This is a genomic window from Streptomyces sp. NPDC033180 (assembly GCF_055577645.1).
On record NZ_JBVIPU010000010.1, the window covers coordinates 199,343 to 255,517 of the forward strand.

Genomic DNA, 56,175 nt, shown 5'->3' on the forward strand with positions numbered 1-56,175 from the left:
AAGCCGTTGTCCTCGAAGAAGCTGCCGTAGACGCTGCGGAAGAAGGGATAGACGAGGAGTACGCCGACGAAGGCGAAGGCGGGCAGCGCCCAGGGCAGCGCGGCGAGCGGTCCGCCGAGCCTGCCGTTGCCGCGGGCGGCCCGGTGCGGGCTGCGGATCGGGACGCGGCGGCGCAGGCGCACGGGTTTCGCGGTGTGCCGGGCGGGGGTCACGATCTCGGTCATGTCTCCTCCGCCTCCCGCCACACCTGCCATGCCTCGTCAGCGCGGTCCTGCATGGTCCGCAGGGTCCCCCTGGCCGACGACGGGTTCAGCAGAAACCCGGCGAGATCGTCGACGGTCGCCTCGACCAGTTCGGGCGGTCCCTGTTCCCAGAAGCGGTTGAGCAGCCGGAGCCTGTCGCCGCGCACCTTCTTCGCGAGGCCGGCGATCACCGGGTTCGGGGGCTCGACCTTCGGGTTGGGGCAGCCGTCCTGGAGGGCGTGCGAGAAGGCCTTCATGACAGCGGGCCGCAGCCAGTTGCCTGCCGCCTTCAACGCCTCTTCCCTGTCGGGCCCTTTGACGGTGGAGACAAGGGCACTGGACTCGAAGATGACGCAGGGGCGGGCGCCGGGGTCCGCCATGGGCAGCACGAAGGCACCGAGGTTCCTGCCGGGCTTCGCGCCCGCGCCCACGAGGGTCGAGCCGAGCCAGGTGCCGCAGGGCACCATCCCGACCTTGCCGTGCACGACCGCCGCCGCGGCGTCGGCGTGGCTCATGTCCATGGGTGTGAACCAGTCCTTGTCGAAGAAGGACTCCAGGGTGCGCAGGGCGCGTTCGGCGCGCGGGTCGGTGTAGCGCTCCCGGCCGTTCATCAAGTCCGCGTAGAACTGCGGGTCCTGGCGGCTCAGGACCTCCTGGAACCAGATGAAGGAGGGCCAGCGGTCGGCCGCCGAACCGTGCAGCGGGGTGATCCCGCTCTTCCCGAGCCGCTGACAGGTGTCCAGGAAGTCGCCCCAGGTTGCGGGGGCTTGGAGGCGATGCTCCTCGAACACCTCGATGTTGTAGAAGAACACCCAGTACGCGAGGTTCATCGGCAGGCCGTGGACGCGCCCCCGGTAGGTGAACGCGTCCCGTAAGGAAGCATCGACCCAGCCCCTCCTGACGGCGCTGTCCCACTGCCGGGTCAGGTCGACGATGCCGCCGGTGCGGGCGAGGTCCTGGAGCCGGTAGCCCGACCAGTACTTGAGCATGTCCGGCGTCTTGCTGGTGCGCAGCGACGACTTGACGACCTGCTCGAACGACTCGAGGGACGGATTGACCTCGGGCACCAGTCGCAGACCCGCCGCGGACTTCATGGCCGCCCCCGCGGCGGCCATCGGCTTCTCCCAGGCGGCACTGTCACCGAGCACGGCGACCTTGCCCGGAGGCTGCCCGCCGGCGGTTCCGCAGGCCGTGGCGAGCGCTCCGGCGGCGGCCGCGACGAGGAGGGCACGACGGTCGAGCGGCGCACCCGGTGGCGGGTGAAGGCGGTGACGACTACCGGACAGACGACTACCTGACATGGGTGGCCCCCCAGGCGCGTGCCGGCCCGGTGTTAGCGTTAACACGGGCGTGAGGGAGCTTCCCTGCGCCGGAGTGGGATGTCAATGCCTCGCGCAGCGCGAGAGGGCCCAACTAGGCTGGTATGGCGTCCTGTTCGGCGGGATCGGGCAGTTCCCGGGTGCCCGGTACGGGCGAGGGCAGGAGCCACAGCACCGCGAGGAGGGCCCCGGCTGTGCCGATCCAGAGCGTGGGGCGCAGGCCGATGGCCGTACCGAGGAGGCCGCCCAGCAGGGCGCCCAGGGGGCGAAAACCGTGGTTCAGGGTGCGGAAGGCCCCCATGACCCGGGAGCGGATGGTCTGCGGGATCAGCACCATCTGGAGTGACGCGGCGGCGATGTCGGTGACCATCACGCCCACGCAGCTGAGGAATTCGGCGACGAAGAGCATGGCGACGACCAGCGCCAACGGGCCATCGGCGAGCGGTACGAGCAGCAGGGGCAGCGTGAACCCGACGGAACCGCAGAGGATCGAAGGACCGATACCGAAGCGGCGTACGACTCTGCCGCTGCACGCGGCACCGATCAGGCCGCCGACGGCACCCGCGCTCAGCGTTGCGCCGAGAACGCCTGCACTCAGGCCGAGTTCGACCGTCACGTACAGCACGAAGAGCGTGTGGAACATGTAGTTGAAGAACTGGATGGTGCCGGACCACGCGAACAGCGCTCGCATCGACGGCTCTTTCACCACCCATCGCAGGCCTGCGGTGAAGTGCCCTTTGCCGACAGGTTCGGGCACGGGCTCCACGGGTTCGATGCGCGCGAGGAAGCGGGCCGAGACGAGATAGGTGAAGGCGTCGGCGAGCAGCGCGAAGGGGGCGGTGAGGAACTGCACGAGGAGCCCGCCGATGCCGGGGCCTGCCAGCCAGGACATCGAACGGCTGCCGCTGACCAGCGAGTTGGCCTGCACATAGCGCTCGCTCGGCACGAGCGCCACGAACAGGGTGTTGTTGCAGGCGTCGAAGAGCACGGTCAGCGCACCGATCGCGAACGCCGTCGCGTAAAGCTGCCCGAGGGTGAGGGCGTCGAGCAGATACGCGACCGGGAGCGTCACGAGCAGAGCCGCGCGGGCCAGGTCGGCGGCGATCATGGCACGCCGCCGCCGGGCCTGCCGGTCGACCCATGCGCCGAGCGGCAGGTTGAACAGGAGCGCGGGCAGCAGCTCGACGGTCTTGAGCCAGCCCATTTCGGCCGCGTCGGCGCCGAGGACGAGCACGGCGGCCAGCGGGATGGCGATCAGTGAGATCTCGCCGCCGATGAGCGAGACGGTCTGCCCGGTCCAGTAGCGCCGGAAGGTGCGCTCGAGCAGCAGGCCGGGTATGCGCTCCCGGAGCTTCACCCTTCGGCCTCGCTGTCGGCGTCCTGCGCGGCACCTTCCTGCGTGCCGCCTTCCTGCGTGCCGCCTTCCTCCGTACCGCCTCCCGCCGGCGCCTCCCCGGGGATCTCCCGGTCGACGAAGGCGAGCCGCATCAGGCTGACCGGGCGCGCGCCCTCGGGCCGCAGGTCCGGGTCGTATCCGCGGTCCTCGTAGGGCTGAAGCAGCGCTTCGATGCGCTCGCCGATGCCGGTCAGCTCCTCGGGGGTGAGGTGGAGGAGCGAGTCGCTGAACTGCTCGGCCTCGCGCCAGGCGCGTGGCAGCCGGTGGCGTTGCTCGATGGCCCGGAGGGCGCGCTCGAAGTACCGCTCGGCGACCGCCGCGCTCAGCGCGTCCGACGCCTCGGCGACGGACGGGTCCTCGCTGTAACCGGGCCAGTCGGTGAACTGGGCGGTCGCCTGCCACGGCTTCTCACGCCCCCGGCCGCCCGGCGCCTCCTCGACAAGCCCGTACTTCGCGAGCATCCGCAGGTGGTACGAGCAGCTGGCCACGGACTCGCCGGTCAGCTCGGCTGCCCGAGTCGCGGTGAACGGTCCGCTCCGCCGCAGGAAGCCGACCAGAGCCATGCGCGTGGGGTGCGCGTAAGCGCGCAGGGCGCGGGGGTCCGTGAGGCGAATACTGCGGGGCGCGTCGTCCGGGGAGGCTGGATCCGTGGTGTCCGACATAATGTAAAGCTAGCTTTAGAAAGGTTTCTTTACAAGGCTCTTCGACGGGCTTGCACTCACCAGCTCGAGCTGACTGGCGGGCCCTCCTCCCTCGGCGCACCATCGAGGAACACCGGCGGAAGGGTTCGCTCAGTGGCCAAGGCCAAGAAAGACAAGAAGGACAAGAAGAAGCAACAGGGCAAGGGCTCGAAGGGTGCGGGCGGAGAAGCCCGCAAGCCCCCCGCCCCCACCCCCACCCCGCTCCGCGAAGTCCTCCGCATCCCCGAGGGCGAGCGCGTGGACCTCGCCTCGTACGCGGCAGACGCGACCCCCGCGGGGCCGGTGGACAAGGCCGCCGGTGTCCTCGCCACCGCCCAGATGGGCGAGCGGCTCGCCGACCTCCAGGAACGGCTCCACGCGGCGAGCACCGCGGGCGATCGCCGGCGCGTCCTCCTCGTACTCCAGGGCATGGACACCAGCGGCAAGGGCGGCACGGTCAAGCACGTCATCGGGCAGTTCAACCCGTCCGGCTGCCGCATCAGGGCCTTCAAGACGCCCACACCCGAGGAGCTGGACCACCCCTTCCTCTGGCGCATCACGCAGGCGCTCCCCGCGCCCGGCGAGATCGGCATCTTCGACCGCTCGCACTACGAGGACGTCCTCATCGCCCGCGTCCGCGAACTGGTCCCGCCCAGCGACCTCGGCCGCCGCTACGGCCGGATCAACCACTTCGAGCAGAGCCTGGCCGACGACGGCATCACCGTCATCAAGTGCTTCCTGCACATCTCGTACGCACAGCAGCGGCGCCGCCTGCTCGAACGCCTCGACAACCCGGACAAGCACTGGAAGTTCAACCCCGGCGACATCGAGGAACGCGCCCTGTGGCCCGCCTACCAGGAGGCGTACGAGATCGCGCTCGAGCGCTGTTCGACGGCGCACGCCCCGTGGTACCTCATCCCGGCGGACCGCAAGTGGTACCGCAACTGGGCGATCAGCAGCCTCCTCCTCGAGCACCTGACGATGCTCGATCCGCAGTACCCCGAGGCGAACTTCGATGTCGGCGTGGCCAGAAAGCAACTCCTGCGCGACGGCCGAGGCAACGGCGACGCATAGGTACAAGATCGGACAGAAGTTACCTCTAGGTATGCAGTGACTTAATGCGCCAGTAGCAGTAGAACTCGTTCCCATTCCTACGAGAGTGAGGAACGTCACATGAGTGGCACTACCACGCGCATTACCGCCTCAGAGGGCGTCTCAAGACGAAGATTCATCGCTGGAACCGGTTCTATTCTTGGAGCTGTCACGCTCTCGGCTCAGACCGCGTCCGCTCAGACCGCCTCGCCCCGGGCACGCTCCGCGGCCGCAGCCGGACCGATCGGTGACGGAGCCCGCGTGCCCGTGCTGGTGATCGGCACCGGGTACGGCGGTTCCGTCGCCGCCCTGCGCCTCGCCCAGGCAGGTGTCGAGGTGCACATGATCGAGATGGGCATGGCCTGGGACACTCCCGGCTCCGACGGCAAGATCTTCGCCCACACGACGTCGCCCGACGGCCGTTCCTACTGGCTGCGCACCAGGACCAAACAGCCCCTCAGCAATTTCCTCGGCTTCCCGATCGACAAGAACATCCCCCGCTACACCGGCATCCTCGATGCCGAGGACATGGGCGGGATCGTCGTCTACCAGGGGCGCGGTGTCGGCGGCGGCTCCCTGGTCAACGGCGGTATGGCGGTCACGCCCAAGCGCGAGAACTTCGGCGCCGTCCTCCCGTCGGTCAACGCCGACGAGATGTACTCCACCTACTATCCGCGCGCCAACGCCGGTCTCGGCGTCAGCACCATCGACCCCGCCTGGTTCGACAGCGTCGACTGCTACCAGTACTCCCGGGTCGGCCGTAAGCACGCCCAGCGTTCCGGCTTCCCGTTCGTCTTCGTGCCCGGTGTCTATGACTGGGACTACATGAAGCAGGAGGCGGCCGGAACAGTCCCCAAGTCGGCGGTCGCCGGCGAGATCCTCTATGGCAACAACTACGGCAAGAAGTCGCTCCAGAAGACCTACATCGCTCGTGCCACCGCTACCGGCAAGGTCACCATCTCCCCGCTGCACAAAGTCACTTCGGTCTCGCCCGCGTCCGGCGGCGGCTACACCGTCGTCATCGAGCAGCTCAACACCAGCGGCACCACCACCGCCACCAAGACCGTCACCGCGCAGAAAGTGTTCTTCGCGGCCGGCAGCGTCGGCACCAGCAAGTTACTGGTCAAACTGAGAGCCACCGGCGCGCTGCCCCGGCTGAACGGCGAGATCGGCAAGGGCTGGGGCGACAACGGCAACGTCATGTGCGGCCGGGCCAACCACATGTGGGACCCGACCGGAAAGGTCCAGTCGTCCATCCCCACCGCCGGCATCGACAACTGGGCGGCCGGCGGCGCGTTCGCCGAGGTCGCACCGCTGCCGACCGGGATCGAGACCTACGCCTCGTTCTACCTCTCGATCACCAGGAACCCGAACCGCGCCGCCTTCTCCTGGAACGCGGCGGCGGGCAAGGTGGAGCTGAACTGGCAGACGTCCTGGAAGCAGCCCTCCATCGACGCCGCCAAGACCATCTTCGACAAGATCAACTCGAAGGAGGGGACGATCTACCGCACCGATCTGTTCGGCACGTACAAGATCTGGGGCGACCATCTCACGTACCACCCCCTCGGCGGCGCGGTCCTGAACAAGGCGACCGACAACTACGGCCGCCTGCACGGCTATTCAGGGCTGTATGTCATCGACGGCGCGCTGATTCCCGGCAACACGAGCGTCAACCCGTTCGTCACCATCACGGCGCTCGCCGAACGGAACATCGAGAAGATCATCGCCACGGATGTGTAGCGACCATGGCTAGCGACGATGTGTAGCAACTCCGCTCAGTGGCCGGGGAGTACACAGACCGCGTCGAGGCCGAGCACGTGGTTGAGCCGGCCGAACGCCAGCCAGGAGCCGATGCTCATGCTCAGTTCCACGATCTCGTGCTGGCTGTAGTGCGCGGTCATCCGCGTCCAGAACTCCTCGTCAAATCCATGGTGATCCAGGGCGTACCGCTCGGCGTACTCGGCGGCAAGGCGTGTCCGGTCGTCGAAGGCGTCGGTGGTGCGCCACTGGGTCACCGCTTCGGCGAACTCCTCCTCGACCTTCTGACCCTCGCGTTCGGTCCGCCAGTCGAGGCAGAACAGGCACCCGTTGATCTGCGCGATACGCAGCCGGGCGGCCTCGAACTCCCGTAGCCCCAGGGTCGTGTGCTCGTACACCGACAGCGAGAAGTTCGCCGCGGCCATGCCGATCCCGGGGACCATGTCACCCCACACGTACCCGATCGGCTCCTGTCCGTCGGGGATGTCTATGTGCATCGAGCTCATCGTTTGCTCCTTCCGAGCTTGCCGGTCGCGGGGCGCAGCGGGACGTCGAGTGCGTCGTAGAGTCCGGGTTCCGCGTCCACGAGCCAGTCGATGGCGCCGACCAGTCGGCCGACGGCGGTGGCGTTGCCGCCCGCCGACCGGTTCTCGTCCTCGTCGGTGGCCTCGACCGTGACCTCGATGCGCGGGCGGCCCTCGATGATCACCCGGTGTGCGCCGGCGCCGTCGGGCGGTGTCGGCCAGTCGGGTGCGCAGGACGGGTGGATGCGGGTGACGTGCTCGATGACGATGCGGGGTTCGCCCCCGACGATGCCCCGCACCTCGAAGCGCACGGCGCCCTGGGTGCCGGCCTCGAAGTCGCCCATCGTCCGTGTGCTCACCGAGGTGTCGAGGGCACGGCGCTCCAACGTCTCGCGGATGTCGTCGAGTTCGACGCCGAGAGCCCTGGCCATCAGCCGGATCTGACCTCCCCACACCATGGTCGGGACGGTCTCGGCGAGCATCAGGGGTTCGTAGTCCATCGGATGCCCCATGCCGATCAGATGGCGTACGGAGTCCTCCTGGTCATACGTGGAGTAGTCGAAGATCTCCTGGCAGCGGATCCCGTCGACGGTGCTGCCGAGTCCGCTGATCAGGAGCGGCAGCACGTCGTTGCCCCAACCGGGGTCGACGCCGGACACGAAGAGGGAGCCGCCGCCGTCCGCGATGGCGGCGAGGATCGGATCCCGCAGCTCGGCCGGTGCGTTGCGCTGGTCGTAGAGCGCGTACAGGGCGGGGGTGACGACGACGGCTCCGGCGCGGATCGCCCGGCCGACGTCGTCCAGGGCCTCGTCGGGGCGGATGTCGCCGGAGGCGGCGTACACCACGGCCTGGGGCGATGCCGCGAGGATCGCGTCGATGTCGTCGCTCGCCGCGACGCCCAACTGCCCCTGGAGACCGGCGAGGTCGGCCGCGTCACGGCCGACCTTGTCGGGACTGTGGACGAGCACGGCCGTGAGCTTCAGCGCCGGGTGGGCCTCGACGGCACGTATGGCCGCGCGGCCGACATTTCCGGTACCCCAGACAACCGTGGAAATCATGCGGCGGAGGGTAGCCAGAGGGCCTATCAGTTCATAGGGCCATGACCGGAGAGATTTCCATCAAGGGGCCGTGCCCCTGCGGGTGTTGCTGCCTAACGGATGTTCACGTCGATGCACGCGTAGAAGGCGTTCGATGTGTCGCCGATGTTCCAGACCGCGAGCACCTTGTGCCTGCCGGTGGCGCTGCCGAGGTTGACCTGGTGCGAGACGGTGGCCGGGGGCTGCTGGTTGCCGCCGTCGATCGTGGCGACCTTCGTGCCGTCGACGAAGTACTCGTAGTTCGCGGTGCGGTGCCGTGCGGTGAACGTCCAGGTGAAGGTCTGCGTCCTGCTCACGTCGCTGACCCTCCACCCCTTGCTGTCGTCGTTCAGCTCGGCGAAGCGGGCGTTGCCGCCGTTGCAGCTGCGCAGGCCCTTGGGCCCCTCGACGCTCTGCGGTTCCCACTTGATCTCACCGCACGCGACCGTACCCGCGGCGCACTGCGCCTGCCGGCTCGCCGGTGCGTTGACGTATCCGTGTGCGCTGGCCGATCCCGTCGGCAGGGTGAGGGCGAGGACCGGTGCCAGGCCCGCACCGATCATGGCTGCCAGCTTCCTTTTCCTGTGCATGCGTAACTCCTTCACGACGCTGGGGTGGGGGTGTGCGTGAAGTGCTTGTACGGGATGCGCGACGTTCTTGAGTGGGGGCGGTACTTGAGTGGGGGTGATGGCCGATTGGTCCAGACCGATCAGTCCAGACCATAGACTTTGGCGGGCCCCGGTCAAGGCCGCTTTTGCGCCACGTGCGGGCGGCAGGCGGCGGGCGTCCTACGCCGTGCGGCGCAGACGCGCCGAGAGGTGGTGCTGCAGCGGCAGGCCGACCGCTGCGAGGTCGTGGACGAAGGTGAGTCCCCCGTCGTCGGTGAGCGTGTAGCGGCGGCGGGTGGCCTCGACCTCCTTGGCCGTGGGGGTGCGGGCGACCTCGCCGGTGGAGAGGTCGATCGTGTTCCCGGTCACCCGGCCCACCGCGATCTCCGCGATTCCCGTGGGCTGGGTGATCAGCGCCTCCACCCGGCCTTCGGGCTGCAGCCGCCACCAGCCGCTCTCCCGTGCGGACGGCCGCAGCGGGGCGTCGTCCGCGTCCAGGAGCCAGGCCCGCGCGTCATAGCGCAGGAAGGGCCGGCCGTCGTGGCTGAAGGTGACCTCCTGGGCGTACGTGAAATCCGCGTCCAGGGTGGGGTACTCACCCTGACCCCGGCCGTGCCAGGTGCCCAGGAGACCGAGGACGGGCGTGAGCAGCGCGTGCGGCGCCGGCGCCTCGTCCGGCCGGTGACCGTCGGGGTACGGGTACTCCGGTGCGGGGTCGAACACGGTGTGCGCTCCAGGGGTAGGGGCCGGTGCCAGGAGGCAGCCTAGGGGCTCCCCGGCAGCGGCATCCGCTGGTCACTGGCCCGGGTCGGCACCATGGAGGGCTAACTTAGGGTAGCCTCACCTAGATTTTTGCTGTCCGGCCCTGGAGAGGTGGCGGGTGAGTTCCTCAAGTCCGTCGGGGCGGGACGTCCTGAGAGAGTCGATACGGGGCCAGCGGCGCGATGTCGCCGTCGGAGCGGTGCTGGGTTCCGGGCACCAGATAGGCGAGGCGCTCGTCCCCGTCCTGATCGGCGTCGCGATCGACCAGGCCGTCACCGACTCCGACACCGGCGCCCTGCTCGTATGTCTCGGCGTCCTCGCCGTCGGCTATGTGGCGCTCGCGCTGAGCTTCCGCTTCGGCGCCATGGCCGGTGAGCGGTCCGCCGCCCGCGCCGAGCACACCCTGCGTGTCTCCCTCGTACGACGCGTTCTGGACCCCGGCGGCGGAGCCGAGGAAGGCCGGCTGCCCGGCGCCCTCGCCAACATCGCGACCGAGGACGCCAAGCGGGTCGGCACCGTCAACATGGCCCTGATGGCCGGGATCTCGGCGCTGACCGGCATCCTCACCTGCGCGGTCGTCCTGCTGCGGATGTCGCTGACGCTCGGCCTCGTCGTGCTGCTCGGCACGCCCGTGCTGCTCTGGCTCGGCCATCTCCTGAGCAAGCCGCTGGAGACCCGCAGCGAGGCCGAGCAGGAGCGCGCCGCGCACGCGTCGGCCGTCGCCGCCGACCTGGTGACGGGCCTGCGGATACTCAAGGGCATCGGGGGCGAGTCGGCGGCCATCGCCCGCTACCGCACCACCAGCCGCGAGTCCCTCGGCGCCACCCTGAAGGCGGCGCGCGCGCAGGCCTTCCAGAGCGGCGTGGTCCTTGCCCTCACGGGGTGCCTGATCGCCGCCGTCGCGCTGGTGGGCGGCAGGCTGGCCGCCCAGGGGAGCATCAGCCTGGGCGAGCTGGTGTCGGCGGTCGGGCTCGCGCTCTTTCTCCTCGGGCCGCTGGAAGTACTCGCCTGGGCCAACGCCGAGTTCGCACAGGGCCGGGCGTCGGCAGGACGGATCGCGGAGGTCGTCGCCACCGCGCCCGCCGTCACCGGCGGAGACCGAAGCCTGCCCCTGCCGGTGCGCGGGGCGCTGCGGCTCGACGGCGTACGGCACGGCGGGCTGCGCGGAGTGGACCTGGACGTCGCGCCGGGCGAGCTGCTCGGCGTGGTCGCGACGGACCCCGCGCACGCGGGCGACCTGCTGCGCTGCCTGGCCAGGCGGACCGACCCCGACACCGGAACAGTGGAGTTGGACGGCATACCCCTGCGGGACCTCGACCCGGCCGAGCTGCGCACGGCGATGCTGGTCGCAGAACACGACGCGGACCTCTTCGAAGGCACCGTCCGCGACAACGTCACGGCCGCCGCCTCCGACGCCACCGACCCGGAACAGGCGATGGCGGCCGCCGGAGTCGCACAGGTCGCCCGGACACTGCCCGAGGGCGAACACACGCCGGTCGGCGAGCGCGGCCGCTCGCTCTCGGGCGGGCAGCGCCAGCGCGTCGCCCTCGCGAGGGCGCTGGCCGCCGAACCCCCCGTCCTGGTGGTCCACGATCCGACCACCGCGGTCGACGCCGTGACCGAGGCCCGCATCGCGGCCGGGCTCCGCGAGATCCGCAAGGGCCGCACCACCGTCCTGGTGACCACCAGTCCCGCCCTGCTCTCGGTCACCGACCGCGTGGTGCTCCTGGACGAAGGACGCGTCACCGACACGGCCCCGCACGCAGACCTGATCCACCGTCATGAGGCCTATCGCACGGCGGTGTTGGCATGAACGGTGTTGGCATGAACGAGACCTCGGCCGAGCAGCGCACGGACACCCGGGAACTGCTCCCCACCGCCACCGCACCCCGCACCCGCGCCGCGGTCCGCGAGCTGGTGCGCCCGCATCGCGGCCTGGCGGCCTGCGGCTTCGGCGTAATGATCGCGGCGACCGCCGTCGGACTCCTCGTCCAGCCGCTGCTCGGCCGCATCGTGGACCTGGTGGCCGATCAGCGCCCGCCGGGAGACCTCACACTGCCGGTCGTCCTGCTCGTCCTGGTCGCTCTCGCACACGGCGGGACCACCTCGCTCGGCCTGTCACTCGTCTCCCGGCTCGGCGAGACCGTGCTCGCGCAGCTGCGCGAGCGGTTCGTGGAGAAGGCACTTCGGCTGCCGCTGGAACAGGTGGAGAAGGCCGGGGCCGGAGACCTCACCGCCCGGGTGACCCGCGACGTCTCGGTGGTGGGCGAGGCGGTGCGCAGCGCCCTGCCCGAACTGGCCCGCTCCCTGCTTGCCATCCTGCTGACGCTGGCCGCGATGGCGGCGCTCGACTGGCGCTTCCTGCTCGCCGCGCTCCTCGCGGTGCCCATCCAGGCGTCCACGGCCCGCTGGTACGTGCGGCACGCCGTTCCGCTCTACGCCCAGCAGCGCATCGCCACCGGTGCCCAGCAGCAGCAGCTCCTGGACACCATCGCCGGCGCGGGCACGGTGCGGGCCTTCGGCATCGAGGAACAGCACACCGCGCGCGTGACCCGGCGTTCGTCGACCGCGGTCGAGCTGAAGATGCGCGGCATCCGGCTGGTCCTCGACTTCTACAACCGCCTGCACGTCGCCGAGTACACGGGTCTGGCCGCGGTCCTCGTCACCGGGTTCTTCCTGGTCCGCGCGGATTCCGTGTCCATCGGCACCGCGACCGCCGCCGCGCTCTACTTCCACAGCCTCTTCGCGCCGGTCAACTCCGCACTCGTACTCCTCGACGACGCGCAGTCGGCGACCGCCTCGCTCGCCCGCCTCGTGGGAGTCGCCGACGAGCCGACACCTGAACCCGCGCGGCCGCGGGGGACGCCCGGGCCGTCACAGCCCGGTACGCAGCCGGACGGCACCGTCACCGTGATCGGCATCGACCACGCCTACGTACCCGGACAGCGTGTCCTGCAGAACGTGGACCTCACGCTGCGGGCCGGGGAACGGGTGGCGCTCGTCGGTCCGAGCGGCGCGGGCAAGACCACCCTGGCCAAGCTCATCGCGGGCGTGCACCGGCCGACCTCGGGCTCGGTGCACCTGACCGGCACCCGGGGGCGGGCCGACGGCCTGCCGGTGGCGCTGGTCACCCAGGAGACCCACGTCTTCGCCGGGCCGCTCGCGGACGATCTGCGCCTGGCCCGTGCCGACGCCACCGACGGCGAACTGCGGACGGCGCTGACCGCCGTCGAGGCGCTGGACTGGGTCGAAGCACTGCCCGACGGCCTGGACACCGTCGTGGGCGACGGGGGCCACCGCCTCACCTCCGCCCAGGTGCAGCAACTCGCCCTGGCCCGGCTGATGCTGGCCGATCCGCCGGTGGCCGTGCTCGACGAGGCGACGGCCGAGGCGGGCAGCACGGGCGCGCGTCTCCTGGAGAAGGCCGCGGGCCGGGCGATCGAGGGACGCACCGCGCTGGTCGTCGCGCACCGCCTCACCCAGGCCGCGACCGCGGACCGGATCGTGGTCATGGAGGGCGGCCGCATCGTGGAGAGCGGCACGCACGACGAACTGCGCGCGGGCTCCGGGCCCTACGCCCTGCTGTGGGAGGCGTGGTCGGGCACCCGCACCGCGACCGACTCCGGTGCCTGACGGCCACTCCGTACGAGCGAATCCTCGCGTCCGGCGGCCAGGGTCCGCGCTCGCCGGGGGAAGGGCTGATCGCCTGGTGCCGCAGTGGGCACAGGGCGGCCTCGGCGACATCGCGACCAAGGTGAAGCACCACGGAGTGAGTCAGGAACGTATGATCAGCCGATGTCTGACACGACCGAAACCACGCCCGGCTGGCTGACCTCCGACGAGCTCGAGCAGGCCCGTAACCGCATGCCGATCCTGTACGTCGAGGCGGTGCCGGTGCGCGTCGACGACAGCGGCGAAGTCACCAGCATCGGGCTGCTGTTGGGCATGGGGCGCGACGGGGTGGTCAACCGCTCCCTCGTCTCCGGCCGGGTCCTGCACCACGAGCGGGTCCGGGACGCCCTGCTGCGCCACCTGGAGAAGGATCTCGGCCCGGTGGCACTCCCCCGCGTCCCGGCCTCGCTGCAGCCGTTCACCGTCGCCGAGTACTTCCCGACGCACGGCATCACGCCGTTCCACGACCCCCGCCAGCACGCGGTGTCCCTTGCCTACATCGTCCCGGTGGCCGGCGACTGCCGTCCCCGCCAGGACGCTCTCGACCTGGTCTGGTTCAGTCCGCAGGAAGCCTCGTCCGAGGTGGTCCAGAACGAGATGCCGGGTGGCCACGGCGTCCTCCTCAAGCAGGCCCTCGCGCACGCGGGCTGCCTGTCCTGAGCGGTGTCGAATGAGGCTCTGGGCCAACCGTCCGGTGACGGATAGGTAAGGCTCGGCTAAGTTGATCGGCGAGTGGCTCCCTCCGGAGTCACCCCTGCCAAGGAGATCGACGCAGCATGACCGCACCTACCCACCGTGTCCGCATCATCGCGACAGCCGTGGCCCTCGCCGCGGGAAGCGCCCTGGCCTCGACCGGCACCGCGGGCGCGGCCGTCTCGGGCGCCACCGCCGCGGGCGCCGGTTCGCCCGTCGTCTCCGCGCCGCTCGCGCCGGGCCTGTACCAGTCCGCGTACTCGGAGCGGAACGACGCGCTCTGGGTTGCCTCTTCCGTCGGCCAGCCGCCCGCGCCCGTCACCGAGTCCAGGCTGCTGAAGGCCGACCCGGACACGCTGCGGGTGGAGAAGTCGTACGCGCCGGCCGTCAACGCGGCCACGGGCGCCGTCCAGTCCGTCTACGGCGTCGCCGTCGACGACGAGCACAACACCGTCTGGACGACGAACACCCGGGACAACTCCGTCTCCGTCTACAGCCAGCGCACCGGCGAGCATCTCGCCACCCTGCCCGGCGTGAGCCACTCCCGGGAGATCGTCGTCGACGAGCGGCGTGACCTGGTGTGGGCGAGCGCCTTCGGCGACGGCGCCCTCGTCGCGTTCGACTCCGGCACCTTCAAGGAGAAGCGGCGCGTCACCGTCCCGGGCGCGGGACCGACGGGCCTCGCCGTGAACGAGCGGACCGGCTCCGTGTACGCGGCCGACCACACCGGCGACCGGATCATCGAGGTCTCCCGCGGCTCCAAGAGCCCGCGACTCATCCCGGCCGGCGACGGCCCGCTGTCGGTGGCGCTCTCCAAGAACGGCCGCACCGCCTACACCGGTGACCAGACCGCGGGCACCGTCTCGGTCGTCGACCTCCGCAAGGGCGCCGTCACCCGGTCCGTGGCGTCCGGTGAAGGCACCAAGTCCGTGGCCGTCGACCACCGTTCGGGCCACGTCCTGGCGGTCAACCGCCTCTCCGCCACCGTCACGGTCGTCGACCCGCGCAAGGGAGCCGTCGTGCGGACCGTGGCCACCGCCGCCCTCCCCAACCACGTCCACGTGGCCGAAGGGACCGCGTACGTGGTCGACAAGTCGGCATCGGGCCCGGCGGGCGAGGATCTGCTGACCCGCCTCCGCGTGCGTCGGTAGTCCGGGCGAGCCCAGGCGGGCTAGCCGCCCACGAAGTCCCGCACCCCCTGCGACACCCCGTCGTCCCCCAGCAGGTCGTTGTGTTTCAGGCAGCCCGCCGCCTTGTTCGTCGCACCGTCGAGGAGCACGCTGTCGTCCGGGTTGATGATCTCGTCGCAGTTGGACCACCAGGTCGCGTAGGCGACGTCTCCCGGTGTCTCGTCGCCTTCCGCGAGCCCGTCCTGGACGTACGAGCCCGGCGTCATGTCACGGCAGGCCTGCGACCAGGCGGCGCAGGCCCAGGCCGTGGCGGTGCCGTGGTTGGGGCCCGCGAGGGAGGCCCAGTGGGCGACCTTCCCGGTACCGCCGCCGTGTTTGACGTACCAGCGGGTGACGAGGCTGCCGAAGGAGTGGGCGACGATGTCCACCTTGGCCGCGCCCGACCGCGCGCGCACCTCATCGACGTACGCGGCGAACCGGCCGGACAGCACCTCGTTCACCGACTGGCTGGTGTCGTAACCCCAGGAGAACAGCTCCGTGTCCGCGTAACCCGACGCCTTGAAGTCGTCGCGCAGGGAGCCCCACACGCCCGGGTCGGCGTTGTAGCCATGGACGAAGATCACGGGAGTACGGGCGGCCTTCGGCGTCTCGTCCGCCCGGGCCGAGGTCAGCGGCGTCAGGAGGGCGGCGAGGGCCGCGATGGTCAGCGGGACGGAGATTCGGCGCAGCACAGGTTCCCCCTCGGTCGGGCGGACGTCACCACGTTCACCGCGCCAGGGCGCGGGACGCGTGTCACCTGAGCGGTGCCGAGAATGGTGAGGTCTGCGGCGGCGAATGAACAGACCTGTGCGACAGGGAAGTTACCGCGGGTACTACGCCTCCGAGTGATCCGGGACGCTCACCTCGTCGTCCGGGTTCCAGTCGAGGAGACGTACCTTCGCGACCGTCCGCACGTGCCGGCGCATCGCGGCCGCCGCCGCGCGGCCCCGGCCGGCCTCGATCGCGTCGAGGATCGCGTGGTGCTGGGCGAGGGAGCGAGCGGGGCGCCGCACCTGGCGCAGCGACTCGTTCCGGCTCTCGGTGATCTGCTCGGCGATGGAGCGCATGAACTCGGCGAGCAGCGCGCTGCGGGCGGCCGCGGTCACGGCGGCGTGGAAGAGCCGGTCGCCCTCGACGCCGCGCTCGCCCGCCTCGATCTCCCGCGCCATCGTGTCGAGGGCGTCCCGCATCGCCCGCAGGTCCTCCTCCGTGCGGCGCTCGGCGGCCAGTTCGGCGAGTTTGGTCTCCAGGGCCTCACGCGCCTCCAGGACGTCCGGCAGCCGCCGCTTGCGCTCCACGAGCCGCTCCACGGGCTCGGCGTCCAGGCTGCCCTTGACCAGATAGGTGCCGCCGCCGTGCCGCACCTCGACCAGGCCCTGCACTTCGAGCACGACGATGGCCTGCTTGACGGAGGCGCGGGAGACGCCGAGGCGCTGGGCCAGTTCACGCTCGGGCGGCAGCCGGTCGCCGGCGCGCAGGCCGCCCTCGCCGACGTGGGCACGCAGCCGGTCGAGCACCTGCTCGTACAGCCTCGTCCTGCCCATGGGGCGCAGCGCGTCAGACATCCCAACCCCCGTCTCCGTCCCCGTCCCGACGGATTCGCAGCCTAACAGCGGCCGACTCGGTGGACGAGTGGCCAACTGGCTCAGCCAATTTGCGTCCGATCCCTTGACGGCCGAAACCGATACCCCGACGCTGAGTTCCGCCAACAGCCATATTGGCTCAGCCACTTGGCCACTGAGGGACGGCCCCAGGGACGGGAGCCCACGTTGTCCGCCGAACTCATCTCCATCCTCGTGCTCGTGGTGGTCTTCGTGATCGCCACCACCCGCTCCATCAACATGGGCGCGCTCGCGTTCGCCGCCGCCTTCGCGGTCGGCGAGCTGGCCGCCGACCTCGACGCGGACGGCATCTTCGCCGGCTTCCCCGGCGACCTGTTCGTCGTCCTGGTCGGCGTGACCTACCTGTTCGCGATCGCCCGCGCCAACGGCACCACGGACTGGCTGGTGCACGCGTCCATCCGCCTCGTGCGCGGGCGGATCGCGCTGATCCCCTGGGTGATGTTCGTGATCACCGGGGCGCTCACCGCGATCGGCGCGGTCAGTCCGGCCGCCGTGGCGATCGTCGCGCCGATCGCCCTGAGCTTCGCCGCCCAGTACGGAATCAGCCCGCTCCTGATGGGCGCCATGGTGGTGCACGGGGCCCAGGGCGGCGGCTTCTCACCCATCAGCATCTACGGCTCGATCGTCAACGGCATCGTGGAGCGCGAGAAACTCCCGGGGAACGAGGTCGCGCTCTTCCTCGCCTCGCTCGTCGTGAATCTCCTGATCGCCGGGATCGTCTTCGTCCTCCTCGGCGGGCTGAAGCTGGGCGGCCGTCACGAGGGTGACGAGTCCGTAGAGCCCAAGTCGGCTGAGAACGAAGCCGGTTCGCGGCTCGATCCGGCCAAGATCGCCACACTCGCCGCACTGGTCGCCCTCGTCGTCGCCGTCCTCGCCCTCGATCTCGACGCCGGTCTGAGCGCCATCACCCTGGCCGTGCTCCTGAGCGCGTTCTGGCCCGAGTCGAGCCGCAAGGCCGTCGGCGAGATCGCCTGGCCGACCGTGCTGCTCATCTGCGGTGTGCTGACCTACGTCGGTGTACTCGAGGAAATGGGCACCATCGACTGGGCGGGTGAGGGCGTCTCCGACATCGGCGTCCCGCTCCTCGCCGCCCTGCTGCTCTGCTACATCGGGGCTCTGATCTCCGCGTTCGCCTCCTCCGTCGGGATCATGGGCGCGCTCATCCCGCTCGCGGTGCCGTTCCTGGCCCAGGGCGAGATCGGCGCGGTCGGCATGATCGCGGCGCTCGCCGTCTCCGCCACCGTGGTGGACGTCAGCCCCTTCTCGACCAACGGCGCGCTGGTGCTCGCCGCCGCCCCGGACGTCGACCGGGAGCGCTTCTTCCGGCAGCTGATGGTGTACGGCGGGATCGTGGTGGCCGTGGTGCCCGCCGCGGTGTGGCTCGTCCTCGTGGTGCCAGGATTCGGGTAGGACGAACCACCACAGGTCCACGACAACCTAGGAGAAACGCAGCGTGAGTTCCCGTGCCCCCCAGCCGCCCGACTTCCCGCCCCTCTTCCCGGCCCTGGTCGCCGGACCCGGCCTCCCCGCCCTGCGCTTCGGCGCGCGCTCGCTGACGTACGCCGAACTCGCCGCCGCAGCAGGTTCCCTGGCCGTCTCGATCGGCTCGGCACGCCGGGTCGCGCTGTGGGCGACACCGACCCTGGAGACCGCCGTCGGTGTGGTGGCCGCGCTGCTCGCCGGGGTGCCCGTCGTGCCGCTGAACCCGAAGACCGGCGAGCGCGAGCTGGGGCACATCGTGGCGGACAGCGAGCCGTCGGTGGTGCTCGCGGCGCCGGGGGACGAACTCCCGGCGCCGCTGAGGGCGTTGGAGCGTACGGACATCACCCTCACCGGCACCACCACGGCCCCGGAGGCGCCGGTCGAGCCCGACCCCGAGTCGCCCGCCCTGATCGTCTACACCTCGGGCACCACAGGTCCGCCCAAGGGTGCCGTGCTGCCCCGCCGGGCCCTCGCCGCCACGTTGGACGCCCTGGAGGACGCCTGGCAGTGGACGTCCGACGACGTGCTGGTGCACGGGCTTCCGCTGTTCCATGTGCACGGCCTGATCCTCGGCATCCTCGGGCCGCTGCGCCGGGGCGGTTCGGTACGGCATCTGGGCCGGTTCTCCATCGAGGGCGTGCGGCACGAACTGGCCGACGGGGCCACGATGTTGTTCGGCGTGCCCACCATGTACCACCGCATCGCGGAGGCGCTGCCCGCCGACCCGGGTCTCGCCAAGGCGCTGTCCGGGGCGCGGATCCTGGTCTCCGGGTCCGCCGCGCTGCCCGTGCACGACCACGAGCGGATCGCGGCGGCCACCGGGCGCCGGGTGATCGAGCGGTACGGCATGACGGAGACCCTGATGAACACGAGCGTGCGGGCCGACGGCGAACCGCGCGCCGGAACCGTCGGGGTGCCGCTGAGCGGTGTGGAGCTGCGGCTCGTGGACGAGGCGGGCGCCGAGACCGAGGACCCGCGGGAGGTCGGCGAGATCGAGGTGCGCGGCCCGAATCTGTTCACCGAGTATCTGAACCGGCCCGACGCCACCGCCGCCGCCTTCACCGGCGACGGCTGGTTCCGCACCGGCGACATGGCGGTGCGTGACGACGACGGGTATGTGCGCATCGTCGGCCGCAAGGCCACCGACCTCATCAAGAGCGGCGGCTACAAGATCGGCGCGGGCGAGATCGAGAACGCCCTGCTCGACCACCCGGGCGTACGGGAGGCCGCCGTGACCGGGGAACCCGACGACGACCTGGGAGAGCGCATCGTCGCCTGGATCGTGCCGACGAACCCCGAACAGCCCCCACTGGAGGGCGACTTGGCGGACCACGTGGCGGCGCAGCTCGCCCCGCACAAGCGGCCCCGGACCGTGCGCTTTCTGGCGGAGCTCCCCCGCAACGACATGGGGAAGATCATGAAGCGGTCTCTCCATGCCTGAGCCGGCGCCTGAGGGCCCGGCCTCCCGCCTGACCGCCCGCGCGGCCATCACCGCCGTGGCCGATCAGCACAGTTTCCGTGAACTCGACTGCCCTGTAGCGAAGTTCATGGGCAAGGAGTCCCGGCCGGATGGCCCGCTCGCCTGGCAGGGGTACGCGGAGTCCCGCGCCCGTGCCGAGGAACGTACCGGCGAACGCGAGTCGGTGGTCTGCGGCACCGCCACCGTCGGCGGCACCCGGGCGGTGATCATCTCCTTCGAGTTCGGCTTTCTCGGCGGTTCCCTCGGTGAGCGTACGGGCGACCGCCTGGAGGCCGCGCACCGTCACGCCCGGGACCACCGGCTGCCCGTCGTCTCGCTGATCGCGACGGGGGGCAGCCGTATGCAGGAGGGCATCCGGGCTCTCATCCAACTGCAGCGCGTGGCACGGCAGTCCGAGCTGACCGGCGCCGCGGGTCTCCCCCGGATCGCGGTGCTGCGCGATCCGACCACGGGCGGCGGCTGGGCCACCCTGGGGGCGGGCGCCGACCTGATCCTCGCCCTGCCGGGCAGCCAGGTCGGCTTCGCCGGGGCCCGGGTGCGCCCGGCGGACACGGATCCGGCCGCGTACACCGCAGAGGCCCAACTGGCGGCGGGTGCGATCGATGACGTCGTACGCCCCGAGGAGCTGCGCGACGCGCTGGCGTTGCGCCTCGGGCTGATGTCCGCTCCCGGCTCCGGCCACCGCCTTGCCGGGCCGTCCGCACCCGCCGCCGCCGAACCTCCCGGCGCACTCGGCCGCTCCTGCGAGCTGCCCGCCACCGGGTGGGAAGCCGTCAGCCGTGCCCGCGCCGCCGAACGCCCGCGCGCCACAGCCTACTTGGACTCCTACTTCACCGAGCGGGCACCGCTGCGCGGCGACCGGTGCGGGGGTACGGACCCGGGGATGCTCTGCGGATTCGGGCGGCGCGAGGGGCGCACGGTCGCCTACGCGGCACAGGGCGGGACGGCGACGACGCCCGCGGGCTACCGCACCGCTGCCCGTCTCGTGCGGCTCGCGGGGCGGCTCGGCATTCCCGTCCTGACGCTCATCGACACCCCGGGCGCCGCGAACGGGGCGGAGGCCGAACGGGCCGGTGCGGGCGCGGCGATCGCCGATCTGTTCGCCGCTGTCGCCACCGCACCGGTGCCTGTCACCTCCCTGGTCATCGGCGAGGGCGGCTCCGGCGGCGCACTCGCGCTCGCGTCACCGGACAACCTCTGGGCGACGCCGGACAGCTACTTCTCCGTGATCGCCCCCGAGCAGGCCACCGCGATCCTCAAACGGGGGCGCAAGGAGACCCGGGCGACGGCGGAGCAGTTGCGCCTGCGCCCGCAGGATCTGGTCGAACTCGGCGTCGCACGCGGAATTGTGACGGCACGCAATGAATAGCTGCTCCCCTGGCTGTCCCCGGGCACGCAATGAATAGCTGCTCCCCTGGCTGTCCCCGACTGCTCAAACCATCCCCGCTCGCGCTCATACGGAGCCGTGACCTCACGGACCCGTGATCTTACGGACCCGTGACGAAGCCCCGTCGTTGGCTGTCACCCCTGCTCGGCACGCCTAGCGTGGGCCGTATGCGCGTACTTGTCACCGGCGGCGCCGGGTTCATCGGATCGCACGTGGTCGAAGCCCTCACCGAGCGCGGGCACGAAGTGGTGGTGTACGACGCCCTGCTGCCCTCCGCCCACGCCGATCCGCCGCGGCCGCCCGAGGGAACACGGTGGACCGTGGCCGACGTCCGGGACCGCGACGCGGTGCGGAACGCGCTGCGCGGGGTGGACGCGGTCTGCCATCAGGCGGCGATGGTAGGGCTCGGCAAGGACTTCGCGGACGCCCCCGAGTACGTGGGCTGCAACGACCTGGGCACGGCCGTCCTGCTCGCCGCGATGGCCGAGGCGGGGGTGCGTGCACTGGTGCTCGCCGGGTCGATGGTGGTGTACGGGGAAGGGCGGTACGCGTGCGCCCGGCATGGCGTCGTCCGGCCCGGGCCGCGCGCGGCGGCGGATCTGGACGCCGGGCGCTTCGAACCCCTCTGCCCGGACTGCGGGGCGGAGTTGAGGCCCGGCCTGGTGGGCGAGGACGCTCCTGCCGATCCGCGCAACGTGTACGCCTCGACGAAGCTGGCGCAGGAGCATCTGGCCGCCGCGTGGGCGCGGGCGACCGGGGGGCGCGCGGTGTCCTTGCGCTACCACAACGTGTACGGCCCCGGCATGCCGCGCGACACCCCGTACGCCGGTGTGGCCTCGTTCTTCCGTTCCTCGCTGGAGCGGGGCCAGGCGCCCCAGGTCTTCGAGGACGGCTGCCAGCGGCGGGACTTCGTGCACGTGCGGGATGTGGCGGCGGCCAATGCGATGGCGCTGGAGGCGGTGCGTGAGCGGGAGGCGGGGGCGTTCACGGCGTACAACACCGGCAGCGGGGAGCCGCACACGGTCGGGGAGATGGCCCGCGAGCTCGCGCGGGCGTTCGGCGGCCCGGCTCCGGCGGTGACGGGCGAGTACCGCCTCGGGGACGTCCGCCACGTCACGGCGGACTCGGGACGGCTGCGGGCGGCGCTGGGGTGGCGGCCAGAGGTGGGCTTCGCCGAGGGAATGACAACCTTCGCGAAGGCACCGCTACGGGGGTAGCACGGGGCTTCGCTCGGTCGGGGGGTCCCGAGGGAGAGCTCGGGGCTGCGCATACGGCGGCGCTCGATGCCGGGGAGTCCGCTTCCGGGCATCGGCGTTGTCGCTGGAGCGGGAGCCCGGGGGCGCCCGCATCTTCGGGGGTGCACGAAGGCCCTGGGGCAGCTTCTGTGGAACGGCGGTTGCCGACGCTGCGGGAGCCCGGCGGCTGCGCGCACCCTTGGCGGCGCTCGAGAGCCTGGGCGGTGGTTACGCCTGTGCCGTCGGGAGCGTTACCTCGAAGCGGCAGCCGCCCGCCACATTGCGTACGGCCGCCCGGCCCTGGTGGGCCTCGACGATGCCGCGCACGATCGCGAGGCCGAGGCCCGCGCCCGCCGGGGGTGTGCGGGACTGGCTGCCGCGCCAGCCGGTGTCGAAGACGCGGGCAAGGTCCTCTTCCGGGATGCCGCCGCAGCCGTCGGTCACGGACAGGACCACACCGTCCGGCGAACGCTCCGCGGCCACCGCCACGGTCCCGTCGGCCGGCGTACGGCGGATCGCGTTGATCAGGAGATTGCCCAGGACGCGGCTCATCTCCTTGCTGTCGACCTCCACCGGGACGGCCTCGACGCTGTCGCCGACGAGACGCACCCGGTGCTCGCGGGCGAGCGGATCGACGCCCGCGAGCGCGTCGCCCACGAGGTCGTAGACGGAAATGCGGGCGCGCGAAAGAGCCAGCGCGCCCGCGTGGATGCGGGAGAGCTCGAAGAGGTCTCCGACCATGGAGTTGAGGCGTTCGACCTCGGTACGGATCTGACGCAGATAACGGTCCGGTTCCGCGGCCACGCCGTCCTCCAGAGCCTCGGACATCGCCCGCAGTCCGGCCAGCGGAGTGCGCAGATCGTGCGAGATCCAGGCGACCAGTTCACGCCGGGAACGTTCCAGGGCCTGCTCGCGCTCCCTGGATTCCGCGAGTTTGGCACTGGTCGACTCCAACTCCCTTGTCAGAGCGGCAAGTTCCGCACTGACCGGTTCGGGCGGGGCCGCGAAGCTGCCGCCGTCACCGAAGGAACGGGCCGCCAGGGTCAGGGCCTTGCTGCGGGCGACCACCCACCGGCCGAGCAGCAGCGCTGTGGCCAGCGAGACCACGGCGGCCATCGCCACCACGATGGTGACCACGGTCAGGTCGTGCGGCGAAAGGAACATCTCCCAGGCCACGGCGAGCGTCCCGGCCAGCATCGCGAGCACCGCGACGGCCGCCACGACGGTCATCGCCACCACGAGGGAGCGGTGCCGCAGCAGACGCAGCGCCAGGGCGCCAAGGAGCCCGGCGCTCGCGGCTCCCAGAAAGGCGAAGAGAGCGATGAGGAGGATGTCCTGCATGAGGGGTCAGCCTTCACCTTCGGCTCGGGGCAGCACGCGCTCGCCCTGGGGAGCGCGGGGGGCACGGAGATCGCCGGGATCTCGCGGATCTCGGGGGTATCGCAGGCCTCGGGGGTCGTGGGGAGCCGGCCGGTTGTGTACGTCCGGATCGGCCGCGTCCGGTGCAGCCGCCCCGGCCGATGCAGCCTCCCCCTCCGGCACATCGAGGCGGTACCCCATGCCCCATACCGTCTGAATGAGCCGCGGCCTCGCCGGATCGTCCTCGACCTTGCCGCGCAGCCTGCGGACATGGACCGTGACCGTGGACAGATCACCGAACTCCCAGCCCCACACCTCCCGCATCAGCTCTTCCCGCCCGAACGCCTGCCGTGGATGGCGCAGCAGGAAGGTGAGGAGGTCGAACTCCCGCAACGTGAGGGCGAGTTCCACCCCGTCCTTCGTCGCGCGGCGTGCCGCCGGATCCACCCACAGACCCGCGGCGCCCAGCGTGGCGACGCCTTCGGGAGCGCGTGCGGCGTGGCTTCGCCGCAGCACCGATTCCACCCGCAGGACCAGCTCGCGCGGGCTGAACGGCTTGGTGACGTAGTCGTCGGCCCCTACCTCCAGGCCCAGGATCCGGTCGTCCTCATCGCCACGGGCGGTGAGCATGATGACGGGCACCGGGCCCTTGGCGCGCAGCCGGCGGCAGACCTCCAGGCCGTCCATGCCCGGCAGCATCAGATCGAGGACGACGAGGTCGGGCCTGAACACCCCGGCGCGCTCCAGCGCGCCGGGGCCGTCCTCGGCGCGGTCGACCGTGTAGCCGCCGCGTTCCAGATAGCCCGCGACGACCTCGGCGACGGTCGGGTCGTCGTCCACGACAAGCACCCGAAGCGTGCCGGGCGCGGTGGACCCGGCGGGCGGGCGGTCCTGCGGTGGTGGCTGCATAGGGCAAGCCTCGCACCCGCCGCGCGGAGTCCCGCCGGTCAGAGGTGCTTCCGGTTGCCGACGTCCCTGTTTCGTAAGAACCTCAAGTCCCATATGTCCGGTTCGGATTCATAGGGTGAGTCCTATGACCCCCTCCCCCTCCGCAGAACCCGATGAGCCCGGTGGGCTCGATGGGCTTGACGGGCTTGACGGGCTTGACGGGCCCGATGGGCCCGATGGCGCCGACGCCGACGTACCCGACCCGCACGCCCCTCGCGCCGTTCGCGCCCCTCGCGCCGTTCGGGTCGACGTCGTCCTGCCCTGCCTCGACGAGGCCGCGGCGCTCCCGTGGGTACTGCGACGCGTTCCCGAGGACTGGCGTGCCGTCGTCGTCGACAACGGCTCCACGGACGGTTCGCCGGACATCGCCCGCGCCCTGGGCGCCACCGTCGTGCGGGAGACGCGACGCGGCTTCGGGGCCGCCTGCCACGCGGGGCTCACGGCGTCCGACGCGGACATCGTGTGCTTCTGCGACTGCGACGCCTCCCTAGACCCGGGGCTGCTGCGACCCTTCGTACACAGGGTGACGGAAGGGGCGGCCGATCTGGTCGTCGGACGGCGGCGCCCGCAGGGACGCGGGGCCTGGCCCGCGCACGCGCGTGTGGGCAACATGGCGCTCGCCCGGATGCTGCGGCGGCGTACCGGCGTACGACTGCACGACCTGGGCCCGATGCGGGCGGCACGCCGTGAGGAGCTGCTCGCCCTCGACCTGACCGACCGGCGCAGCGGATACCCACTCCAGATGGTCGTACGGGCGGCCGACGCCGGCTGGCGGATCGAGGAGCGGGACGTGCCGTATCTGCCACGCGCCGGCAAATCGAAGGTCACGGGGACGTGGCTCGGGACGTGGCACGCGGTGCGCGACATGCGGGCGGTGCTCGCGGAAGCACCGCAGCCGGCCCCCGTCAGCCACACGCAGCGAGCATCGGGCGGTGCCGCGTGACCACCAACAGCGCACCCCTGCCCGCCTTCGCCGACGCGCCCCTCCCCGACCGGGCGCCAACACGCCACACCCCGCCCTTCCACCGCGCACCCACGGAACCACCGCGGGCAGCCCACGCCGCCCCCGCCCAGCACGCATCGGGCGGTGCCGCGTGACCACCCACGGAACCACCCTGCTCGTCATCGCCAAGGAGCCACTCCCGGGACGAGTGAAGACCCGCCTCACCCCGCCCTACACCCCCGAGGAGGCCGCCGAGCTCGCCGCGGCCTCCCTCACCGACACCCTCCACGCGGTACTCGCGGCGCCCGCCCGCCGCCGTGTGCTGGTCCTCGACGGGCGGCCGGGGCCCTGGCTCCCTACCGGCATCGAGGTGGTCCCCCAGGGCGCGGGCGGCCTGGACGAACGGCTGGCCGCCGCGTTCGGCGGCTGCACCGGACCCACCCTCCTGGTCGGTATGGACACCCCCCAGATCACCCCCGGCCTGCTCGCCCCCGCGCTCGGCCCCGATGCCTGGCAGGACTGCGACGCCTGGTTCGGCCCCGCCGTGGACGGCGGATTCTGGGCGCTCGGCCTGGCCGAGCCCGACCCGCGGCTGCTGCGCGGCGTCCCCATGTCGAGGCCCGATACCGGCGCCCTGCAGCGGACCAGGCTCACCGGCGCCGGACTGCGGGTGCGCGAACTGCCGCTCCTGCGCGACGTCGACACGGCCGAGGACGCCGGGAAGGTCGCCGAAGCCGCGCCGAGCAGCCGGTTCGCCGCCTCCCTCGCCCGGCTCGCGACGGCGGCCGGGCACCAGGGCAGGGGCGGTGGCCGATGAGCACAGCACCGCCGGACACCGGGCTGCGCAGGGCGGCCCCTCCGTCCGCGCCCTGGCACGCGGATCCGTACACCAACGCCCTGCGCAACGGCCACGGGCCCTTGTTCCTGCGCCGCAGCGACGGCTGGCTGCTGCCTCTCGACGTCGAACGCTGGTGCGCGAGCGCCGACGCGGCCGACCTCTCCGCGTTGCGCCGCTGCGAAGGCAGCGTCCTCGACATCGGCTGCGGCCCCGGCCGCCTGGTGGCCGGGGCCGCGGCCCGCGGCCACCGGGTCCTGGGGGTCGACGTCAGTCGGACAGCCGTCGACCACACGCTCGGGCTCGGCGGATCCGCCCTCCTCCGCTCTGTCTTCGACACGCTGCCGGGCGAGGGCCGCTGGGGCACGGCCCTGCTCATGGACGGCAATGTGGGCATCGGCGGCGACCCCACCGCGCTCCTCGAGCGCGTGGCTCAACTCCTCGCGCCTTCAGGCATTCTGATCGCCGAGACCGCACCGATGGACGTCGACGAGCGGGTGGAGGTGTACGTCGACGACGGGCACGGCGCACCGGGCGACCCGTTCCCCTGGGCCCGCCTCGGCACCCCCGCCCTCCTGCGCCACGCCCACCCCCTCGGCTGGGGCCCGGCCGATCAATGGACCTCAGGAGACCGTTGCTTCCTGGCCCTGCGCCGCACGCCCCGCACCTGAAACACCCGGCACACCGCCGCCCCCACGAACAGCAGCACCGTGACCGTCAGCCAGCGAGCCAGGAAGACATCGGCGGGCAGCCCGGTGGCGGACTCGTAGCGCTCCACCTGTCCGGCGACCAGCGGGAACCACACGAGCAACAGCAGCCCGGACAGGAAGGCCGGTACACGCACGAAGTTGACCCACCCCCCGCTGCCCGGCTCCCCGTTGGCCTTCACCCCGCTGCCCCACCCCCCGCTGATCTGCTCCCCGCTACCCCGCTCCCCGCCGAGCCGCTCACCCCGCCCCGCGGCAGTCCGCAGTGCCCGGTCGGCGAGTGCGTACGCGGGCACGAACAGGAGGTCGTGCACCAGCGCCGCACCGATGAACCAGACGGCGATCAGCGGCCCGTCACCGTCCAGGAGGCGCACCCCCGCATACCCGGCGATCGTGAACGAGGCCAGCAGCACCAGGAGTTGCAGCGGGCCCTCGCCGTACCACCGCCGGAGCCGACGCGTGAGACCGGTCATCACAGCTCCCCGAAGGTCAGACGGGACACCCACTTGGTGTTGAGCACGCCGGGCGCGGCCGGAACGATGATCCGCGCCGGATAGCCGTGGTCCGGCGACAGATCCTCCCCGTTGACCTGCAGCGCGAGGAGGGACCGCGGGTCGCGGACCTGGTTGTCGCGCAACGCGGCCTTGCGGAACGCACCGTGCCGCTGCAGCGACTCCACCAGGACCCCCGGCGGGTCCTCCTCGAACCCGGCGAGCGCCGCGAGGTCACGCAGCCGCACGCCGCGCCACCACTGATCCGACGTCGACCACCCCTCCACGCAGGCGATGGGCAACACGGCTCTGTGCAGCGGCAGTTGGAGCAGATCATCCCGAGAAAGCCGCACCGCTCCCCGTGGCCCGCCGATGACGAGGCGCCACAACTCACCTGTGTCCCGCCGCTCGATGCCCACCTTCGCTGCCGTCTTGTTGATCTGGAAGCCGTTCGGCCCGCTTCCCGGATCGCCGCCGCCGTGCGGGGCGAACAGCGCGGTGCGCCGCAGGAATCCGTCGAAGCTCTGCCCCGCCGTCGTGACGAACAGCAGGGCCGAACCCGCGCCGACCATGCCGAGCGCCCCCCGCCGCGACACGGTCGGCGTCGCGGCCCGCTCGGCCACGAGGCCGCCTTCATCGGGCGGCTCGGGACGCACATCCCGCAGCTGTTCGCGCCACCCCCGCTCCCGCAGCACACGGACGACTTGGGGCAGTCGCAGCACGACATGGGCCGCGAACGCGCCGAAGAACACCCACGCACCGTAGAAGTGCAGCGGATAGAACGAGCCGGGAAAGAGGTACTCCAGCTGGACGTTGAGGACACCGGTGACGAACTCGAACAGCGCGCCACCGACCAGCAGGAGCAGCGACACCCGCTCGATGGCGTGCCCCACCGACCGTGCCGGGGGCAGCGCGAAGAGCTTGGGGATCACCGACCACAGCTTCGCGAGCAGCACCGGGATCAGCGTGATGCCGACCGTGACGTGCAGGCCCTGGTTGAGGCGGTAGAGCCAGTGCGGGTCGGTCGGCCAGTCGAAGAGGTAGAAGCCGAGGAGACCCTTGTCCGGCGTCTTGTCGTTGACGGGTGACAGATTCGGGTTGTACGCCGCGTACGACAGCAGGCCGGTCACGAACAGCACGGTGATGCCGACCAGCAGAACGACGCCGAGAACCGAGGTGAGCCAGGGCCCGCGCAGCGGGCTGCGCCAGAATCCGGGGTCGGCGGGAGAGGTGACGCGTGATGCGGGGGGCATGAAATGACCGTATGCCGGACCCTGCCGTCCAGCGGGTCCGCGACTCATGACGAAACGCTGACGTCGTCCCTCGGAGCGCGTTCACACGCGTCACCTGCGCCTACGGTGCAGACGTGAGCACCACAGAGCGCACCGGACTCCGTCGTGACGTGACCGCCGAGCACACCGGACGCCGTCGTGATCTGGCCGCTGCCGGAATCGCGGCGCTACTCGTCGCCGCGGCCGTCGTCGTCGGCACCTCCATCGAGCACGCGGACGGCACCCTGCACCTCAACTGGCCTCCCCTGTACGCCCGGTGGGACCCGCACATCGGGCCGGGCACACCCGCCGCGCTCGCGGTCGCCGTCGCCGTGATCGCGTACGCCCCCGCCCTCGCCGCCCGGCTCTCCTGGCGGCCGCTTCTCCTCACCGCATGGACCGCTTCCCTGGCCTGGATCTGGTCGCTCGCGCTGATCGACGGCTGGCACCGGGGCGTCGCACGGCGGCTCACCACCAGGTACGAATACCTCCAGGTCATCGACCGCTTCGAGGACATCCCGGCGACGCTGCGGGACTTCACCCGGCACATCCTCATCGACTCGCCCGATCACTGGCCCGCCCACACCGCGGGCCATCCGCCGGGCGCCACGCTCACCTTCGTCCTCCTCGACCGCGTCGGCCTCGGGGGCGGCGCCTGGGCCGGCGCCTTCTGCATCACGGTGGGCGGCACCGCCGTGGTGGCCGTCCTGATCACCCTGCGAGCGCTGGCCGACGAGGCGACCGCCCGCCGGGCGGCTCCCTTCCTCGTCCTGGCCCCGGCCGCGGTCTGGGTCGGCGCCTCCGCGGACGGCTACTTCGCCGCCGTCACGGCCTGGATGATCGCCCTGCTCACCCTCGCGGCGACACGCAAGGTCCGCTCCCCCGCCGCGGCGGCACTCGGCTCCGGCCTGCTGTTCAGCCTCACCTGCTATCTCTCGTACGGCCTGACGCTGTTCGCCCTCGTCGCCGCCGCCGTCCTGCTGATCACCCGCACCTCGCGCCCGCTGCCCCTCCTCCTGGCAGGGACAGCCGTGGCCCCGCTCGTCTTCACCCTCGCGGGCTTCGACTGGTGGGAGGCGTACCACCTGCTCGTCGAGCGCTACTACCAGGGGGCGGGCGGCATCAGACCGTACGCCTACTTCGTCTGGGCCAACCTCGCCTGCACGGTGCTGGTCGTCGGCCTGGCAACGGTCGCGGGCCTGCGCAGGACGGTGGGTGCGGCACCCGGTGCGCTCAGCCGCCTGCGGACCGGCCGCCCCACACCCACCGACCGCCTGACCACCCTCGTCCTGGCCGTCCTCGTCACCCTCCTGGCCGCCGACCTCTCCGGCATGAGCAAGGCGGAAACAGAACGCATCTGGCTGCCGTTCGCCACGCTCCTCCTCCCGGCGACGGCGCTCCTACCGAAGGCGGGGCATCGCTACTGGCTCAGCGCACAGGCCGCACTGGCGCTCACTCTGAACCACGTGCTGTTCACAGGCTGGTGAGGGCACGGCACTCGCTGCTCATCGGCTTCGCCGGCGCCTCGCCATTTCCTAAGGTGCGGTCATGCACAGAACCACCGCTTCCGCTTCCGCCGCTCCACGATCCCGCGGCAGCCGCCTCCCGGCATCCTCCCGGAAGGGACGTGCGGCATGACCCTCAATCAGCTGCGGGCCTTCGTCGAAGCCGAGCGGCTCGGGTCCTTCACCGCTGCCGCGCAGGCCATGGACATCGCCCAGGCATCCGCGTCCGAGCTGGTCCGACGGCTGGAGACGGAGCTGGAGGCCGAGCTGTTCCTGCGCGGCAGCCGCACTCTGACCCTCACGTCGGCCGGGCGCGAGCTGCTGCCGTACGCCCAGGAGGCGCTGGCGGCAGCGGACAGCGGGACCCGGGCCGTGCACTCCCTCGGGTCGCTCGGCGGCGGCACCGCCACCTTCGGGGTGCTGCGCAACGCCGACTACTACCTGCTCTCCAACCTCGTACAGATGTTCCACGCCCGGTATCCGGCGGTCCGCGTACGCCTCGTGGGCCAGAACTCCGCCGAGACCGCGCTGGCCGTCGCGGCGGGGCAGATCGAGGCGGGCCTGGTCATTCTGCCCATCGACGACGAGGGGCTCGCCATCACTCCCCTCATGCGGGACGAGGTGTTCTACGTCAGCGCGAGCGCCGAGCGCACCCGCGAGTCCGTGAGCATCGAGGCGTTCGCCCGGGCGCCCCTCGTGCTGTACGACGCGCACTACGGCTGGACGGACCCGACCCGGCGCCAGCTCGCAGAGCGGGCCCAGCTCGCCGGAGCCCGTATCGACCCCCTCATCGAGCTCGAACACGTGGAAGCGGCACTGAAGTTGGCGGCGGCCGGAGTCGGCGACACGATCGCGAGCCGGGCGGTGATCGCCAGTCCCTCGTTCCCCGCCGGGCTGCACACGGCGCCCTTCGCCGAGCCCCTCTACGACACCATCGCGCTCGTCAGGCGCCGCGGCCGCCCCCTGTCCCGCGCCACCCGGGAACTCGCCCGGCTCGCCGAGGACACCATCCGCGAGATCGGCAACGGCCTGTTGACCTGAGCCGCACCTCCTACAGGGAAACCCTGTAGGAGGTGCAGGAATCGCCCCTCTAGTCCTGTGGAACAGCCGCGTCTACCGTCCCGGACATGCAGATCACGCACGACGAACAGAAGACCCTCGCTCCCTTCCAGTGGCTCAAGAAGCCGGAGGTCGACGGTCCCCCCGCCCAGCGCGACCCGAAGGTGGTCGAGCGCGTCTCCCAGATGCTGAAGGAGATCGAGAACAAGGGCCTGGACGCCGTCCGCGCCTACGGACAGGAGCTGGACGGCTGGTCCGGAGACCTGGAGATCGGGGCCACCGAGCTCAAGAAGTCCGGGGACGCCCTGCCCGCCGACGTACGCACCGCCCTGGAGATGGGCTACGAGCGCACGCACCGCTTCGCCTCCGCTCAGCGCGAGCACCTGACCGACTTCGAGATCGAGCTCGCTCCCGGAGTGGCGGGCGGACAGCGCTACGTCCCGGTGTCCCGCGTCGGCGCCTACCTCCCGGCCGGCCGGTTCCCCCTGCTGGCCAGCGCCTTCATGACCGTGGGCGTGGCCAAGACGGCCGGCGTCCCCACCGTGGTGGCGTGCACCCCGCCGTCCGGCGAGCACGGCGCGCACCCGGCCGTGCTCTACGGCGCCTACCTGTCCAAGGCCGACCGGGTCTTCGCCGTCGGCGGCGTCCAGGCCCTCGGCGCGATGGCGTTCGGTCTCCTTGGCGAGGCCCCCGTCGACATGCTGGTCGGTGCCGGGAACGCCTTCGTCACGGAGGCGAAGCGGCAGCTCTTCGGGCAGGTCGGTATCGACCTCCTCGCAGGACCGTCCGAGGTGGCCGTCATCGCCGACGACACCGCCGACCCGGTCTGGGTCGCCGCGGACCTGCTCGGCCAGGCCGAGCACGGCCCGAACTCCCCGGCCGCGCTGATCACCACCTCGCAGAAGCTGGGCCGGGCGGTCGTGGCGGAGATGGACCGCCAGCTGGAGACCCTCGCCACCCGTGACATCGCCGGACCCGCCTGGCGGGACTTCGGCTCCGTCATCGTCGTGCGCGACCGCGACCAGGCCGTCGCCGTGTCGGACATCCTGGGCCCCGAGCACCTGGAGATCCAGACGGACGACGACGACTTCTACCTGCGAAACCTCACCAACTACGGCTCCGTCTTCCTGGGCCCCTGGTCCACCGTCGCCTATTCGGACAAGGGCATCGCCGGCACGAACCACGTGCTGCCGACCGGCAAGACGGCGCGCTACAACGCGGGGCTTTCCGTCTCCCGCTTCCTCAAGCCCCTCACGTACCAGCGGGCCGTCAAGGAGGGCACCGCCTCCCTTGCCCCCGCCGTCGAACGGATCTCCGCGTTCGAGGGTCTCGCCGCCCACGGTGCGACCGCCACGATCCGGATCGACCGGATCGGCCGCACGTCCGGCGCGTTCGACGCCATCCCCGAAGCGCTGCGCGAGCAGCTCTGATCCAGTCCCGCGCCTCGCCTCCGTGCCGGTTGCCGGCCGGGGGCGAGGGGTCCGGCGCCCGGAGCGGCACGCCCCGGCCGCGACCGGCCCCGGGCCGTCGTCGGCGCCGTCGTCGGCGTCGGCCGCCCGGGACGAGTGAGTACCGTCCCCTACCAAGGGCACCCGCGCTCCCACTCCCCCCGAGGATCTCCCCATGCACCACCCCTCGCCCGACCCGGCCCCCTCGCACACGGGCCCCGCGCTCCAACAGGGCCTCAAAGGCCGCCAGATCACCATGATCTCCATCGGCGGTGTGATCGGGGCCGGCCTTTTCGTCGGCTCGTCCACCGCCGTCGCGGCCGCGGGCCCCGCCGTTCTGATCTCATTCCTGCTGGCCGCCGCGCTGGTGGTGCTCGTCATGCAGATGCTCGGGGAAATGGCCGTCGCCCATCCCGACACGGGCTCGTTCTCCACCTACGCGGACCGGGCCCTCGGCCGCTGGGCCGGCTTCTCCATCGGCTGGCTGTACTGGTGGTTCTACATCCTCGTCATTCCGATCGAGGCCATCGCGGCGGGCGAGGTCATCGCGGGTCTCACGTCGGTGCCGAGCTGGATTCCGGCGCTCGCCATGATCGCCCTGCTCGCGGGCAGCAACCTCCTCGCCGTCCGCAACTACGGCGAGTTCGAGTACTGGTTCGCCCTCCTGAAGGTCATCGCGATCGTCGCCTTCCTCGTGCTCGGCGCCCTCGCGATCTTCGGACTCCTGCCGGGATCGGACGCCCACGGGGTGTCGCATCTGTGGAGCGAGGGCGGGTTCGCACCCAAGGGCGGGGTTGCCGTGCTCGCCGGTCTGCTCACGGCGATGTTCAGTTTCCAGGGCAGCGAGATCGTCACGATCGCCGCCGCCGAGTCCGAGGACCCGAAGAAGAACATCAAGAAGGCCGTCCGTGCCGTCGTGTGGCGCCTCGGACTCTTCTACGTCGGCTCGATCTTCGTCGTGGTCAGCCTGGTGCCGTGGAACTCCGACGGCCTTGCCGACGGCTCCTACCAGGCGGTCCTCGACCGCATGAACATCCCGGGCGCCGGACTGATCATGGATGTGGTGCTCGTGGTGGCGGTGAGCAGCTGCCTCAACTCGGCCATCTACACCGCCTCGCGCATGGCGTTCTCCCTCGCCCGCCGCCAGGACGCCCCGGCGGCGCTCGCCGCGACCTCGGCGGCCGGCGTGCCCCGTAACGCGGTCGTCGCCTCGACCGTCATCGGCGTCGCGGCGGTCATCGCCAACTACCTTCTGCCGAGCGTCTTCACGTACCTCATCGCGTCCAGCGGCGCGATCGCCCTGATGATGTACATGGTCATCGCCATCACCCAGTACGCCACCCGGCGCAAGGGACCCCGGCCGAGTGAAGTGCGGATGTGGGCGTTCCCCTATCTGACGCTGGCCACGATCGCCTTCATCGCCGGTGTCCTTGTCCTGATGGCTGTGCTGCCCGGCCACCGACTCGAACTCTGGCTCTCCCTCGCCCTGGCCGCGGTCCTTGTCACCGTGGGCGTCCTGCGACAGCGGCGGCACGGCGACCGGCCTTCCGGCGACCCCGGAGACACCGGAGACACCGGCGTCGGGACGGGCGCCATGGCGGGTCAGGGCTGAGAGGTCAGGGGAGCCTGGCGTGCGTGGCCCGCAGTACGAACTCGGTCGGCAGGACGAGGCGTTCGCCCTTGGGGTCGGCATCGCCGTCGATGCGCCGCACCAGCAGGCGCGCGGCCTGCCGCGAAAGCTCGCGCAGGTCGTGCCGGACCGTGGTCAGCCGGAACACCTCCCAGGCCGCCATGGGGAGGTCGTCGAAGCCGATCACCGTCAGGTCGTCGGGGACCCGGAGCCCGGCCGCGAGCGCCGCGTTCAGGACCCCGATGGCGACCACGTCGTTGCCGCAGAAGACCGCCGTGGGCGTCTTTGCCGCGTCGAGCAGGTGCGGCAGGGCCTCATACCCCGTGCCGTACTCGAAGGCGCCGCGCGCCACACGGTCCTCGGGGAGCCCGATGCCCGCGTCGGCCAGGGCGAGGCGGAAGCCCAGCTCGCGCTCGCGTCCGGTCGTCGTGTTGGCCGCGCCGAAGATGCCGGCGATCCTGCGGTGCCCGAGCTCGGCGAGCGTGTGGGCTACCAGGCGTCCGCCGCCCTCGTTGTCCACGACGGAGGCGTAGTCACCGCGGCCGCCAGTGTCGCGGTTGAGGAAGACGTACGGCATGCCGCGGCGGTCGAGCTGCGCGGGGAGGCCGGAGTCGGTGGTGGCCGTCGCGAGCACCACACCGTCCAGGGACTGGTCCAGGAGCTTCTCCTCGGCCACCGCCTCGTCGGAGCGCTCGGTCAGGAGCATCATCCGGTAGCCCAGGAGCTGGAGCTCGTCGTGCAGGGGTGCGATGACGTGCGGGTAGAAGGGGTTCGTCAGGTCGGTGACGATCACTCCGATGCGCCGGGTGGACCGGGTCGACAGGGTGCGGCCCGCCTCGCTGGGCACGTAGTTCAGCGCCTGCGCCGCCTGCCGCACCTTCTCGCGGGTCGCCGCGGACACCCGGCTGTCGTCCCGCAGGGCGCGGGAGACCGTCGGCTGCGAGACGCCGGCCAGCCTCGCCACGTCGTGACTCGTGATCGCCATCGGCCCTCTCCTCGTCGCCCGGCACGCCGCTCCGGCGACCGGCTTCTCAGTATACGTATGCCGTACCCCTTGACATTGGACAGCGCAGAACCTGTCATGGAATGCATACGTATTCCAGACGCCGAGTCGTCCAGTCGTCCATTCGTAGGAGCAGCCATGAACGACGCCGTTGTGTCCACCGCCGAGCTGGGGCGTCGCACGGTGCGCCGCAGCGACTTCGTCTCCTGCAACCAGGCCTTCATCGACTGCCGTACACCGGGCTCGGACCGGAAGGAGAACTACGCGATGATCGGGCCCGGCGTCTCGCAGGCCGCCGGTCAGCACGTCAATCTCCGCCTTCCGCACGGCTACAACATCGGTGCGGCGGCCATGCCTCACGGGATCACCAACAATCTCCACCTCCACTACACGGCCGAGGTGTTCGTCTGCACCGAGGGCGAGTACCTGTTGCGCTGGGGGGCCGACGGCACCGAGGGCGAACTCCTGCTCAGGGCCGGGGACATCGCCTCCATCCCCACCTGGATCTTCCGCGGCTTCACCAACACCGGTCCTGACGACGGCTGGATGTTCACCGTGCTCGGCATGGACCACACCGGCGGCATCATCTGGGGCCCGTCGGTGCTGCGCGAGGCCGAGGGGCACGGCCTGTACCTGACCGCCGACAACAAGCTGATCGACACGGTCGCCGGTGACGAGATCACGTCCGGCACCGAGCTGACCCAGCCGATGACCCAGGAGTACATCGACCGGCTGCGCCACTACAGCGTCGACGAGATGAAGCGCCGGGTGGCGGCAGCGGACGAACTCGTCTGGTCCGAGCGGCCGTTCCTCGACAGCACGCTGCCGGGCGGCGGCGTACGGATGAGCTGCGTCATCGGGTACGGCATGACCGAGGACCTGCACCAAGAGCCCCGGATCTTCAACCCGCACGGACACAACGTCGCCTGGCTGCGCGCCGATCCGGGCCAGGGCGTCTCCCTCCACCGGCAGCACGAGACGCAGACGCTGATCGTCAAGGACGGCCTGTGGGAGATCACCCTCAACCGCACCGACCCCGTCTCCGTACGCCTGGGCCCGCGCGACATGCTCTCCGTACCGCAGGACGCCTGGCGCACCCTGCGCAACGTCGGCGACGAGCGGGGCGACCTCATGGTCGTCAACTCCGGTGACGGCCGCGTGCGCCTGGAATGGGACGAGGAAGTCTCCAAGTGCGCCGCCGACGCGGGCCTCGGCATCGACCACAACGGCTACGTGGCGCCGTACGCGCTCCTCCCCCGCTCCGCGCGCCGCTGGTGACCGCCGTGCCCCGCACCGTTCCCGGCGCCGAACCATCCGGCCCGCTGCCGTTGGTGGTGGTCCCCGGGATGCTGTGCGACCCGAGCCTGTGGTGGGAGGTGGACTTCCCCGCGGGCCACCCCGTCCGCCATCTCGGCCTGGAGAAGCCGGACATCGGGGCCCTGGCCGATGACCTGCTGTCCTCGGTGTCCGGTCCGTTCGTGGTGGTCGGTCTCAGCCTCGGGGCCATCGTCGCCTTCGAGGCGCTGCGCCGCTCCCCGGAACGGATCGCCGGACTCTGCGTCATGTCGACGAACGCGGGAGCACCACGCCCCGAGCAGTACGCGGCTTGGCGCGCGATGGACGATCTGATCACCGACGGCAGGTTCGCGGACGTCGTCGAACAGACGCTGCCCGGCATGTTCCCCACCCCCCGGCCGCCGAGCGAAGCGGCGGAGCGCTACCGGCTCATGGCACGGGCAGTGGGCCCCGAGGACGCGCGCGCCCAACTGGCCGCCCAGGCGACCCGCCGGGACGCGGTCGGCGCACTGCGCGGTGCCCGATGCCCGTCCGTGGTCCTTTCGGGCACCCAGGACGCGCTGTGCCCGCCGGACTTCCACCGGGCGATCGCGGGGGCGCTGCCGGACGCCGAACTGCGCGAGATCCCGGGGGCGGGACACCTCCTGCCCTGGCAGCGTCCTGCCGCCGTCTCCGCCGCGCTGCGGGACCTGCTCGCGCGGGTGCGGGAGACGCGGCCGCCGGCGGGCCGGGCAGTCCGTCGCCCCCACGGCGCCCCTGCTGCCTGAACCCACCTGAGCCCGGACGAAGACCCGAGAACCCTGCAAAGCATCCCCGCAGATATCCCCGCAAAAGACCCCGAGAAGAGAGCCGTCATGCCTCGTTTCCTCAAGTCCCCCGTCCCCGCGGGCACGGTGAGCGCCGCCCGCGCGGATGTCGCGGACCGCGTCAGCGCCATCCTCGACGACATCCGCGACCGGGGTGACGAAGCGGTCCGTCAGTACTCCGAGAAGTTCGACGGCTGGAGCCCGGAGTCCTTCCGCCTCACCCCGGACGAGATCAGGAAGATCGTCGCCGGTGTGCCGGAAACGGTCCTGGAGGACATCCGTTTCGTCCAGCGGCAGGTGCGCACGTTCGCCCAGGCGCAGCGCGACTCGCTGCACGATGTGGAGATCGAGACCCTGCCCGGAGTTCGCCTCGGCCACCGGCACGTCCCGGTCGCCGGCGCCGGAGCCTACGTACCCGGAGGGCGCTACCCGCTGACCGCCTCCGCGCACATGACGATCGTGACGGCGAAGGTGGCAGGGGTGGAGCGCGTCGCGGCCTGCACCCCGCCGATCCGGGGCGAGATCCCCGCCGCGACGGTCGCGGCCATGCATCTGGCCGGGGCCGACGAGATCTACCTGCTCGGCGGCGTCCAGGCCGTCGCCGCCTTGGCCATCGGCACCGAGACGGTCGGCCGGGTGCCGCTGATCGCGGGTCCCGGCAACGCGTATGTCGCCGAGGCCAAGCGGCAGTTGTTCGGTGAGGTCGGCATCGACCTGTTCGCGGGGCCGACGGAGATCCTGGTGATCGCCGACGAGCACGCCGACCCGTTCGTGGTGGCCGTCGACCTCCTCTCGCAGGCCGAGCACGGCCCGGACTCCCCCGCCGTGCTCGTCACCACGTCCGAGGAGTTGGGCCGCGCGGTCGAGGCCCACGTCGAGCGGCTGCTGCCCGGGATGCCGACCAGGGACTTCGCCGGTCCCGCCTGGCGCGACCACGGCGAGATCGTCGTGGCGGACTCGCTGGACGAGGCCTTCAGGATCGCGGACTCCTACGCCAGCGAGCACGTGGAGGTCCTCACGGAGAACCCGCGTCAGGCGCTGGACAAGATGCGCGACTACGGCGCGCTCTTCCTCGGGGAAGGCACCTGCGTCTCGTACGGGGACAAGGTCATCGGCACCAACCACGTCCTCCCGACCCGGGGGGCCGCGCGCTACACCGGCGGTCTGTGGGTGGGGAAGTACCTCAAGACCGTCACCTACCAGGAGGTCACCGACACCGCGTCGTCGGCGCTGCTCGGCGAGGTGTGCGGGCGAGCCGCGCGCGTCGAGCTGTTCGAGGGGCACGCCCGCTCCGGGGACGTCCGCGCGGCCAAGTACGGCGACAGCACGCTGCCGTGGAACGACGAGGCGAGCGCATGAGCGGCGGCACGGGCCCGCTGGCCGGGCGCACCGCGCTGGTCAGCGGTGGCGGCAGCGGACTCGGCGCCGCCATCACGCGCGCACTGCTCGCGGACGGGGCCCGGGTGGTGATCACCGGTCGCAACGAGCAGGTCCTGAAGGACACGGCCTCGCGGCTCGGCCCTGGTGTCGGCCATCGGGTCTGCGATGTGTCCGAGCCCGGCGATGTCGAGGCCCTCGCGGAGAGCCTCGCGGACGAGGAGATCTCGATCCTCGTCAACAACGCCGGAATCGCCGGGCCGGTGGCGCCGCTGACCGAGATCTCGCCGCAGGACTGGGACGAGGTGTTCGACGTGAACGTGCGCGGGGTGTTCCTGATGTGCCGGGCGTTCCTTCCCGCCATGACGGCGCGGGGCGCGGGCGACGTCGTGAACATCGCATCGGTGTCGGGCAAGCGGCCCCTGCTGCGGCGCACGCCCTACTGCGCGTCCAAGATGGCGGTCATCGGGCTGACCACCACGCTGGCGGGCGAGGTCGGGCCCTTGGGTGTCACGGTCAACTCCCTCTCCCCGGGGCCGGTTTCGGGCCCCAGGATGCAGCGGAACTTCCGCCTGGAGGCGGAGCGCACCGGCGGCAGCTACGCGCAGGCCGAGGAGGCGTTCGTGTCACGGTCGGCGCTCGGCCGGATGGTCACCGAGGAGGAGGTCGGCGCGGCGGTCGGCGCGATGCTCCGGATGCCGGGGCTGTGCGGCGCCGACATCGACCTCTCGGCGGGGATGGTGGCGCGGTGACGGGCTCGGAGACAGGGACCCAGGGGCGGCGAGACCCCATCGCGCCCCCGGGCCGCCGCTCCCTCAAAGGACGGCTCGCGTCCGGCGAGCGGCTGTACGGCGCCCTGCTGCGGCTTCCCTCGGAGACCCTGGTGGAGATGGCGGGCGTCGCGGGCCTCGACTACGTGGTCATCGACTGCGAGCACGGCCCCGCCGACACGGCGCTCCTCCAGCACCATCTGACGGCCGCGGCAGCGCAGGGCATCGACGTCCTGGTGCGCGTGGGGACGTCCGAGCCCGCTCTCGCCCTGCGCTGTCTGGACCTGGGCGCCGCGGGGATCATCCATCCGCACGTCGACGACGCACAGGACGCACGGCGCGCGGTGGCCTCGGTCCACTATCCGCCCCTGGGAAGACGGGGGTTCGCGACGTACAGCCGAGCGGGACGCTTCGGCACGGTCGCCGCGGCCGACCATGTGGCCGCCTCGCGGGATGCCCTGGTGGTGGTGATGATCGAGACGGAGCGGGCCTGCGCCTCGGCGGCGGAGATCGCCGCGACACCCGGCGTGGACGCGGTCCTGGTGGGCCCGGCAGACCTGGCGGCGGACTGCGGCTTTCCGGGGCAGGACGTGGTCGACGCGCTCGTCGCGCAGGCCCACCGGGGTGCCCGTGAGGCAGGCAGGTCGGTGATGTCGATCGTGCCGGACGTCGAGGGCGCGAGGGTCGCCGCGCGGTCGGGGGCGCAACTGGTGCTCTACAACATGGCCCAGGTCCTCATGGACACCTACCGGTCCCTCGCGACGCCCACACCGGGCGAGGGGCGGGGCCGGCGCGCATGACGCCGCGCGGCCGTGCACGACCCCTCGGACCTCGTCCGAGGAGGGTGCTCGGCCGCGCCCGGAGGGACCGCTCGGGCCGTGCCCGAAATCCCCACCGGAACCCCCTCCTCCACCTCTTGACGGCCTCCGTCACGCTCCTTAGTGTTCGGCCAAGTTCATACGTATGCATTGCCCTCAGCCCTGAAACCGCGCGAACGGAGAAGCCATGTCCGCAGTAGCGCCGCCCACCACCGCGACCGGCCCCCAAGGGACCGAGGCGGAGAAGCGGAATGCGATACGTCGTGCCATCGGCGCGGGAAGCATCGGAAACTTCGTCGAACAGTTCGACTACGGCCTGTACGGCTACCTGGCGCCGATCCTCGCGCCCGCGTTCTTCCCGCAGAGCAACCAGGCCGTCGCCGTGCTGAGCACGTACGCGATCATCGCCATCGCCTGCCTGTTCCGCCCGCTGGGCGGCACGCTCGTCGGCCGCTGGGGCGACCGGGTGGGCCGCAAGAAGACGCTGCTGTGGACCATCGTGTTCATGGGCGTGACCACCGCGATGATCGGCGCCCTGCCGACGTACCAGCAGATCGGGATCTTCGCGCCCCTGCTTCTCCTGCTCCTGCGCGTCGTCCAGGGCATGGTCTCGGGCGGGGAGTACGTCGGAGCGGTGGCCTTCATCGTGGAGTGGGCGGAGCCCAAGCGGCGTGGCTACTACGCCTCGTACGCCTCCAACAGCTGTTTCGCCGGCATCCTCGCGGGAGCCGGCACCGCCGCCCTGACCAGCTGGGTCTTCGAGGGCCCGACACTGGACTCGTGGGGATGGCGCATCCCGTTCCTGCTCGCGCTGCCGCTGAGCGCGGTCGGGATCTGGCTGCGCCGGCGCATCGACGAGTCGCCCGAGTTCGTCCGCGCCACGGAGGGCGGCGTCGATGTCGTCAAGGCCCCGATCCGCGAGGCGCTGCGCACGCAGTGGCGCCCGATGCTCGTGTTCTGCGGCGTCTCCGTCATGCTCGCGATCCTGTCCTACACCTGGGTCACGTTCTATCCGGAGTACCTGACCGGCACGCTGGGCCTGCCGCGCTGGATGGCGCTGACGTCCAACGCCATCTCCGTCGCCGTGCTCATCCCGCTGCTGCCGCTGGCCGGCATGATCTCGGACCGGATCGGCCGCAAACCGATGCTGATCACCGGTGCCGTGGCATGTATCGTCCTGGTCCCGCTGGCCTTCCGGGTCGGCGAGTACGGCACCTTCGGCGCGGCCGTCGCCAGCCAACTGATCTACATCATCCCCGAGTTCTTCCTGACCGGCATCGTCACGGTCTGCACGGCCGAACTCTTCGCGACGCGCACCCGGTTCAGCGCCAGCGCCATCGCGTACAACAGCTCGTTCTCCATCTTCATGGGGATCACGCCGTTCGTCGCCGCCCTGCTGGTCAACAGCTTCGACACGATCTACGCCGTGTGGGTCTACCTCGCGGCCGCCGCGGTCCTGGCCCTCGTGGTCGTGAGCGCCTTCATGACGGAGACGTACCGGAGCCACCTCGGGGCGGACAAGTTCGCCGCCTGAAGCACGGACTGCATACGCATACAAGCCGCGCACCCAGCCAGATACTCAGAGATAGAGAAAGGTACCCGTCATGTCGCTCGACCCCGTCGCCTACCTCCCCTACCAGGACCCCGACGACTTCATCCGCGAGGTCACCGACCGCATCTGGGTCGGCCGTGACATCTCGTACATCGTCGACAACTACGAGCCGGACTCGATCGTCCACACGAGCCTTGGCACCGTCGTCGGCCGTGACGGGGTGATCGAGGGCACGACGATGCGCATGGGGAGCACGCCGGGCCACATCGGCCAGGCCGAGGACGTGGTGTGGGAGGCGCGGGGGAACGACGCCTTCCTCAGTTCGCACCTCGTCTTCTCCGCCGACGAGCATCTGGTCGACGGGCGCAACATCCGTATCCGCAAGCGCACGGTCGCCAACTGCCTCTACCGCCGCGGCCGGATGGTCGAGGAGTGGGTGGTCCGCGATGAGCTGGCCACCTGTCTGCAGCGCGGCGACGACCCGGACGAGGCGGCCCGCGCCCTGCAGTTCCAGGGGTACAGCGGGTCGATGACCGAGGAGCCGCCGAAGGACGTACTCCTTGCCGGTGTCAGCGGGCCGCGGCCCGACGAGTTCCGGCCCGAGTGCGAGATGGTCCTCGAGTTCATCGACGAGGTGTGGACCCAGCGCCGGCTGCAGAAGGTCAACGACTTCATGACGCGTGACCTCTTCCTGCACACGATCGGCGACCGCACCGTCATCCGCCCGGAGCGCTACCAGAGCGACCTGATGGCCATGGTCGCCGCCTTCCCCGACGCCCGGTTCGAGGTACGGGACGTACAGACCAACTACTCGCCCCGGTACGCCGGTCTGCGGGTGGCCGTCACCTGGACCATGCACGGCACCTACCGGGGCACGCCGGACTTCGGCCCGCTGACCGACCGGCCGGTGACGATGCTCGGCGTCTCCCAGTTCCTGATCCAGGACGGCCGGATCGTACGGGAGTTCCGTGTCTACGACGAGATCTCGCTGCGGGCGCAGATCAACAGCACGCGGGGCGACGGGCCCGCGGTGGAGGCCAACATCTACTGAGCGGCGCCGGCAGGGACCGGGGGCTCCGGATCACCCGGTGCCCCTCCCCGCAGGCTCTGGCACGGCGGGTTCCGGCAAGGTGCGGAACAGCAGCCAGCTCAGTACGGGCATCAGGACCAGGGGCGCCAGGGCGGTCTGCAGGGACGTCGCGTCGGCGAGGCTGCCGATGAACGGACTCACCAGGCCACCGACGCTGACGGTCAGACCGAGCGTGATCCCGCCGGCGGTGCCGACGCGGGAGGGCAAGTAGTCCTGCCCGAGCGTGACCTGCAGCGAGAACGGGACGTACAGACCGGCCGAGGTCAGCACCACGCACAGGTACATCGCCGGGCCGGGCACGAACACCACGCCCGCGACACATCCGGCCGTGAGCAGGTACGACCAGCGCGCGACGGTGACTCGATCCCAGCGCTCGGCCAACGTGCCACCCAGCACGGAGCCCACCGCGCCACCGAGGTAGAGCACGAACAGCGCCGCGGTGCCCGCCGCCGTACTGCCGCCCATGCGCTCCTTGGCGAACAAGGCGAGGAAGGTGCTCAAGCCGACGAAGACGACCGACCGGCACACCACAGCCAGCGACAGCTTCACGAACGACGCCCGGTCGTCGTCTCCGACCGGCACCGCCGCACCGGCCCCGGCGGCCCGTCGCTGCTTCTCCAGCGCACGCAGCACGGGCAGACACAGTACGGAACCGACGAGCGCCGGCAGCACCAGAAGTGGCGTCAGGCTCAGACCTCCCGCGGCCACGACAGCGGTGACCAGGAGCGGGGCCGCCGCGAAGCCGAGGTTGCCGCCCAGCGAGAACCAGCCCATCCCGCTGTGGCTGCCCCGGCAGGCGAGCCGGGCGACGCGGGCGGACTCGGGATGATAGGCGGCCACGCCCACTCCGGATATCGCCACGAACACGAGGGTCAGCGCGTAGGAGCCGCTCACGCCGCTCAGCGCGACGCCCACACCGCCCAGCAAAGTGCTGACCGGCAACAACCATGGCATCGCCCAGCGGTCGGTGAGTACACCGAACACCGGTTGCGCCACTGAGGACAGCAGCGATGCGGCGAGCACGATGCCGGAGACCGCGGCGTAGCTGTAGGCGCGCTCGGCGACGAAGAACGGCACCAGGGACGCCACGGCGCCCTGGTAGACGTCGACGCAGGCGTGCCCGGCGGACAACAGAGTGATGGATGCTTTCTTGCGCACCCCGTCATCGTCGACGCCGAGGCCGGTGTCGCACTTCCGATAATCTGCCAGAAGATGCCGATGTTCCGCCATCCCGCCGTCCTCGACTCTTAGAAGCTTCTTACGCAGAACCCCGACGCTCTCCCCCGTGAACCACGTGAAGAGCAACAGCAGTCAGACAGGGCCACGGGAAGCCCGGCACAGTGACGTCGCGGGAGCGCGGCGCCGGCGCCTCTTCCGCACGTACGGCGTCACCGCGGCCGTCGTGCTGGCCGCCACGACGGCGTCGGCCGGCTACCTGGCCATGGCCGAGCCGCCGTCGGAGGGCGGTATGCGGGACGCGCCGCCCCAAGTGCACGGCAAGATGGTCGACTTCACCGTGCGCGGCGGCACCGCGCGCGTGGACACCGGGTCGCTGCGCGTCACGGGGCACGCCGACGACGGGGTCTCACTCCCCATGTCCGACGCGGCGGGACAGCGGCTCGGCAAGCCCGGCGCGGTGAGCGTGGACGGCGACACGGCCCGCTGGTCGTACCCCGACAAGAAGCTCAGCGTCACGGCGAGGAACGATCGCGGTCGGCTGCGCATGACGGTGCACTCCGATGCCGACCAGAAGCTGTCGTGGCCCACTGCCGCGCCCGGCGCCGACGGGGCCCTGCAGATACCGCGCGGCGAGGGCCTGCGCGTCCCGGTGAGCGACACGTTCTGGAACTCGGTCGACGCAGGTCTCAAGGACTCGGAAGCCGAACTCTCGGGCGGCGGCCTCACCCTTCCGGCCTGGGGCTACACCCAGGGCAAGCACGGCGTCGGCTACATCGTTCCGGAGGAGGTCGGCACGACGCTGGGCTTCGCCTCGAAGGACGACCGGATCAACTCCACTGCGCGGCACGAGTTCTCGCGGCGCGAGCAGACCCGCGACTACACGGTGCACTTGTCCCTCACCAGCTCCTCGCCGGTCTCCTCCGCCGCCAATTACCGTGCCTACCTCGACGACCACGGCAAACTGCGCTCCCTGAAGGCGAAGATCCGGGAGAACCCCGAGGTCGAGCGGCTGCTCGGGGCGGTACACGCCTACGCCTGGGGCACCGCCCGCACCGCGAAGGGCGTGAACGAACTGCGCGAGCTCGGCGTCTCCAGGCTCTGGCTCGGTTACGACGCCGACGACAAGCCGATGGACAAGGAAGCCGTACGGGCCGCGCAACGACACGGCTACCTGGTCGGCCCGTACGACTCCTACGCCAACGGCCAGCCCTCCGAGAGCGCCGACAACCCCTCTTCCAAGTGGCCCGGATCGGTCTACCCGGACTTCTGCGTCCGCGACTGGAAGGGAGAGATCAAGGAAGGCTTCGGCGGCCGCGGCTGCTATGTCAGCACCCAGGCGTTCCAACAGGCCGAGCCGAGCAAGCACTACTTGGCCGACCGGGCGAAGAAGATGACGGCCAACGGCGCCGACAGTTACTTCCTGGACGTCGACGCGGCGGGCGAGCTGTTCACCGACAGCAGCGAGGGCCACCGCATGAACAAGAAGCAGGACCGCGCCAACCGCCTGGAGCGCATGCGCAAGCTGGCCTCCGACGACAGGTTCGTCCTCGGCTCCGAGTCCGCCGGCGCGTGGGCCGCGCCCGTGCTCGCCTTCAACCACGGTGGGCAGACGCCGGTCGCGGACGGCTTGTGGAAGCTGGAGAAGGACAAGGAGAAGTGGGGCGGCTACGCGCCGCAGGGCGAGCCTGCGTTCTTCTTCAAACAGGCCGAACTGCCCTCCGCACTGGCGAAGTCGATGTACGACCCGCGCTACCGCGTCCCCCTCTACGAAACCGCACTCCACGGCTCCGTCATCAACACCGACCGCTGGGAGATGCCGTACAACAAGCTCCCGGCCCAGAAGACCGACCGGGCGTTGATGTCCGCCCTCTACAACACGCCGCTCAACTTCACGCTCGGGGACAAGAACCTGAAGTCCACGGGTAAGGAGATGGCAGCGCTCCAGCGCTATTTCGAGCCCCTGCACAAGGCCGCAGGCACCGAGCGGATGACCGGCTACCAGCGGATCACCGATGACGGGACGGTGCAGCGCTCGGAGTTCGGCGACGGGGAACTGACCGTGACGGCCAACTTCGGTAAGAAGGCGTACGGGTCACTGCCGGGCGGCTGCGCGGAAGCCAGGCTCGAGGACGATCCGAAGCCTCACCGCATCTGCCCCGCGCAGCTGTCCTGAGAGGCGCGGCGGTGCCCATGACCTCGCCGTAGCTCAGACGGTCTCGCTCGCGGGGTGGATGGTGAAGACCTGGTCCAGGCCGACGATCCGCAGGATGCGCAACGTGTCGGCGGGGATGCCGGCCAGGATCAACTCGGCCTCCGCTGCCTGCGCGCGGTGGCGGGCGGCGAGCAGGACGCTGATGCCGGTGGAGTCGCAGAACTCCAGGCGGGACAGGTCGATCGTCAGGTTCTGGCCCCGGGTCAGGGCGAGGCGGTCGACCTGTTCGCGCAGAGCGGAGGCCCGCTCGTAGTCGAGTTCGCCGGCCACGTGCAGAACGGGTCCGGTGACAGTGCCGCGGTAGGTGATGTCCAGAGGTCTCATGGTGCGTGATCCGTTGCCGGGTGGGCGGCGGGGACGCCCAGTGCGAGCAGTGCGGTGTCGTCGTCCAGGCCGTCGCCGAAGCTTTCCAGGAGCCCGGTCAGCGCGGCGATCATCTCGTGGGGTGTGGCGGGGGCGTGGTCGGCGGCGAAGGCTTGAAGGGCCTCGTCGCCGAAGAGGCTCTGGCGAGTGGAGCCGGTACGGGCCTCGGTGAGCCCGTCGGTGTACAGCAACAGCGTGTCACCGGCGGCGAGAGTGGTCTCCGCCGTGGTGAACCGGGCAGTGGGAAGGACGCCGACGAGCAGGCCCCCGGGAGTGGGGAGGTAGTCGGCGGCGCCGTCGGCCCGCAGGATCAGCGCCGGCGGGTGACCACCGGAGGCAAGGCGCACGGTGAGGTCTGCGTCTTCGGCGCCGGGCTGGATGACGCCGAAGATGACCGTGCAGTACCGGGGGTCGCCACTGGCGCCGTAGCGCTCCTGGAGGACGGCGTTCAGGGTGGCCAGGGCCGCGGCGGGCTCGGCATCGTGCAGTGCCGCGGCCCGCAGGGTGTAGCGCGTCAGTGAGGTGAGTGAAGCCGCCTGGGGACCCTTGCCGCACACGTCCCCGAGGAAGAAGGCCCACCGGCCGTCGCCCAGGGCGAACAGGTCGTAGAAGTCGCCGCCGAGGCGGTCCGGAGAGGCCGTGTGGTAGTAGACGGCGGCCTCGAGGCCCGGCACGGCGGGCAGCGAGGAGGGCACGAGGGACTGCTGCAGCACGGCTAGCGAGTCCGCGAGGCGTTGCCGGTCGGCCTCGGCCTGCCGACGGGCTTCCTCCGCCTCCGCACGCGCCCGTTCGGCCTCGGCCCGCGCCCGCTCGGCCTCCTGGCGGCGGTGCAGGAGTTCCTGCTCGTAGGCCCGCCGGTCGGAGGCGTCGAAGAGGGTCGTGCGGATCAGCAGCGGGTCGCCCTCACTGCCGTGCTTGATCACGGAGGAGACCAGCACCGGCAGCCGGCTCCCGTCGGCGCCCTTGATCTCGAGCGCGACGCCACGCAGCTCGCCCTGCATGCGCAGCAGTGGTGCGAAGTGCGTCTCGTGGTAGAGCTTCCCGCCGACGGTGAGGAGATCGGCGAAACGGACCTGCCCCACCACTGCTTCGCGCTTCATGCCGAGCCAGTCGAGCAGCGTGGTGTTGACCTTGGCGATGGTTCCGTCCATCAGCGTCGACAGGTAGCCGCAGGGAGCCGCCTCGTACAGGTCCTCGGCACTGTCCTCAAGGAGTGCGGTGAACGCGGCGTCCGTGCCCGCGGCGTCCCCGATCTCCGCCGGCTCCGGCTCGTCGCCTCCCAGGCTCATCAAATCCGGGCCCCGAGAAATTCGAGGATGGCCGCGTTGGTGGCCTCCGGCGCGCTCAGCTGCGGGCAGTGCCCGGTGGCGTCCAGGGTGATCAGACGGGATGACGGGATCGCGGCGTGCACATACGCGCCGACCTCGCGCGGCGCGATCACGTCCTGCGCGCACTCGAGCACCAGGGTCGGCACCGTCACGCTCTTCAGGTCCTCGCGGCTGTCGGACAGGAACGTGGTGCGGGCGAAGACCCGGGCGATGTCCGGGTCGGTGGCGCAGAAGCTGTTGGTCAGCTCCTGACCCAGTTCCGGCCGCTCCGGATTGCCCATGATCACCGGCGCCATCTGGGACGACCAGCCCAGATAGTTCGAGTCGAGCGAGGCCAGCAGTTCGTCGATGTCCTCCGCGGAGAAGCCGCCTCGATAGCCGTCGCCGTCGATGTAGCAGGGCGACGGCGCCACCATCACCAGCGACCCGATCCGCTCCGGTGCCATCCGCGCGGCGAGGACCCCGACCATGGCGCTGACCGAATGCCCGACGAACGCCGCCTGCTCCAGGCCGAGTTCGGCACAGACGTCCACCACGTCCTGGGCGTAGCCATCGAGCGACGCATACCGTTCCTGGCTCCAGGCCGACAGATCCGAACCGCCGGAGCCGACGTAGTCGAAGAGGACCACGCGGTAGCGCTCCGCCAGGGCCGGCACCGCCAGCCGCCACATGTTCTGGTCACAGCCGAAGCCGTGTGCCAGGACCACCGCGGGCGCTTCGGTCGGACCCGTGACCGTCACATTGTTCCTGGCTCGAATATCCATGCGGCCCATACTCGCACCTGCACTCCCTATGGGCCCATGGGCCTCAGCCGAGAGCTCAGACGCGGAGTCCGTCACCGCGGTCACCCCATGGCGCGAAGAACACCGCGGTGGGGCGGCAACCTCGGGCACGGCCGCGACCACTACGGCGTGTGGGACAGCGCCACCCGGGATTCAACGACGAACAGGGAGCCGACCATGAGCCGAGCACGTTCACGAAGACTGCACGCCACGCTGGCCGCGATGGCCGTCACGGCCGCGACCGCAGCGGCACTGACGCTGCCCGAGGCCGCTTCGGCACAACCGCCCGCGGCGGCGTCGGCACCACCGGAGGCCTCGGCGGCGGCCGGCAGCGCCACCGGCTACGCGACGCAGAACGGCGGGACCACCGGCGGCGCGGGCGGGCGGACCGTGCGGGCCACGACGGGCACCGCCATCCACGCCGCGCTGTGCGGCCGCGCCGCCGCCGACACCCCGATCACCATCGAGGTGGAGGGGACGATCAACCACGGCAACACCACCAAGGTGTCCGGCGACAGCTGCAACACCGCCGCCGGTGTGATCGAGCTCAAGCAGATCAGCAACGTCACGCTCATCGGCGTCGGCAGCGGCGCCGTCGTCGACCAACTGGGCATCCACATAAGGGACTCCAGCAACATCATCCTCCAGAACGTGACCGTGAGGAACGTCAAGAAGTCCGGTTCCCCCACATCCAACGGCGGCGACGCCATCGGCATGGAGAGCGACGTCCGCAACGTCTGGGTCGACCACACGACCCTGGAGGCGTCGGGCGGGGAGTCGGAGGGCTACGACGGCCTCTTCGACATGAAGGACAACACGCGCTACGTGACCTTGTCGTACAGCATCCTGCGCAATTCGGGGCGCGGCGGCCTCGTCGGGTCCAGCGAGAGCGACGTCTCGAACGGCTACATCACTTACGACCACAACAAGTACGAGAACATCGACTCCCGTACCCCCCTGCTCCGCGGCGGCACGGCCCACATCTACAACAACTCCTACGTGGGTCTGAACGAGTCCGGCATCAACTCCCGCGCCGGAGCCAGGGCAAAGGTGGACAACAACTACTTCAAGGACTCCAAGGACGTCCTTGGCACCTTCTACACCGACGCGGCCGGCTACTGGCAGGTCAGTGGCAACACCTTCGACAACGTGACGTGGTCACCCGCCGAAAGCGACTACAAGCCCGCGGGCCCGAACCCGACGTCCAACACCACGGTGAGCATTCCCTACGCGTACGACCTCGACAGTGCCGCCTGCGTACCGGCCATCGTGGCCGGAACGGCGGGAGCGAACACCGGCCTCAAGGTGTCGGACGGCACCTGCTAGGCGAGGCGGCTGTCCCTGTCCCGCCCCTACCTGCCGCAAACAATCTTGAGGCGGGAACCGCGCTGGCCAAGGCCGCTATCGGGCCCAACTCCGGTGCCGTATACGAATGTTGGAGGTATCAGACCCCCCAGTCTTGGATAGCAATCCGCTCACACCACGCGGCTCCCAGGCCTGCGGCATGCGCCGGCCTGGGCTGCCGCGCCGGGGCAGGATTCCTCAAAGCTGAAGGGTCCCATCATCGTGCAACCGGCCCAAGAGTTCGGCGACAACCCTGTCGAAGTACGCGAAACCGGGCACTACACGGAGGAGTACGTCCCCAGTTTCGTCGAGAAATGGGACTCCCTCATAGATTGGGAGAAGAGGGAGGAGAGCGAAGGCAACTTCTTCATCGACCTGCTGCGCAAGTGGGGGGTGAGGAGCGTGCTCGACGTCGCGACGGGCACGGGATTTCATTCCGTACGGCTGCTGGCCGCCGGATTCGAGACCGTGAGCGCGGACGGCAGCGCGGAGATGCTGGCGAGGGCGTTCGAGAACGGCACGAAGCAGGGAGGGCACATCCTGCGGGTCGTTCAGGCGGACTGGCGATGGCTCAACAGAGACGTTCACGGCGAGTACGACGCCATCGTCTGCCTCGGCAACTCCTTCACGCACCTCTTCTCGGAGCGCGACCGGCGCAAGGCGCTGGCCGAGTTCTACGCGATGCTCAAGCACGACGGAATTCTCGTCCTGGACCAGCGCAATTACGATGCGGTCCTGGACGACGGTTACACCAGCAAGCACCGGTACTACTACTGCGGTGAGGACGTCATCGTGGAGCCGGAGTATGTCGACGAGGGCCTGTGCCGAATGCGGTACAGCTTCCCGGACGACTCCATCTACCACCTCAACATGTTCCCGCTGCGCAAGGACTACACGCGGCGGCTCATGTCCGAGGTGGGTTTCCAGCACATCGAGACCTACGGCGACTTCCAGCACACCTACCGGGGTGAACAGCCCGACTTCTTCGTGCATGTGGCGGAGAAGGAGTACCGGACGGAGGACGAAGGCCAGTACAAGGGCGCGGTCGGCACCGCCCGCAGCTACTACAACTCACCCGACGCCGACACCTTCTACGCCACGGTGTGGGGCGGCGAGGACATCCACATCGGCCTGTACGAAAGCCCGGTGGAACCCATCGCGGCCGCGAGCCGACGGACCGTCGAGCGGATGGCGTCGAAGCTGGAGCTGACCCGGGATTCCGTGGTGCTCGACCTCGGTTCCGGTTTCGGCGGCTCAGCGCGATATCTGGCGCAGACGTACGGTTGCCGGGTCCTGGCCCTCAACCTCAGCGAGGTGGAGAACCAGCGCCACAAGGAGCTCAACTCCGCCCGCTCGCTCACCGACAGGATCGAGGTCGTGGACGGCTCCTTCGAGGACATCCCGTACCCGGACGACCAGGTTGATGTCATCTGGTCCCAGGACGCCTTCCTGCACAGCGGGAACCGGGTCCAGGTCCTTGAGGAGATCGCTCGGGTGCTGCGGCCCGGCGGCCATCTCATCTTCACCGACCCGATGGCGGTGGACGGCGGCCGCACCGACGTGCTGCAGCCGATTCTCGACCGGATCCACCTGGACGACATGGGCTCGCCCGGCTTCTACGCGCGCGAGCTGGACCGGCTCGGCTTCACCGCCGTCGACGACGGCGGCTTCGAGGAGTACCGCGAGCAGTTGGTGAACCACTACACGCGGGTCCTCGAGGAGACCGAGCGCCAGGAGGCTGATGGGCTGGCCAGAAGGATCAGCCACGACTACCTCACCCAGATGAAGAAGGGTCTCGGCCACTGGATCGCCGGCGGCCGCGACGCTCACCTGACCTGGGGGATCTTCCACTTCAGGCTCGGCGCCGGGGGCTGAGGCAACACGCGGTCCCGTACCCCCGGCATCCCAGCCGGGTTTGCGGCAGTTCCTTCGGGGCCCGGGTGCCATGTGGCGCCCGGGCCCCTCAACGCGTCAGTGGTGAACCGTCGATCAGCGGATCACTGAATCAGTGGATCAGTGGATCAGTGGTCGGAGTAGCTGAAGTCGCCGATGGTCCAGGCGCTGACATCCTCGATCGCCACGCGGTACATCCCGCCGGTCTCCGGGATCCCCACCGCGCCCTGCAGAATCCGGGCCACATGGAAGTGCAGGTGCCTTGGCGGTCCCTCGGCACGCGTCGCAGCGGTGAAGACAGCGGAGAAATCGCCCAGGCGGGCCGAGTCCGCCAGAACCTCCGACACCCGCTGCCTCCAGACCGATTCGGGGGCCAGCCGGCCCGTGATGACAGCACCACAGGCGACCACGGTCAGAGACATCTGATTGCTCTGCCCGGACTCCACCAGGGCTGCGATGTCAACAAGCAGTTCGTCAGGCTTCGACATGACAGAAGATTCTAATCACCAGCCGCCCACTCGACTCCCACGGTGGCGCGCTGCGGACCCTCCGCTGCCCGGCGGCACCAAGTGACCGGACCGCTGGGCCGCGAGTACCAGCTCGTTCCTCCCGGATAGGGTCGTTTCATGCGCATAGGTCACACCCTCCCTCTGTCCGTCGCGGCCCTGGCCGTCCTGATGGCCGGCTGCGCGGATGCGCGAGGCGGGAGCGACATCGAGGAGGGAGCGGCGGCCCCGACGCAGCCGTCGGCGTCGTCCGGAGGCGCCGGCCGGCCGTGGGAGCCGGACGACGCGTTGCGGCGTGCCGAGCAGGCCCTCAAGGCCGCCGCTGACGACGGTACGGAGGCGGAGCTCGTCGATTCCGGCACCGCCCATCTGGGGTCGGGCCTGAAGAAGTCCTTCCGCGCCGGCGGCGACGAACCGTACCGATTCGAGCTCACCTGTGACACGGACGGGGCCGATGAACTCACTCTGACCCTGTCCCGAGGCGCGGACGAGCAGGCCTACGGGGTGGGATGCGGGGACCGCGAGGCGGACCACTTCAACCTCCCGGCGGGCAAGCCGTTCACGGCGCACGTCGAAGCCGAGCCCGACGGCGCCGGACTCATCGCATGGCGCGTCACCACAATCGCCCCCGAGGACGTGGACGGATGCGACGACGACGTCGACGGGTGCGAGGACTGACCGGCCCGAGGGCTCCCGAATTCGCCACCGAACACGAAGAAGGGGCCACCCGAAGGTGACCCCTACCTGCGACGTTTCCGTCGGGACGACAGGATTTGAACCTGCGACCCCTTGACCCCCAGTCAAGTGCGCTACCAAGCTGCGCCACGTCCCGGTGCCCGTGTGACCTGGGGTTTCCCCTGGCCGAACGCGCACCGAAACAATACCGCACTCCGAGCCGTGATCGCTCACACCTTTACCGCGCTCTTGACCTCAAGCGAACTTGAGGTTGCACGCTCTGTGGCATGACGACAACAACGGAACGCGCACACGGATACCGATACGCGGATCTGTCCCGCCTCATGGGGCGGATGACGGGAGACGAGAAGCACGGGCCCGCCGCGACGTCCACCCTCGACGCGCTGTGGGTCCTCTACGACCGGGTGCTCAGGGTCACACCCGAGCTGGTGGACGACCCTGGGCGCGATCGGTTCCTGCTCTCCAAGGGGCACGGACCCATGGCGTACTACGCCGTCCTCGCCGCCAAGGGCTTCATCCCGGTCGACTGGCTGGAGGGGTTCGGCGCGTACGACTCGCCGCTGGGGCACCATCCGGACCGGGTGCTCGTGCCGGGGGTCGAGATCGGCAGCGGATCGCTCGGTCATGGGCTGCCGATCGCGGTGGGGACGGCACTGGGGCTTGGAGCCAGGGGGATCGTGGACGCCCGGGTGTGGGTGCTCGTCGGGGACGCCGAGCTGGACGAGGGCAGTAATCACGAGGCCATCGCCTTCGCCGGGCCCGCCGGGCTCGAGCGGCTGAACACCGTCGTGATCGACAACACCTCCGCCCGGTACGCGCGGCCCGGCGGCATCGCCGCGCGCTTCGAGGCTGCCGGGTGGTCCGCCGAGACCGTCGACGGGCGTGACCACGACGCCTTGTACGCGGCCTTCACCGCACCGCATCCAGGGCAGCCACGCGTCGTCATCGCCCGGGTCGAGCCGAAAGGTCCGTAAGACCCTCACCCTCGCCCCGCGACCGCTTGTCCGCCCCACGCCCGTCGACCCGTTCCCCTGGTCTTCCGTTTCCCCCATTGGAGTTTTTGTCATGGACACCATGCGTGATCGCTTCGCCCCCACCCTCTCGCGCCTGCTCGACGAGGATCCGCGCGTCGCCGTCGTCCTCGCCGCGATCGGTGCGGACGGGTTCGCGGAGGCTCAGCGCAAGCACCCGGACCGGGTGATCGATGTCGGGATCCGGGAGCAGCTGCTCGTCGGGACCGGCGCCGGGCTCGCCCTGACCGGACTGCGGCCCGTCATGCACACCTTCGCGAGCTTTCTCGTGGAGCGGCCTTTCGAGCAGGTGAAGCTGGACTTCGGGCATCAGGGCGTGGGGGGCGTTCTGGTGAGCGCCGCCGCCTCCTTCGACTGGCCCGCCGGGGGCTTCACGCACATGTCGCCGGGCGATGTGGCGTTGCTCGACACGCTCGACGGCTGGACCGTGCATGTGCCCGGGCATCCGGACGAGGCCGAGACACTGCTGCGGCACGCGGTCGCCGCGGGCGACGACAAGGTGTACGTCCGCCTCTCTGTGCAGTCGAACGCTCTCGCGCTGCCGGTGGACGGGGCTCGCTTCCGCACCGTGCGCGAGGGTCGTGGTGGGGTGGTAGTCGCCGTCGGGCCGATGCTGGACAACGTCCTTGCCGCGACTGAGGGCCTCGATCTCACCGTCCTGTACGCGACCACCGTGCGGCCCTTCGACGCACAGGCGCTGCGCCGCGCGACGGGGGCGGGAACAGATGCCGATGTCGTGGTCGTCGAGCCCTACCTGGCCGGGACCTCCATCGCCGCCGCGAACGACGCGCTCGCCGACGTACCGCACCGGGTGCTCGGGCTCGGCGTCGGCCGTGCCGAGCTGCGCCGCTATGGGCAGGTCGACGAGCACATGGCGGCGCACGGGCTCGACGTCCGCTCGCTGCGGGAACGGATCACCGGCTTCCTGGGGGCGCGGGCAGCTCTCGTATAGCCCCGTCCCGACCGGCCCCGTCTCGACCGGTTCCGTCCTGACCTGTTCCGTCTCGACCGGCCCCGTCTCGACGCCCTGACGCGGCCTGCGGGCCTCCCCCGCCCTGGACGGGCACCCTCCCGTCCACTCGCACCAAGCCGCTTATCGCGGGCACCGACAGCAGGGCCAGGCAGACGGCGACCGTTGTCACGGCGCCCGTGATCAGCACCTGCTCAGCGCCGAAGGCACTCGCGGCGGGGCCCGCGAGTGCCTGGCCGACCGGCAGCAGGGCGATCGATCCCGCGACGTCGTAGGCGTGGATGCGGTTGAGAACGTCGGGTGGTACCTGGGTCTGGACGCTCGTCGCCCACATGACCCCCCAGAAGGAGAGCCCCGCGCCCGCCACCGCGGCACCCGCGGCCATCAGCGGGACGCCGAGCTGGGCGCCGACGGCCGCCGGGAAGGCGCAGTAGCCGATCAGGGCCACGGAGCCGGCGCGGAGCATGCGGCGGGGGCGCAGTCGCAGGGCGACCAGGCCGCCGAGCACGGTGCCGGCGCCCAGGGCGGAGTTCACCAGGCCGTACGCCCCCGAACCGTGCTCCTGGACGACGAGTGTGGCGACGAGAGGCGTCAGCGGGCCGGTGGTCGTGATCATCAAGACGCAGAAGATGGCGATGACGCCCCAGAGCCAGGTGCGGGACCTGAACTCCCGCCAGCCCTGCACCAGATCGGCCCGGAAGCCGCTGCTGTGCGGCAGCGAGCCCGGGAGCGCGGGCGGCAGTCGGAGCAGGACCAGACACAGGGC

The 56,175-nt window shown here is 70.8% G+C and carries 51 protein-coding genes, 1 tRNA gene and 1 pseudogene (2 of these 53 only partly in view); 31 read left to right on the forward strand and 22 right to left on the reverse strand.

Annotated features, from left to right (window positions below; all coding sequences use genetic code 11):
- The 4 genes from ACZ5WE_RS25830 to ACZ5WE_RS25845 all read right to left on the reverse strand — a co-directional run.
- Positions 1-224, reverse strand: the start of a protein-coding gene (locus ACZ5WE_RS25830; RefSeq protein WP_467692500.1) for a carbohydrate ABC transporter permease. Its footprint begins 760 nt before the window's first position; the window shows 224 of its 984 coding nt (coding positions 1-224); the start codon lies at positions 222-224; its stop codon lies beyond the left edge, outside the window.
- Positions 221-1,543, reverse strand: a complete 1,323-nt coding sequence (locus tag ACZ5WE_RS25835; RefSeq protein ID WP_467692498.1) for an ABC transporter substrate-binding protein — start codon at positions 1,541-1,543, stop codon at positions 221-223. Before ACZ5WE_RS25835 ends, ACZ5WE_RS25830 begins: the two co-directional genes overlap by 4 nt.
- Positions 1,544-1,655: 112 nt before the next feature.
- On the reverse strand, positions 1,656-2,918 hold the full coding sequence (locus ACZ5WE_RS25840) for an MFS transporter (RefSeq protein WP_467692496.1): 1,263 nt from the start codon (positions 2,916-2,918) through the stop codon (positions 1,656-1,658).
- Positions 2,915-3,619 carry a helix-turn-helix domain-containing protein gene (locus ACZ5WE_RS25845; RefSeq protein ID WP_467692495.1) on the reverse strand — a complete coding sequence of 235 codons (705 nt, stop codon included), beginning with the start codon at positions 3,617-3,619 and terminating at the stop codon, positions 2,915-2,917. Before ACZ5WE_RS25845 ends, ACZ5WE_RS25840 begins: the two co-directional genes overlap by 4 nt.
- A 132-nt stretch (positions 3,620-3,751) precedes the next feature.
- On the opposite strand from ACZ5WE_RS25845, the gene ACZ5WE_RS25850 reads away from it, so the two are divergent.
- Both ACZ5WE_RS25850 and ACZ5WE_RS25855 read left to right on the forward strand, forming a co-directional pair.
- A complete protein-coding gene (locus tag ACZ5WE_RS25850) occupies positions 3,752-4,711 on the forward strand; it encodes a polyphosphate kinase 2 family protein (RefSeq protein WP_467692493.1) in 960 nt (319 codons plus the stop codon).
- 99 nt (positions 4,712-4,810) lie between these two features.
- Positions 4,811-6,469, forward strand: coding sequence for a GMC oxidoreductase (locus ACZ5WE_RS25855; RefSeq protein ID WP_467692491.1), 1,659 nt, complete (start codon positions 4,811-4,813; stop codon positions 6,467-6,469).
- Positions 6,470-6,504: 35 nt separating this feature from the next.
- Here the strand turns inward: ACZ5WE_RS25855 and ACZ5WE_RS25860 are convergent, their stop codons facing one another.
- From ACZ5WE_RS25860 to ACZ5WE_RS25875, 4 genes are all read right to left on the reverse strand, one after another.
- Positions 6,505-6,984, reverse strand: coding sequence for a carboxymuconolactone decarboxylase family protein (locus ACZ5WE_RS25860; RefSeq protein ID WP_467692813.1), 480 nt, complete (start codon positions 6,982-6,984; stop codon positions 6,505-6,507).
- Positions 6,985-6,989: 5 nt separating this feature from the next.
- A complete protein-coding gene (locus ACZ5WE_RS25865) occupies positions 6,990-8,069 on the reverse strand; it encodes an NAD(P)H-dependent amine dehydrogenase family protein (RefSeq protein WP_467692489.1) in 1,080 nt (359 codons plus the stop codon).
- Positions 8,070-8,161: 92 nt separating this feature from the next.
- Positions 8,162-8,677: a lytic polysaccharide monooxygenase auxiliary activity family 9 protein gene (locus tag ACZ5WE_RS25870; RefSeq protein ID WP_467692487.1), complete on the reverse strand. Its 516-nt coding sequence runs from the start codon at positions 8,675-8,677 to the stop codon at positions 8,162-8,164.
- Between the two features lie 198 nt (positions 8,678-8,875).
- Complete coding sequence (locus ACZ5WE_RS25875; protein ID WP_467692485.1) at positions 8,876-9,418, reverse strand: nitrobindin family protein; 543 nt, start codon at positions 9,416-9,418, stop codon at positions 8,876-8,878.
- Between the two features lie 157 nt (positions 9,419-9,575).
- Between ACZ5WE_RS25875 and ACZ5WE_RS25880 the strand changes: the two genes are divergently transcribed.
- From ACZ5WE_RS25880 to ACZ5WE_RS25895, 4 genes are all read left to right on the forward strand, one after another.
- The gene (locus ACZ5WE_RS25880) at positions 9,576-11,270 is read left to right on the forward strand and encodes an ABC transporter ATP-binding protein (RefSeq protein WP_467692483.1); all 1,695 of its coding nucleotides are present in this window, start codon (positions 9,576-9,578) and stop codon (positions 11,268-11,270) included.
- An 11-nt stretch (positions 11,271-11,281) separates the two neighbouring features.
- Entirely contained in the window at positions 11,282-13,090 is a 1,809-nt protein-coding gene (locus tag ACZ5WE_RS25885; protein ID WP_467692481.1) for an ABC transporter ATP-binding protein, read from the forward strand.
- Between the two features lie 162 nt (positions 13,091-13,252).
- Positions 13,253-13,789, forward strand: a complete 537-nt coding sequence (locus ACZ5WE_RS25890) for an NUDIX hydrolase family protein (protein ID WP_467692479.1) — start codon at positions 13,253-13,255, stop codon at positions 13,787-13,789.
- A 116-nt stretch (positions 13,790-13,905) separates the two neighbouring features.
- Entirely contained in the window at positions 13,906-14,973 is a 1,068-nt protein-coding gene (locus tag ACZ5WE_RS25895; RefSeq protein WP_467692477.1) for a YncE family protein, read from the forward strand.
- 20 nt (positions 14,974-14,993) lie between these two features.
- On the opposite strand, the gene ACZ5WE_RS25900 is transcribed toward ACZ5WE_RS25895, so the two are convergent.
- A complete protein-coding gene (locus ACZ5WE_RS25900; protein ID WP_467692811.1) occupies positions 14,994-15,680 on the reverse strand; it encodes an esterase/lipase family protein in 687 nt (228 codons plus the stop codon).
- A 144-nt stretch (positions 15,681-15,824) separates the two neighbouring features.
- Complete coding sequence (locus tag ACZ5WE_RS25905; protein ID WP_467692475.1) at positions 15,825-16,556, reverse strand: FadR/GntR family transcriptional regulator; 732 nt, start codon at positions 16,554-16,556, stop codon at positions 15,825-15,827.
- Positions 16,557-16,760: 204 nt separating this feature from the next.
- Between ACZ5WE_RS25905 and ACZ5WE_RS25910 the strand changes: the two genes are divergently transcribed.
- The 4 genes from ACZ5WE_RS25910 (at position 16,761) to ACZ5WE_RS25925 (ending at position 22,179) form a co-directional block, all read left to right on the forward strand.
- Positions 16,761-18,023: an SLC13 family permease gene (locus ACZ5WE_RS25910; RefSeq protein WP_467692473.1), complete on the forward strand. Its 1,263-nt coding sequence runs from the start codon at positions 16,761-16,763 to the stop codon at positions 18,021-18,023.
- Between the two features lie 43 nt (positions 18,024-18,066).
- The gene (locus tag ACZ5WE_RS25915; protein WP_467692471.1) at positions 18,067-19,536 is read left to right on the forward strand and encodes an acyl-CoA synthetase; all 1,470 of its coding nucleotides are present in this window, start codon (positions 18,067-18,069) and stop codon (positions 19,534-19,536) included.
- Positions 19,529-20,944, forward strand: a complete 1,416-nt coding sequence (locus ACZ5WE_RS25920) for a carboxyl transferase domain-containing protein (RefSeq protein WP_467692469.1) — start codon at positions 19,529-19,531, stop codon at positions 20,942-20,944. Before ACZ5WE_RS25915 ends, ACZ5WE_RS25920 begins: the two co-directional genes overlap by 8 nt.
- Before the next feature lie 185 nt (positions 20,945-21,129).
- Positions 21,130-22,179, forward strand: a complete 1,050-nt coding sequence (locus tag ACZ5WE_RS25925; protein WP_467692467.1) for an NAD-dependent epimerase/dehydratase family protein — start codon at positions 21,130-21,132, stop codon at positions 22,177-22,179.
- A gap of 246 nt (positions 22,180-22,425) precedes the next feature.
- On the opposite strand, the gene ACZ5WE_RS25930 is transcribed toward ACZ5WE_RS25925, so the two are convergent.
- Together ACZ5WE_RS25930 and ACZ5WE_RS25935 are read right to left on the reverse strand one after the other, a co-directional pair.
- Positions 22,426-23,538 carry a sensor histidine kinase gene (locus ACZ5WE_RS25930; RefSeq protein ID WP_467692465.1) on the reverse strand — a complete coding sequence of 371 codons (1,113 nt, stop codon included), beginning with the start codon at positions 23,536-23,538 and terminating at the stop codon, positions 22,426-22,428.
- A 6-nt stretch (positions 23,539-23,544) separates the two neighbouring features.
- Entirely contained in the window at positions 23,545-24,465 is a 921-nt protein-coding gene (locus ACZ5WE_RS25935) for a response regulator transcription factor (RefSeq protein WP_467692463.1), read from the reverse strand.
- 124 nt (positions 24,466-24,589) lie between these two features.
- Here ACZ5WE_RS25935 and ACZ5WE_RS25940 point away from each other — a divergent pair, with 124 nt between their 5' ends.
- The 4 genes from ACZ5WE_RS25940 to ACZ5WE_RS25955 are packed head-to-tail and all read left to right on the forward strand — an operon-like array spanning position 24,590 to position 26,953.
- Entirely contained in the window at positions 24,590-25,447 is an 858-nt protein-coding gene (locus ACZ5WE_RS25940; RefSeq protein ID WP_467692461.1) for a glycosyltransferase family 2 protein, read from the forward strand.
- Positions 25,444-25,602, forward strand: a complete 159-nt coding sequence (locus ACZ5WE_RS25945) for a hypothetical protein (protein WP_467692459.1) — start codon at positions 25,444-25,446, stop codon at positions 25,600-25,602. Before ACZ5WE_RS25940 ends, ACZ5WE_RS25945 begins: the two co-directional genes overlap by 4 nt.
- Positions 25,599-26,264, forward strand: coding sequence for a TIGR04282 family arsenosugar biosynthesis glycosyltransferase (locus tag ACZ5WE_RS25950; RefSeq protein ID WP_467692457.1), 666 nt, complete (start codon positions 25,599-25,601; stop codon positions 26,262-26,264). Before ACZ5WE_RS25945 ends, ACZ5WE_RS25950 begins: the two co-directional genes overlap by 4 nt.
- Positions 26,261-26,953, forward strand: a complete 693-nt coding sequence (locus ACZ5WE_RS25955) for a class I SAM-dependent methyltransferase (protein ID WP_467692455.1) — start codon at positions 26,261-26,263, stop codon at positions 26,951-26,953. The genes ACZ5WE_RS25950 and ACZ5WE_RS25955 overlap by 4 nt, the downstream gene beginning before the upstream one ends.
- Here the strand turns inward: ACZ5WE_RS25955 and ACZ5WE_RS25960 are convergent.
- Both ACZ5WE_RS25960 and ACZ5WE_RS25965 read right to left on the reverse strand, forming a co-directional pair.
- Positions 26,896-27,462 (reverse strand): hypothetical protein, encoded by a 567-nt coding sequence (locus ACZ5WE_RS25960; protein WP_467692453.1) that lies wholly within the window; start codon positions 27,460-27,462, stop codon positions 26,896-26,898. The genes ACZ5WE_RS25955 and ACZ5WE_RS25960 overlap by 58 nt on opposite strands.
- Positions 27,462-28,733: a molybdopterin-dependent oxidoreductase gene (locus tag ACZ5WE_RS25965; protein WP_467692452.1), complete on the reverse strand. Its 1,272-nt coding sequence runs from the start codon at positions 28,731-28,733 to the stop codon at positions 27,462-27,464. The genes ACZ5WE_RS25960 and ACZ5WE_RS25965 overlap by 1 nt, the downstream gene beginning before the upstream one ends.
- 113 nt (positions 28,734-28,846) lie before the next feature.
- Between ACZ5WE_RS25965 and ACZ5WE_RS25970 the strand changes: the two genes are divergently transcribed.
- From ACZ5WE_RS25970 to ACZ5WE_RS25985, 4 genes are all read left to right on the forward strand, one after another.
- The gene (locus tag ACZ5WE_RS25970) at positions 28,847-30,238 is read left to right on the forward strand and encodes a hypothetical protein (RefSeq protein ID WP_467692450.1); all 1,392 of its coding nucleotides are present in this window, start codon (positions 28,847-28,849) and stop codon (positions 30,236-30,238) included.
- A gap of 147 nt (positions 30,239-30,385) precedes the next feature.
- Positions 30,386-31,297, forward strand: coding sequence for a LysR family transcriptional regulator (locus tag ACZ5WE_RS25975; RefSeq protein WP_467692448.1), 912 nt, complete (start codon positions 30,386-30,388; stop codon positions 31,295-31,297).
- Between the two features lie 86 nt (positions 31,298-31,383).
- Positions 31,384-32,745: a histidinol dehydrogenase gene (gene hisD / locus ACZ5WE_RS25980; protein ID WP_467692446.1), complete on the forward strand. Its 1,362-nt coding sequence runs from the start codon at positions 31,384-31,386 to the stop codon at positions 32,743-32,745.
- Between the two features lie 193 nt (positions 32,746-32,938).
- Positions 32,939-34,375 carry an amino acid permease gene (locus tag ACZ5WE_RS25985; protein ID WP_467692444.1) on the forward strand — a complete coding sequence of 479 codons (1,437 nt, stop codon included), beginning with the start codon at positions 32,939-32,941 and terminating at the stop codon, positions 34,373-34,375.
- A 4-nt stretch (positions 34,376-34,379) separates the two neighbouring features.
- Here the strand turns inward: ACZ5WE_RS25985 and ACZ5WE_RS25990 are convergent, their stop codons facing one another.
- Positions 34,380-35,378: a LacI family DNA-binding transcriptional regulator gene (locus ACZ5WE_RS25990; RefSeq protein ID WP_467692443.1), complete on the reverse strand. Its 999-nt coding sequence runs from the start codon at positions 35,376-35,378 to the stop codon at positions 34,380-34,382.
- A gap of 156 nt (positions 35,379-35,534) precedes the next feature.
- Between ACZ5WE_RS25990 and ACZ5WE_RS25995 the strand changes: the two genes are divergently transcribed.
- The 7 genes from ACZ5WE_RS25995 to ACZ5WE_RS26025 all read left to right on the forward strand — a co-directional run bounded on the left by ACZ5WE_RS25995 (position 35,535) and on the right by ACZ5WE_RS26025 (position 43,066).
- The gene (locus ACZ5WE_RS25995) at positions 35,535-36,674 is read left to right on the forward strand and encodes a cupin domain-containing protein (RefSeq protein ID WP_467692442.1); all 1,140 of its coding nucleotides are present in this window, start codon (positions 35,535-35,537) and stop codon (positions 36,672-36,674) included.
- A gap of 5 nt (positions 36,675-36,679) precedes the next feature.
- Complete coding sequence (locus ACZ5WE_RS26000) at positions 36,680-37,459, forward strand: alpha/beta fold hydrolase (protein ID WP_467692440.1); 780 nt, start codon at positions 36,680-36,682, stop codon at positions 37,457-37,459.
- 87 nt (positions 37,460-37,546) lie between these two features.
- Positions 37,547-38,857 carry a histidinol dehydrogenase gene (hisD, locus tag ACZ5WE_RS26005; protein WP_467692438.1) on the forward strand — a complete coding sequence of 437 codons (1,311 nt, stop codon included), beginning with the start codon at positions 37,547-37,549 and terminating at the stop codon, positions 38,855-38,857.
- Complete coding sequence (locus ACZ5WE_RS26010; protein ID WP_467692437.1) at positions 38,854-39,627, forward strand: SDR family NAD(P)-dependent oxidoreductase; 774 nt, start codon at positions 38,854-38,856, stop codon at positions 39,625-39,627. Before hisD (ACZ5WE_RS26005) ends, ACZ5WE_RS26010 begins: the two co-directional genes overlap by 4 nt.
- Positions 39,624-40,445: an HpcH/HpaI aldolase family protein gene (locus tag ACZ5WE_RS26015; RefSeq protein WP_467692435.1), complete on the forward strand. Its 822-nt coding sequence runs from the start codon at positions 39,624-39,626 to the stop codon at positions 40,443-40,445. Before ACZ5WE_RS26010 ends, ACZ5WE_RS26015 begins: the two co-directional genes overlap by 4 nt.
- A 205-nt stretch (positions 40,446-40,650) precedes the next feature.
- On the forward strand, positions 40,651-41,997 hold the full coding sequence (locus tag ACZ5WE_RS26020; protein ID WP_467692433.1) for an MFS transporter: 1,347 nt from the start codon (positions 40,651-40,653) through the stop codon (positions 41,995-41,997).
- 70 nt (positions 41,998-42,067) lie between these two features.
- Positions 42,068-43,066 carry a nuclear transport factor 2 family protein gene (locus ACZ5WE_RS26025; protein WP_467692432.1) on the forward strand — a complete coding sequence of 333 codons (999 nt, stop codon included), beginning with the start codon at positions 42,068-42,070 and terminating at the stop codon, positions 43,064-43,066.
- Between the two features lie 30 nt (positions 43,067-43,096).
- On the opposite strand, the gene ACZ5WE_RS26030 is transcribed toward ACZ5WE_RS26025, so the two are convergent.
- The gene (locus ACZ5WE_RS26030) at positions 43,097-44,263 is read right to left on the reverse strand and encodes an MFS transporter (RefSeq protein WP_467692809.1); all 1,167 of its coding nucleotides are present in this window, start codon (positions 44,261-44,263) and stop codon (positions 43,097-43,099) included.
- Positions 44,264-44,390: 127 nt separating this feature from the next.
- On the opposite strand from ACZ5WE_RS26030, the gene ACZ5WE_RS26035 reads away from it, so the two are divergent.
- A complete protein-coding gene (locus tag ACZ5WE_RS26035) occupies positions 44,391-46,457 on the forward strand; it encodes a glycoside hydrolase (protein WP_467692431.1) in 2,067 nt (688 codons plus the stop codon).
- A gap of 33 nt (positions 46,458-46,490) precedes the next feature.
- Here ACZ5WE_RS26035 and ACZ5WE_RS26040 read toward each other — a convergent pair whose 3' ends face one another.
- Genes ACZ5WE_RS26040 through ACZ5WE_RS26050 form a run of 3 tightly spaced genes read right to left on the reverse strand, consistent with a single transcriptional unit; the run spans position 46,491 to position 48,951 of the window.
- On the reverse strand, positions 46,491-46,820 hold the full coding sequence (locus ACZ5WE_RS26040) for an STAS domain-containing protein (RefSeq protein WP_467692429.1): 330 nt from the start codon (positions 46,818-46,820) through the stop codon (positions 46,491-46,493).
- Positions 46,817-48,148, reverse strand: coding sequence for a PP2C family protein-serine/threonine phosphatase (locus tag ACZ5WE_RS26045; RefSeq protein WP_467692427.1), 1,332 nt, complete (start codon positions 48,146-48,148; stop codon positions 46,817-46,819). The genes ACZ5WE_RS26040 and ACZ5WE_RS26045 overlap by 4 nt, the downstream gene beginning before the upstream one ends.
- Entirely contained in the window at positions 48,148-48,951 is an 804-nt protein-coding gene (locus ACZ5WE_RS26050; RefSeq protein ID WP_467692425.1) for an alpha/beta fold hydrolase, read from the reverse strand. Before ACZ5WE_RS26050 ends, ACZ5WE_RS26045 begins: the two co-directional genes overlap by 1 nt.
- A 195-nt stretch (positions 48,952-49,146) precedes the next feature.
- On the opposite strand from ACZ5WE_RS26050, the pseudogene ACZ5WE_RS26055 reads away from it, so the two are divergent.
- Both ACZ5WE_RS26055 and ACZ5WE_RS26060 read left to right on the forward strand, forming a co-directional pair.
- A pseudogene (locus ACZ5WE_RS26055) lies at positions 49,147-50,292 on the forward strand (pectate lyase family protein); the annotation flags it as partial.
- Positions 50,293-50,535: 243 nt separating this feature from the next.
- Positions 50,536-52,188, forward strand: a complete 1,653-nt coding sequence (locus ACZ5WE_RS26060) for a glycine/sarcosine N-methyltransferase (RefSeq protein ID WP_467692423.1) — start codon at positions 50,536-50,538, stop codon at positions 52,186-52,188.
- Positions 52,189-52,334: 146 nt separating this feature from the next.
- On the opposite strand, the gene ACZ5WE_RS26065 is transcribed toward ACZ5WE_RS26060, so the two are convergent.
- Entirely contained in the window at positions 52,335-52,694 is a 360-nt protein-coding gene (locus ACZ5WE_RS26065) for a hypothetical protein (RefSeq protein ID WP_467692422.1), read from the reverse strand.
- A 138-nt stretch (positions 52,695-52,832) separates the two neighbouring features.
- Between ACZ5WE_RS26065 and ACZ5WE_RS26070 the strand changes: the two genes are divergently transcribed.
- Positions 52,833-53,390, forward strand: coding sequence for a hypothetical protein (locus ACZ5WE_RS26070; RefSeq protein WP_467692420.1), 558 nt, complete (start codon positions 52,833-52,835; stop codon positions 53,388-53,390).
- A gap of 80 nt (positions 53,391-53,470) precedes the next feature.
- Here ACZ5WE_RS26070 and ACZ5WE_RS26075 read toward each other — a convergent pair.
- Positions 53,471-53,544: transfer RNA gene (locus ACZ5WE_RS26075), tRNA-Pro, on the reverse strand.
- A 130-nt stretch (positions 53,545-53,674) separates the two neighbouring features.
- Here ACZ5WE_RS26075 and ACZ5WE_RS26080 point away from each other — a divergent pair.
- Together ACZ5WE_RS26080 and ACZ5WE_RS26085 are read left to right on the forward strand one after the other, a co-directional pair.
- Positions 53,675-54,382 carry a transketolase gene (locus ACZ5WE_RS26080; RefSeq protein WP_467692418.1) on the forward strand — a complete coding sequence of 236 codons (708 nt, stop codon included), beginning with the start codon at positions 53,675-53,677 and terminating at the stop codon, positions 54,380-54,382.
- A 91-nt stretch (positions 54,383-54,473) separates the two neighbouring features.
- Positions 54,474-55,391, forward strand: coding sequence for a transketolase family protein (locus ACZ5WE_RS26085; RefSeq protein WP_467692416.1), 918 nt, complete (start codon positions 54,474-54,476; stop codon positions 55,389-55,391).
- On the opposite strand, the gene ACZ5WE_RS26090 is transcribed toward ACZ5WE_RS26085, so the two are convergent.
- Positions 55,354-56,175 carry the 3' portion of an MFS transporter gene (locus ACZ5WE_RS26090; RefSeq protein WP_467692415.1) on the reverse strand. 549 nt of this gene lie beyond the right edge of the window, so only the last 822 of its 1,371 coding nucleotides appear in the window; its start codon lies beyond the right edge, outside the window; it ends in the stop codon at positions 55,354-55,356. The genes ACZ5WE_RS26085 and ACZ5WE_RS26090 overlap by 38 nt on opposite strands.

Excerpts from the sequence above, each read along its gene's own strand:
- ACZ5WE_RS25835 (WP_467692498.1), bottom strand. The coding sequence starts at position 1,543 with ATGTCAGGTAGTCGTCTGTCCGGTAGTCGTCACCGCCTTCACCCGCCA.
- ACZ5WE_RS25845 (WP_467692495.1), bottom strand. The coding sequence starts at position 3,619 with ATGTCGGACACCACGGATCCAGCCTCCCCGGACGACGCGCCCCGCAGT.
- ACZ5WE_RS25855 (WP_467692491.1), top strand. The coding sequence starts at position 4,811 with ATGAGTGGCACTACCACGCGCATTACCGCCTCAGAGGGCGTCTCAAGA.
- ACZ5WE_RS25860 (WP_467692813.1), bottom strand. The coding sequence starts at position 6,984 with ATGCACATAGACATCCCCGACGGACAGGAGCCGATCGGGTACGTGTGG.
- ACZ5WE_RS25865 (WP_467692489.1), bottom strand. The coding sequence starts at position 8,069 with ATGATTTCCACGGTTGTCTGGGGTACCGGAAATGTCGGCCGCGCGGCC.
- ACZ5WE_RS25870 (WP_467692487.1), bottom strand. The coding sequence starts at position 8,677 with ATGCACAGGAAAAGGAAGCTGGCAGCCATGATCGGTGCGGGCCTGGCA.
- ACZ5WE_RS25885 (WP_467692481.1), top strand. The coding sequence starts at position 11,282 with ATGAACGAGACCTCGGCCGAGCAGCGCACGGACACCCGGGAACTGCTC.
- ACZ5WE_RS25890 (WP_467692479.1), top strand. The coding sequence starts at position 13,253 with ATGTCTGACACGACCGAAACCACGCCCGGCTGGCTGACCTCCGACGAG.
- ACZ5WE_RS25895 (WP_467692477.1), top strand. The coding sequence starts at position 13,906 with ATGACCGCACCTACCCACCGTGTCCGCATCATCGCGACAGCCGTGGCC.
- ACZ5WE_RS25905 (WP_467692475.1), bottom strand. The coding sequence starts at position 16,556 with ATGTCTGACGCGCTGCGCCCCATGGGCAGGACGAGGCTGTACGAGCAG.
- ACZ5WE_RS25920 (WP_467692469.1), top strand. The coding sequence starts at position 19,529 with ATGCCTGAGCCGGCGCCTGAGGGCCCGGCCTCCCGCCTGACCGCCCGC.
- ACZ5WE_RS25925 (WP_467692467.1), top strand. The coding sequence starts at position 21,130 with ATGCGCGTACTTGTCACCGGCGGCGCCGGGTTCATCGGATCGCACGTG.
- ACZ5WE_RS25930 (WP_467692465.1), bottom strand. The coding sequence starts at position 23,538 with ATGCAGGACATCCTCCTCATCGCTCTCTTCGCCTTTCTGGGAGCCGCG.
- ACZ5WE_RS25935 (WP_467692463.1), bottom strand. The coding sequence starts at position 24,465 with ATGCAGCCACCACCGCAGGACCGCCCGCCCGCCGGGTCCACCGCGCCC.
- ACZ5WE_RS25940 (WP_467692461.1), top strand. The coding sequence starts at position 24,590 with ATGACCCCCTCCCCCTCCGCAGAACCCGATGAGCCCGGTGGGCTCGAT.
- ACZ5WE_RS25955 (WP_467692455.1), top strand. The coding sequence starts at position 26,261 with ATGAGCACAGCACCGCCGGACACCGGGCTGCGCAGGGCGGCCCCTCCG.
- ACZ5WE_RS25960 (WP_467692453.1), bottom strand. The coding sequence starts at position 27,462 with ATGACCGGTCTCACGCGTCGGCTCCGGCGGTGGTACGGCGAGGGCCCG.
- ACZ5WE_RS25965 (WP_467692452.1), bottom strand. The coding sequence starts at position 28,733 with ATGCCCCCCGCATCACGCGTCACCTCTCCCGCCGACCCCGGATTCTGG.
- ACZ5WE_RS25975 (WP_467692448.1), top strand. The coding sequence starts at position 30,386 with ATGACCCTCAATCAGCTGCGGGCCTTCGTCGAAGCCGAGCGGCTCGGG.
- hisD (WP_467692446.1), top strand. The coding sequence starts at position 31,384 with ATGCAGATCACGCACGACGAACAGAAGACCCTCGCTCCCTTCCAGTGG.
- ACZ5WE_RS25985 (WP_467692444.1), top strand. The coding sequence starts at position 32,939 with ATGCACCACCCCTCGCCCGACCCGGCCCCCTCGCACACGGGCCCCGCG.
- ACZ5WE_RS25990 (WP_467692443.1), bottom strand. The coding sequence starts at position 35,378 with ATGGCGATCACGAGTCACGACGTGGCGAGGCTGGCCGGCGTCTCGCAG.
- ACZ5WE_RS25995 (WP_467692442.1), top strand. The coding sequence starts at position 35,535 with ATGAACGACGCCGTTGTGTCCACCGCCGAGCTGGGGCGTCGCACGGTG.
- hisD (WP_467692438.1), top strand. The coding sequence starts at position 37,547 with ATGCCTCGTTTCCTCAAGTCCCCCGTCCCCGCGGGCACGGTGAGCGCC.
- ACZ5WE_RS26010 (WP_467692437.1), top strand. The coding sequence starts at position 38,854 with ATGAGCGGCGGCACGGGCCCGCTGGCCGGGCGCACCGCGCTGGTCAGC.
- ACZ5WE_RS26020 (WP_467692433.1), top strand. The coding sequence starts at position 40,651 with ATGTCCGCAGTAGCGCCGCCCACCACCGCGACCGGCCCCCAAGGGACC.
- ACZ5WE_RS26025 (WP_467692432.1), top strand. The coding sequence starts at position 42,068 with ATGTCGCTCGACCCCGTCGCCTACCTCCCCTACCAGGACCCCGACGAC.
- ACZ5WE_RS26040 (WP_467692429.1), bottom strand. The coding sequence starts at position 46,820 with ATGAGACCTCTGGACATCACCTACCGCGGCACTGTCACCGGACCCGTT.
- ACZ5WE_RS26045 (WP_467692427.1), bottom strand. The coding sequence starts at position 48,148 with ATGAGCCTGGGAGGCGACGAGCCGGAGCCGGCGGAGATCGGGGACGCC.
- ACZ5WE_RS26050 (WP_467692425.1), bottom strand. The coding sequence starts at position 48,951 with ATGGATATTCGAGCCAGGAACAATGTGACGGTCACGGGTCCGACCGAA.
- ACZ5WE_RS26065 (WP_467692422.1), bottom strand. The coding sequence starts at position 52,694 with ATGTCGAAGCCTGACGAACTGCTTGTTGACATCGCAGCCCTGGTGGAG.
- ACZ5WE_RS26070 (WP_467692420.1), top strand. The coding sequence starts at position 52,833 with ATGCGCATAGGTCACACCCTCCCTCTGTCCGTCGCGGCCCTGGCCGTC.
- ACZ5WE_RS26080 (WP_467692418.1), top strand. The coding sequence starts at position 53,675 with ATGACGACAACAACGGAACGCGCACACGGATACCGATACGCGGATCTG.
- ACZ5WE_RS26085 (WP_467692416.1), top strand. The coding sequence starts at position 54,474 with ATGGACACCATGCGTGATCGCTTCGCCCCCACCCTCTCGCGCCTGCTC.